Genomic DNA, 55378 nt, shown 5'->3' on the forward strand with positions numbered 1-55378 from the left:
CCACGGTGCGCGTGCGTGGTCCGAAAGAGGTCAGCGGGAGCTCGTGGGACAGCCCGTGGTAGATGTCCAGCTCATGGCCGCGCGCCGCGCGGGGAATGCCCAGGCTGCGCCACAGGGCGGGGAACATGCGCCCAAGCGGGCATGCTTCCTGCACATGCAGGCCGTGACAGGCGGGCAATGTGCAAAATGGTCCGGAGAGGCGCTGCGTATATAATGTATAGCGATGCTCTGGAAAATGCTCCGCCAGCCCGAAGATGGTGCTGCGGGCGTAGTTGCCGAGCCCGGTGGGGTTGTGAAAGAAGCGCTTGGCGTCAAATCCGATGTGCATGCACATGTTCCTTTTTTTGCACAAGATGCTCCAGATAGCAGCCAAGGTCGCGCGCCAGCCAAGTCGGCCGGTCCGGTCCGGTGACGCAGCGCTGCAGCGGGGCTCCGGGTGCATCGAGGCCAAGCTTCCGGGCGGCGTCAAGGCCATGTCCGGTCAGGACCAGCACCGTTTCGGCGCAGCCGATGGCCTGCCCGAAGCGGATGTCGGCAACCTTGTCTCCGATCATGACCGTTTTTTCGGGAGACAAGCTGAAGTTCGCCGCCAGTTCCCGCCAGAGTCCGGTGCGCGGCTTGCGGCATCCGCATTCGTCTTCCGGAGAGTGGGGGCAGTGGGCGGCGCCGCCAAGGACGATCCCTTCGGCCAGCAGCAGTTCCACCAGGCGCGCGTGCACCCGGCGGTAGTCGTCTTCGCTGAACAGCCCGCGCCCGATGCCGCTCTGGTTGCTGGCCAGGTAGAAGCGGCAGCCGAGCCCTGCCAGCCTGCGCATGGGGGCGGCCACGCCCGGAATGAGCGCGACCAGGGCGGGATCGCTCAGGTAGTGGCGCTCTTCAATCAGGGTTCCGTCGCGGTCGAGGAGTATGGTGTCCATGTCTGTCATATTTGTCCTTGCCGAAGATGGGCTTTTTTGATCGGTAAGCGCAGCAAGGTCAAGAAAGGAAATGAATCGGTTCGGACCGCCGGTTCCCGGAGCGTCGGAGGTAAAAATTTTGTCCGACGAAATTGTTGACGAAACTGGTCTGGTTGTGGATATGCGCGTGCGAAACGGCACGCAAGGCGTCGTGACAGGTGGCGGCGGTTCGTGCTAGGAGCCGGGCCACAATGAAACCGGAGACTTTATGAGTACCGCAAAAAATCAGAAATGGGTCTACCTCGCCGCCGTCCTGCTCGTCGGGGCCGGGGTGGGCTATCTTCTCTTCAGTGGCCTGTCCCAGAATTCCGTCTATTTCCTGAATGTTTCCGAGGCCCTGGCCATGCCTGCCGAAAAGCTGTCCCAGGCGAGGCTTTTCGGTACGGTGGCAGAGAAGGGCGTGGATCATGACCCTTCGGCCATGGGCGTGTCCTTTTTCGCCCTGGACAAGGATGATCCGAGCAAGGCCATTCGCGTCCACTACCGGGGGGCCGTGCCCGATACATTTAAACCCGGCGTCGAGGTTATCCTCGAAGGATCGTTCGCGGCCGACACCCGGGTGTTCGAGGCCACCACGCTGCTGACCAAATGTCCTTCCAAATACGAAAAGAATGAAAAGGGCCAGATGCGTCCCCCCGGATTTGCAGGCTAGTCCCAGTTCATTCAGTATCTTTTGCAACCAGAACCTCCACGAGGATACCCCGCTTCATGCACGCCATCAGTTTCACCGCACTACTCTTGAGCATGCTGGCCGCCGTGGGCTTGACCGCGACGGCCGGGATGAAGGCCCTCAAAGACGATTTCGACACCGTAGCCCTGCTTGAAAAGGGGCAGATCCTGCTGACCATCGTGGTTTTGGCGGTTTCCGCCGTCCTGGTGCAGGCCTTGGTGGTCCGTGATTTCTCATATGTCTATGTCCGGGATTACACGGACACCTTTCTGCCCCTTTTCTACGCCGTAACGGCATTCTGGGCCGGTCAGAACGGATCCTTCCTGTTCTGGTACCTGTGCGTGGCCGTCATGGGTTGGTGCATGATCTACACCCCCGGATATTCCCGGCTGGACAACAGGACCAAGGTTTTCTTCTGGATTCTCTTTTTCCTGGTCGAGATCTTTTTCCTTTACGCCCTGACCGGCCCGAGCAACCCCTTCATGAAGCTTGATCCCGTTCCGGCTGAAGGCCGGGGTCTCAACCCTCTTTTGCAGAATCCGGGCATGATCTTTCATCCCCCGCTTCTTTTCCTGGGCTACGCCGGCTACACCATCCCATTTTGCCTGGCCCTGGCCTCCCGCCTCTCGGGCAATAGCCGCGAGTGGCTTGAATTGTGCCGCAACTGGAACATCGTGGCCTGGATATTCCTGACCTCGGGCATCATCCTCGGAGCCTGGTGGTCCTACATGGAGCTTGGCTGGGGCGGCTACTGGGCCTGGGATCCGGTCGAGAACGCGTCGCTCATCCCCTGGCTGGCCGGAACCGCCTTCATCCACACCGCCATTGTCGGCCGCACGCGCAAATCGCTGCTGCGGACCAACGTGTTCATGGTCGCCCTGACCTTCCTGCTCTGCTTTTTCGCCACTTTCGTGGTTCGCAGCGGTATGATCGATTCCCTGCACGCCTTCGGCGGCAGTCGCATGGGCATCCCGCTTCTGGTATTCATGGTCGCCACGCTGATGCTGACCTTCTATGTCTGTCTGGTCCAGCGCAAGGACGACTCCGCGCACATCGATGACTTCGCCAGTCGTCCGGGCATGCTCTTCCTGGCTTCCTGGCTGTTTTTGTGCCTGGGCGGCATCGTCTTCCTGGGCGTGCTCTGGCCGGTCCTGAGCAGCATGTGGAGCGCCAATCCCGTGGGCCTTGACGCCGGATTCTACAACAAGGTCTGCCTGCCGCTGTTTGCCGTGCTGGCCTTTATCATGTCCATCTGTCCCTGGTTTTCGCAAAAAAGCGGCATCAGCGACAAGGCGGCCCTGGGGCTGGTTCTGGGTGCCGGTGCAGGATCGGCGGTGATCATGTTCGTCTTGGGCTACTCGCAGCCGCTGGCGCTTTTTTCGGCCGCTTCGGGATTCATGATGATCGTCTCCATTGCCCTGTATTTTGTCCGCAACAAGGGCGCGCGGGCCTTCCTGCCGTCCTTGGGCGCGTACGGCGTGCACCTTGGCGTGGCGCTGATGGTCGTGGGCGTGGCCTTTTCCGGGCCCTACAAGGTGGAGGCGGAGGCCGTACTGACCAAGGGGCAGTCCATGACCGTGGGCTCGTACGAGGTCATGTTTCATGAACTGACCCACGATCACGACAATCCGGCCATGGATACCCACGCGGCCCTGTTGACCGTGACCCGGGGCGGCAAGGATGTGGGGAGCCTGGCACCTGAGAAACGGCTGTACCGCAACTTCGAACAGTCGACCTTCGCCGAGGTCTCGGTCATCCCGTCTCTTGGCGAGGAAATATATGCCACGCTGCTCGGTTTCAACGAAGAGGGCGCGGTCAGCCTGAAGGTGAGCGTCAACCCGCTGGTCAACTGGATCTGGATCGGCGGCACCCTGTCCTGCCTGATCGCGTTTCTGTGCTGGAGAAAGATCGAGCGCCGATGATGAGTTCAGGTTCCCTGCTAACCCTGCGCGGGGTCAGCCATTTTTTTGGCTCCCGGCTGATCTTCAAGGGGGTGTCCTGCGAACTGGCACCGGGCAGCATAATGCTCGTGGCCGGACCCAACGGCGCGGGCAAGACCACCCTCCTGAAGATCATGGCCGGTCTGACCCCGCCCCGGGCGGGCACCGTGGAGCGCACGGTCAAGGATCGGGCCATGGCCTTCATGGGGCATCAGACCTTTGTCTATCCGGCGCTCACAGCCCTGGGCAATCTCGAATTCTGGAACAGCGTCTACGGGCGCGGACTTGGCGACGCGGCCCTGCTCGCTCTTTTGGACCGGGTCGGCCTCAAGGGCTTCGCCCTGGAGTCGGCGGGCACGTTTTCCAGGGGCATGGCCCAGCGCCTGTCCCTGGCGCGAGTCCTTCTTGTCGAGCCTGCGCTTGTGTTTCTGGATGAGCCTTCAACCGGCCTTGATACGGCTTCCCAGGCGTTGCTGCATGCCGAGTTGGAGGCCGCAAGGACCCGGGGCGCAGGAATAGTCTGGATATCCCACGACCTGGACCGGGATCTTGGCCGCGCGGATACGGTCCTCTCGCTTGGCGGACGTGGCATGAGCTATTTCGGCCCGGCGCACGGGTTCGCTCCGGAGGGACCGTGATCGCATCTTCACTGGCCATCGCTCGCAAGGATCTGCGCCTGGCCTTCGCCGGAGGACAGGGGCCGGTGCAGGCGGTGCTGCTCGGACTCCTGCTGGTATTCATCTTCAGCCTTTCGGCCGCTCCGGGCGACCGTTTTTCCGCCCAGCAGGCCATGGCCATCTTCTGGCTGTGCAGCTCTTTCGGGGTGGTCCTGATTTTTTCCCTGCTTTTTCGTTTCGAGGAAGAGAACGACACGGCCACGGCCCTGCTCCTTTCCCCTCTGCCGGTGCAGGGACTGTGGCTGGGCAAGACCCTGGCAGGGCTTCTTTTGCTTTTGCTGTGTCAGGTGTTCTTTTTTCCGGCGGCTCTCGTCTTTTTGGGCCTTGACCCCGGCGACAATCTGCCCGGGCTCATGCTCATGGTGCTGGCCGTGGACGTCGGCCTGTGCGTGCTTGGCGGGCTCATCGGGGCCATGGGGCAGGGGCAGGGAGCCAAGGACGCGCTTTTGACCATCATCGTTTTTCCGTTGCAGGTGCCGCTGCTGCTTGGCGGAATCCGTATCGGGGTCGGGCTGATGCAAGGCGCGGCAATGGCCGGAGTCTCGGATTGGTTCGGACTTGTCTTGGCGTTCGACGCAGTTTTTGCGGGCGCGGCACTTTTTCTGTTCCCTCATGTCTTCAGAGGGGAATAAAGGGACGAACATGTTTCGCATCTATCCAAAAATACTCACGATTTTTGCCTGCGTCAGCATGGCGCTGATGGCGGTTGGACAATACGCCATCTGGTTCCATGCCCCTGAGGAAATGACCATGGGGCTGGTGCAGAAGATCTTCTATTTCCACTTGCCCCTGGCGTGGTGGTCCTTTGTGGCCTTTTTCGGTGTGTGCGCCGCAAGCGTCATGGTGCTGTGGACCGGCCGGGAGCAATGGGACGTTCTGGCCGGAGTGCTGGCCGAGATCGGGGTGCTTTTCAGCGGGCTGGCCCTGGTCACCGGCTCCCTCTGGGGCCGAGCGGCCTGGAATACCTGGTGGACCTGGGATCCGCGTCTCTCGACGACGCTGGTGATGTGGTTCGTGTACGCCGGTTATCTGGTCCTGCGTTCCGCCGATGTGGGAGGGACCAAGGGCGCGAAGGTGCGGGCGGTGCTCGGGATCGTGGCCTTTTTGGATGTTCCGCTGGTTTTTTTGTCCGCCAGGCTTTGGCGGTCCATCCATCCGGCCGTGCTCGCCTCCAGGGGCGGGGGACTTGAGCCGGAAATGTGGACGGCTGTGTGGATCAATGTCCTGGCCTGGGGGGCGATGTTCGGGACTCTTGTCCTGGCGCGCTATCACGGCGCCGGTCTGAAGCGGCGCGTCGAGGCGGCCCTGATCGGCATTCAGGAAAAGACCTTGCAATAAGGGGAATAGGCATGAATTACCTTTTTATCGCCAATGTGTGCATCTGGCTGGGCGTGGGCGGTTACGTCCTGTTCCTGGCCCGGCAGCACAGTGTTTTGGAACGCCGCGTACGGCAACTGGAGATCATTGATGGAAACGAATAACGCTTTTCCCCACACTGCCCGGAGCCGGGCGCTTTACTTCCTGCTGGCCTGCCTTGGCGTGATCCTCTTTGCGGCGGTGAGCTTCAGGGTGGAGAACCCTTCCATCGTGCAGCATGAAGAGCCCCGGGGGATGCCCGGCGGCGGAGGCATGGAGCAGATGGGTGGAGACATGGCCGCTGTTTCCGCCATGATGAAGAAACTGCAGGAAAACCCGGAAGACGTCCAAGCCATGCGCGCCCTTGGCATGTCTTTCATGGACATGCAGGCCTGGGACAGGGCGATGTCTTTCTGGGACATGCTCCTTGAGCGGGACGGGAATGACGTCATGGCCCTCAACCAGAAGGGCTTCTGCCTGTTCGAGCTGGAGAAATATGCCGAGGCCGCGGAACTTTTCGAGCGCATGCTGACCATCGAGCAGAAGAATTTTCACGCCCACTACAATCTGGGCGTCATCTACAAACATTATTTGACGGAGCCCGACAAGGCCGCCGCACATTTCCAGGCCGTCATCGACGCCGCCCCCGATGATCCCGCTCTGATCGAAAACGCCAAGCGGGAACTCGGCGGCAAGTAATCGCCGCGCTCCTGTTTGACACCTCCAAGGGGCTAATGGTAATAGCCCTCGATTCCGCAAGCTTTAGTGGCCCGCCATGGCGGGCCATGAATCATATCCTAAACTTGAACATTGTGGAGGAACTGATGAAACGTTTTTCTGGTCTCGTGATCGCGGCGTGCCTGACTTTGCTGACCAGTACGGCATTTGGTGCCGATACCGTGAAGATCGGCGTGGCGGGAGCCCACACCGGCGATCTGGCCTCCTACGGCCTGCCGACAGTCAATGCCGCCAAGCTCGTGGCAAAGGACATCAACGCCAAGGGCGGCATCGACGGCAAGCAGATCGAACTTTTGATCCAGGACGAAGAGTGCAAGCCTGAAAAGGCGACCAACGCAGCCACCAAGCTCGTTTCCGACGGCGCTGTAGTAGTGCTTGGGCACATCTGCTCCGGCGCCACCAAGGCTGCCATGCCCATCTACACCGAAGCCAAGATCGTGACCATGTCCCCCTCGGCCACCACGGTATCTTTGACACAGAGCGGTGAATACCCGACATTTTTCCGCACCATTTCCCCGGACGACGCGCAGGCCAAGCTTGGTGCTGAATACGCTATCGACAAGCTGGGCGCCAAGAAGATTGCCGTTTTGCACGATAAGGGCGATTATGGCAAAGGCTACGCCGAATTCGCGCAGGCGTTCATCTTAGAAGGCGGCAAGGCTGAAGTGGTTCTTTTTGAGGGCGTGACTCCCGGTGCAGTGGATTATTCCGCGGTGGTTCAGAAGGTGCGTCAGGTCGGAGCCGATACGGTAATCTTCGGTGGCTATCATCCGGAAGCCTCCAAGATCGTTTCCCAACTGAAGAAGAAGCGCGTCAACGTGAAGTTCATCTCCGACGACGGCGTCAAGGATGACACCTTCATCAAAGTCGCGGGCGCCGACGCCGAAGGCGTTTACGCTTCCGGTCCCCAGGATGTCAGCGGCCTGGAAATGAACAAGGCCGCTCGTGCCGCTCACGTGGCTGAATTCGGTGCCGAGCCGGGCGCGTTCTTTGACGCCGCCTATGCGGCCATGCAGGCCCTGGTCAACGCCATCGACAAGGCCGATTCCACCGACGCCGACAAGATCATGAACGTGCTGCGCACCGAGACCGTGGATACTGCCATCGGCGCCATCAAGTTTGACGCCCGAGGCGATGCCGAAGGTGCTGGCTTTTCCATGTACCAAGTTCAGAACGGCGCTTTCGTGGAACTGAAGTAGGCTCCCTCTTTACAATGCAGCTTTAACCGAGGGACGGGCGACAAAGCCTGTCCCTCGGTTCTTTCAACAGCCCGGCAAGGAATGGTCCAGGGCCGGAGCAGACGGGGAATTATGGACTGGCAATATTTCACGGAACTTTTTTTGGGCGGATTGACCAGAGGGAGCATCTACGCTCTCATCGCCATTGGCTACACCATGGTCTACGGCATCATCGAGCTCATCAACTTCGCCCACGGTGAAGTATACATGCTCGGCGCCTTCGTGGGCCTGATCATAGCCGGCGTGCTTGGGATCATGGGGTTCCCCGCACCTGCCATTCTGGTCATCGCCGCGGTGGTGGCGATCATCTACTGCGCGGGATACGGCTACACCATGGAGAAGATCGCCTACAAGCCCCTGCGCGGGGCCGGTCGTCTCTCTCCGCTCATTTCCGCCATCGGCATGTCCCTGTTCCTGCAGAACTACATCATCCTGGCTCAGACTTCCGACTTTCTGCCGTTTCCGCGTCTGATCCCGGATTTTGACTTCATCGAGCCCATCGCCCACGTGTTCGGATCCTCGGACTTCGTCATCGTTGTCACCAGCGCATTATCCATGGCCGGCCTGACGGCGTTCATCAAGTACACCAAGATGGGCAAGGCCATGCGCGCCACGGCCCAGAACCGCAAGATGGCCATGCTGCTCGGAGTGGATGCGGACAAGGTCATCTCCATCACCTTCATCCTCGGTTCGTCTCTTGCCGCCCTCGGCGGCGTGCTCATCGCCTCGCATGTTGGCATGGTCAATTTCGCCATCGGATTTCTCGCAGGCATCAAGGCTTTCACGGCCGCTGTTCTGGGCGGCATCGGATCCATCCCCGGCGCCATGCTCGGCGGCCTCTTTCTGGGTCTGTCCGAGAGTTTCGCCACCGGCTATATTTCAAGCGACTACGAAGACGTCTTTGCCTTCACCCTGCTGGTGGTCTTTCTGATCTTCCGGCCGTCGGGCATCATGGGCAAGGCCAAGGTGGAGAAAGTATGATCAGCGGACGCAAACGTATCGAAGGGCGGACACGATAATGAACGAGTTGAAAAAATCCATCATGGTCAGCCTGTGGTTCATGTTCCTGACCTTTCCCCTCATGGTTATCCGCGTCAATACCATTGAAAAAACGGTGATCTGGCGCTGGGAGAACATGGCTTTGATAGGCATCGGCAGCTTTGTGCTGTCCTTTGTGTGGCGCTGGGCCATCCGGCGCAAGGAGGCCGGTGACGCGGTTGCCGCGTCCGGAGAGAAGAAGAGCGGCAAATTGGCGGAGTTGGCCAACAATCCGGCACTGACCAATTCGTTTCGAGCTTTTTTTCTGGTCGTCTTTCTGGTCACCCCCTGGCTTGTGACCACCTACCAGACCAATATCCTCATCTCCTTTTTGCTTTACGTCGTGCTCGGGCTCGGCCTGAACATCATTGTCGGCGTGGCCGGCCTGCTGTTTCTCGGCCACGCGGCCTTCTACGCCATTGGCGCCTATTCCTACGCACTCCTGAACCAGTATTTCGGTCTTGGCTTCTGGGTCGCCCTGCCTCTGGGCGGCGTGATCGCGGCCCTGGCCGGCATTGCTCTCGCATTTCCGGTGCTGCGGCTGCGCGGAGACTATCTGGCCATCGTCACTCTCGGTTTCGGCGAGATTGTGCGCCTGGTGCTTGAGAACTGGAGCGATCTGACCGGAGGCCCTTCGGGCATCTCGAACATTCCGCGTCCGGGCCTCTTTGACGCGAAGCTCTCGGTTGCGGATGCAAACATCTATATTTATTACATCGTGTTGGTTTTGGCCATCATCACCATCGTCGCGGTGACCCGCCTCAAGGATTCGCGCATCGGCCGCGCCCTGCAGGCACTGCGTGAAGACGAGATCGCTTGCGAGGCGATGGGTATCGACCGTGTCGGCGTGAAGGTCATGGCATTTGGCCTGGGCACTGCCTGGGCCGGGTTCGCGGGAGTCATCTTCGCGGCCAAGACCACCTTCATCAACCCCGCGAGCTTCACCTTTTTCGAATCGGCCATCATTTTGTCCATTGTCGTTCTGGGCGGGATGGGTTCAAACCTCGGAGTCATCCTCGGTTCCGCCTTTCTGGTGCTTCTGCCGGAATATCTGCGCGCCTTTTCCGAATACCGCATGATCCTTTTTGCCTCCGCCATGGTGCTCATGATGGTCTTTCGGCCTCAGGGCCTCATTCCGGCCAAGGGGCGGTCCTACACGGTGGACGATCCTGAATTGAACGCGGCCAATGGAGGACGTATCTAGATGAAACCGGTACTCGACGTCACGGCTGTGTCCATGAATTTTGGAGGCCTGCGCGCTTTGAACGAAGTGCAGCTTGAGGTCCATTCAGGAGAGATCGTCGCGCTCATCGGCCCCAACGGGGCGGGCAAGACCACCTTCTTCAACTGTATCACAAGCATCTACGAACCGACCGAAGGCGAGGTCTGGTTCACGCCCAGGAATGGAGCACGGACCAAGGTCAATGGCCTGAAGCCCAATCTGGTCACAGAGCTCGGCATGGCCCGGACCTTTCAGAACATTCGGCTTTTCAAGAACATGAGCGTGCTCGAAAACGTCATGATCGCTCGTCACTGCCGGACCAAGACCGGCATCTGGGGCGCGCTTCTGCGTTCGCCCGCGGTGCTCCGCGAGGAAAAGGAGATCGTGGATCGGAGCTATGAGCTGCTCAAATATATGGGATTGCACAAGTTCTACAAGGAACTGGCCTGCAATCTGCCTTATGGAGCCCAGCGCCGCCTTGAAATCGCCCGCGCCCTGGCCACCGAACCGACGCTTCTGCTGCTCGATGAACCCGCAGCGGGCATGAACCCGCAGGAAACCGAGACGCTGAAGCATCTGGTTTTCAAGATCCGGGACGAGATGGATATGGCCATCCTGCTCATCGAGCACGACATGAGCATGGTCATGAGCCTCTCGGAGCGCATTTACGTCATGGAGTACGGCTGTCTCATCGCCAGCGGCACTCCGTCCGAGATCAGCAGCGATCCTCGGGTCATCAAAGCCTACCTCGGGGAGGAAGCGCATGCTTGAGCTCAAGAACGTCTGCACATTCTACGGCAACATCCAGGCCCTGCACGGGATTTCCATGCACATCGACAAGGGGGAGATCGTTTCCCTGATCGGTGCCAACGGCGCGGGCAAGAGCACCACGCTCATGTCCATCTGCGGCGGGGTTCCGCCCCGAAGCGGCGAAATCCTGTTCGAGGGCCAGCCCATCCATCAGGTCAAGGCGGACAGGATCGTGCGCATGGGCATATCGCAGGTGCCTGAAGGGCGGCTCATATTCCCGGAAATGACGGTCATGGAGAACCTGGACCTGGGGGCCTTCCTGCGCAACGACAAGGTCGGCATCGCCCAGGATCTGGAATATGTCTTCACGCTCTTTCCCATTCTGGCCGAGCGACGCAAGCAGCTCGGCGGCACCCTGTCCGGCGGCGAGCAGCAGATGCTGGCAATTTCCCGCGCGCTCATGGCCCGGCCCAGACTGCTGCTGCTGGACGAACCCTCTCTTGGACTCGCGCCGATCATCATCGCTCAAATTTTCGACATCATTCGCAAGGTCAACGAATCGGGGACCACGGTCTTTCTGGTCGAACAGAACGCCAATCAGGCGCTCAAGATCGCTCACAGGGCCTATGTCATGGAAAACGGCCGCATAACGCTTGAAGACTCGGGCGCGGCCCTGCTCTCCAACGAGGATGTCAAAAAGGCTTATCTGGGGATCTAGCCCCGAATCTTGAATTGTAACCCAATCCCCAGCATCGGGAGAGATGAAATATGGATAAATTTCTAGGCAAGGCGTTGACTTTCGACGATGTCCTGCTTGCTCCGGCGTACTCTGAAGTGACACCGGATCAGGTCATTTTGAACACCAGACTGACCCCGACCATCGAGCTCAACATCCCCTTCTTGAGCGCGGCCATGGACACGGTCACCGAATCGCGCATGGCCATTTCCCTGGCCCGGGCCGGGGGCATCGGTATCGTGCACAAGAACATGACCGTCGAGCAGCAGGCCCTTGAGGTCGTGAAGGTCAAGAAGTCGGAGTCGGGCATGATCGTCGATCCGATAACCGTGGATCCCGACGACACCGTCGGTCATGCGCTGGAGCTGATGCGCGACTACCGCATCTCCGGTTTGCCGGTGGTTCTTGGCGACCAGCTCGTTGGCATCGTCACCAACCGCGACGTGCGTTTCGTGACCGACATGTCCGCCAAGGTCAGTGAAGTCATGACCAGCAAGAGGCTTGTCACCGTGCCGGTGGGCATTTCCCTCGAGGACGCCAAGCGGCACCTGCATGACAACCGCATCGAAAAGCTTCTGGTGGTGGATGAAGGCAACAAGCTCAAAGGGCTGCTGACCATCAAGGACATCGACAAGGTTCGCAAGTATCCCAACGCCTGCAAGGACGAGATGGGACGTCTGCGTGTCGGTGCGGCCGTGGGTGTCGGCACTGGACGCGCCGAACGCGTCGAGGCGCTGGTCAGGGCCGGAGCGGACGTGATCGTCCTGGATTCGGCTCATGGCCATTCCCGGAATATTCTGGACGCGGTCCGCGCGACCAAGACCGATTGGCCGGATGTCCAGATCATCGCCGGCAACGTGGCCACCTACGAGGGGGCCAAGGCCCTCATCGCGGCGGGCGCGGATGCGGTAAAAGTAGGGATCGGGCCCGGTTCCATCTGCACCACGCGCATCGTGGCCGGTGTAGGCGTGCCGCAGATCACGGCCATCATGGAATGCGTGCGGGCCTGTCGCGAAGAAGGCCGCTGTTGCATCGCCGATGGCGGGGTGAAGTTTTCCGGTGATGTGGTCAAGGCCCTGGTCGCCGGGGCCGATACGGTCATGATGGGTTCCATGTTCGCGGGAACCGAGGAGAGCCCGGGCGAAAAGATTCTGTACCAGGGCCGTACCTACAAGATTTATCGTGGCATGGGTTCCATCGACGCCATGAAGGATGGCAGCAGCGACCGTTACTTCCAGGAAGGCTCGAAGAAGCTCGTTCCCGAGGGCATTGTCGGCCGCGTTCCCTACAAGGGATCGGTGCTTGAGACCATAGATCAGCTTGTCGGCGGGGTTCGTTCCGGGATGGGCTATCTGGGCGCCAAGGACATCGAAACCATGCAGCAAAAGGCCCAGTTCGTGGAGATCTCCGCGGCCGGTCTGCGCGAAAGTCACGTCCACGACGTGATCATCACCAAGGAAGCGCCCAATTACAGGGTGGACGCGTACTGAAACTTTCGAGATCATAACCATCCGTGAAATCGGATGGAGGTAAAAATGGATATACAAGAAAAAGTCATCATTCTGGATTTCGGATCCCAATACACCCAGCTCATCGCCCGGCGCACCCGTGAATCCGGCGTCTATTCCGAGATTCATCCGTGCAATATCGGAATAAACGAGCTCAAGGCCCTGCAGCCCAGCGCCATTATCCTTTCCGGTGGCCCGGCCTCCGTGTCCAGCCCCGACTCTCCGGGCATCGATCCTTGCATCTTTGAGTGGGGCCTTCCGATCCTTGGCATTTGCTACGGCATGCAGCTCATGGCGCACATGCTTGGCGGCAAGGTCGCGCCGTCGCTTGACCGCGAATACGGCCGCAGCGACCTTTATTTCGAAGGACAGTGCCCTTTGTGGAATACGGTCTCAGAGGCTGAGAAGCTTACGGTCTGGATGTCCCACGGGGACCATGTCCTGGCCGTTCCTCCGGGTTTTTCGGTTACGGCCAAGACCCAGAACATCGAGATCGCGGCCATGGCCGACGTCAGCCGCAAGATGTATGCGCTGCAGTTCCACCCCGAGGTGGCGCACACCGAGCAGGGCGATGAAATCCTGCGCAATTTCCTTTTCCATGTGGCAGATCTCAAATCCGTCTGGACCATGTCTTCGTTCGTGGATTCCATGCTGCAGGCCCTGCCGGAGCAGATCGGCGACGACAAGGTGGTGTGCGGTCTCTCCGGCGGCATCGATTCCACCGTCGTGGCGGTGCTGCTGAACAAGGCCATCGGCAAGAACCTGCATTGCATCTTCGTCGACAACGGCCTGCTGCGTGCGGGCGAGGGCGACGAGGTCATCGGCTACCTGCGCCAGCATTTCGACCTGAACCTGCATTACATCAAGGCGCAGGACAAGTTCCTGTCACGGCTTGAAGGGCTTGATGATCCCGAGCAGAAGCGCAAGATCATCGGCTACACCTTCATCGAGGTATTCGAGGAAGAGGCCAAGAAGATTCCGGGGGTCAAGTATCTGGCCCAGGGCACGCTCTATCCCGACGTCATCGAATCCATCAGCTTCAAGGGGCCTTCCGCCGTGATCAAGAGCCATCACAACGTCGGCGGGCTGCCTGAAAAGATGGATTTCGCCCTGGTCGAACCCCTGCGCGAGTTGTTCAAGGACGAAGTGCGCAAGGTCGCCCAGGAACTGGGGCTGCCCGATTTCATCGTGTGGCGCCACCCGTTCCCGGGCCCCGGTCTTGCCATCCGCGTCATCGGCGAGATCACCGACGAGCGTCTTGAAATTCTGCGCCAGGCCGACAAGATCGTGCAGCACGAGCTCATGGCTTCCAACTGGTACTACAAGGTCTGGCAGGGATTTGCCGTACTGCTGCCGTTGAAGACGGTCGGCGTCATGGGTGATGAACGTACTTACGAACACGTCATCGCCCTGCGCATTGTCGATTCCATCGACGCCATGACCGCCGACTGGTCCAGGATTCCGACCGAGATCCTGGGGCGCATGTCGAGCAGGATCATCAACGAGGTCAAAGGGGTTAATCGCGTGGTGTACGACATTTCGTCCAAGCCGCCGAGCACCATAGAGTGGGAATAGCCGTCCAAAACACACCTCTCACGGAGATGAACCTATGTTTGGAATTGGGTCCACGGAACTTATAGTTATTCTCATAGTCGCCCTGATCGTCATCGGGCCTGCCAAGCTGCCGGAAATGGCCAAGTCCCTGGGCAAGGCCCTGGGTGAATTCCGGCGAGTCAGCACCGATGTGAAGCGGACCATCGAAATGGAAGCCGAGCAGTCCGAGCAGAAAGTGAAGACGGAACAGGCCAAGAAGGAGCTTTTTCCTGAAACCGCGGCCACTGCCGAGCCAGAGGCCGCGGCGGCTCCTGCTCCCGATCAGCCTGCCGAGCAACCCACCGTGAAGGCCACGGAGAACGAGAAGGACAAGGCATGAGCGAGGAGCGCACGGATCGGGACAGGATCGAAGACGAAGCCGGCGCTGAATCGGAAGGGACGTCTTCCCTGAATCAGGGCGAGGGTACGGCTGAAGACCCCGCTCTGAACGATTCCTCAGACAAAGGGCACGCCCCCGGTCTGGACCTGGGGGACGCCGTGGCTTCGGACGAAGCTGAGGATGGCGCTTCTCGGCCGACGGAGGATTCGCCGTCGGAAGATTCCGCCGACCCCGAACCTCTCTCGCCGGAGGCTCAGGACAGCGGGGACGCGGCTGAAAGCACCTCCGACATCGCGCCCAAGGGCGATGGGGGCGTCGCCGAGGCCGAGGCCAAGGCCGAGCCCGAAGAAGAGGAGCCCGTGCATGAGATGACGTTCACCGAGCACCTGAACGAGCTTCGGGTGCGTCTGGTGCGCTGCATCATCGCGGCGTTCGTGGGCCTTCTGGTCTGTTATGCGTTTGCCGAGCAGCTCTTCATGATGCTCATGCAGCCGCTTATCACGCTGCTCGAACCTTCCGGCGGTTCGCTTATCTACACTGGTCTGCCCGAGGCCTTCTTCACCCACCTCAAGGTCGCGGCCATCGCCGGACTTTTCGTGGCCAGTCCGTACATTTTCTATCAGCTCTGGATGTTCATCGCTCCCGGTCTCTACGAAGGGGAGCGAAAATACATGATCCCCATAGCCTTGTGTTCGGCCCTTTGTTTTGTGTCCGGGGCTCTATTCGGGTATTATGTGGTATTCCCGTTTGGTTTTCAGTTTTTTCTGGGTTATGCTTCGGATGTCATCAAGCCCATGCCCTCGGTCAGGGAGTATTTCAGCTTTTCGACCAGCATGCTTTTTGCGTTCGGGTTTATTTTCGAGTTGCCACTCTTCATGTTCTTCCTTTCGATCCTTGGGATCGTGACGCACCAGACCCTGCGCAAATATCGTAAATTCGCCATATTGGGGAGTTTCGTCGTGGCCGCAGTGCTCACTCCGCCGGACGTTGTCTCCCAAACGCTGATGGCCGGGCCGCTGTGCATTCTGTACGAGATAGGCATCTGGGTGGCCTATGCGTTCGGCAAGAAGCGAAAAGAGTCCCCGGCGGAAGATGACGCGACGGCGGAAGCCAAGGGATAAAACCAGGGCCGGGCTTCATAGCCCGGCCTTTTTTCACTGCAAGGAGACGTTATGCATCCTCGTACAGGCCGTATCGATCGGGAGACCCGGGAAACCCGGATTTCCGTGGTCGTCAATCTCGACGGAAAGGGCGTCTGCTCGGTGCAAACAGGGTTCGGATTCGCCGACCACATGCTTGATCTTTTGGGCCATTGGGCCGGTTTCGATCTTGAGATTTCCTGCAAGGGCGATCTGCATATAGACGCGCATCACTCTCTGGAGGACATCGGCTTGTGCCTTGGCAACGCCTTGAGCATGGCCCTTGGAGAGCGCCGGGGCATCGCCCGGGTCGGATGTGCGAAGGTTCCCATGGACGAAGCCCTGACCGAGGTCTGTCTCGACCTTTCGGGACGGTCCTATCTGGTGTACGAGGAAAATGTCCTGCCGGCCGTTATCGCCGGAGAGGAAAAGGATCTGTGGCGTGAATTTCTGAAATCCCTGGCGTCCAAGGCGGGCATGAACCTGCACGTGCGCATGCTTTACGGACAAAACGGGCACCATCTGCTGGAATCGGTATTCAAGGGACTCGGCCTGGCCCTGCGTCAGGCCGTGCGCGTGGAACGCGAAGACGTGCTCAGCACCAAAGGAGGTCTTGACTCATGAGATACATCATTCCGGCTTTGCTATTTTTATGTACGGCCTGCGCGGGCACCGCGCACTGGCCCGCCGTCGAGCCCAAGGCCACCCTGGCCGTGGCTCATTTTGTCCATGCGCAGCATGACTGGGAGCTCATGGCCGGCGTGCTGCCGGATGAGGTTTCGGTCATTTCCGAAGAGACATTGGACTCCCTGGACGACAAACTGGCCGCCATCCTGGATAAAAGCGAGGCGCGCACGGTGATGCACGCGGCCACGGTCAGGCAGTGCGAGGAGATCGTCCAGGCCGGCAAGGAAAGGCCGCGCTTCGAGCCCCTTGACTACTGGAAGAACGTGGGAACCTGCATCAAGGCCGATTTTCTGCTCGTGCCCTTTGTTTCCCGCTGGCAGGAGCGCGACGGCGGCGAATGGGGCGTGACCCGTCCGGCCGGCGTGACCCTGGATCTTTACCTGATCAACATGGCCACCAGTGAAGTGCGGCGCTATCATTTTGAAGAGGAGCAGCAGGGATTGGCCGAAAATCTGCTCAAGGGAGGGCGTTTCTTCAAACGCAAGGGACGCTGGATCACGCCGCTTGAAATAGCGGCCGAAGCTTTGGAAGAAGGGACGAGGGTTTTGGGTTTATGAATATATTTCCGGCAGTTGACATAAAAGATGGCAAGTGCGTGCGCTTGCGGCAGGGTGTCGAGGATCAGGTCACGGTTTTTTCCGACGATCCGGTGGCCATGGCCAGGCAGTGGGTGGAGGCGGGCACCAGATGGCTGCACGTCATTGATCTTGATGGCGCATTCAGCGGGACTCCGCGCAACATGGACCTGATTCGCGAGTTGTGTTCGGCGGTTTCCATCCCGGTACAGCTCGGCGGTGGAATTCGAAGCGTCGAGATCGCGGGCAAATATCTTGAAGCCGGGGTGACGCGCCTGATCATCGGCACCGTTGCCCTGGAAGATCCCGAATTGTTCAGCGAACTCTGCCAAGCCTATCCAGGTCGCATCGGGGTTTCCCTCGACGCCCGCGACGGCAGGCTCAAGACCAAGGGCTGGGTCGAGGACGCGGACAAGACCGTGGCGGATGTCGTTCCCGAACTTGAGGCGGCGGGCGCCGCTTTTTTCATCTACACCGACATAAGCCGCGACGGGATGCAGTCCGGGGTGAACATCCCGGCCCTTGAAGCCCTGCTGGCCATGACGGACAGACCCGTGCTCATCGCCGGAGGCATCTCCACTCTTGAAGACGTGCAGGCCGTTCATCCCTTGCGTGAGAAAGGTCTGGCCGGAGTCATCACAGGCAAGGCGATCTATGCCGGGAGCCTTGATCTCAAAGCTGCCCTGGACTGGCTCGCTGCCCAAGAATAGGCTGCTTTTTTTAGCCCTTCAAACGCAAAACGCCCGGTCAAAAAGACCGGGCGTTTTGCGTTTTAAGCCCTGGAAAAATCAGTCGGCGGGTTATTTCGTCCCGAAGATCTTGTCTCCGGCGTCGCCCAGGCCGGGCAGGATATACCCGTTTTCGTTCAGACGTTCGTCAACGGCTGCGACGTAGATATCCACATCGGGGTGCGCTTCGGTGATCCGCTTCAGCCCTTCGGGAGCCGCGACCAGAAAGAGGCCGCGGATGCTGGTGCAGCCTGCGTTCTTCAGGCAGCGGATGGTGGCGTCCAGGGTGCCGCCCGTGGCGAGCATGGGGTCAAGGATGAGGGCCATGCGCTTGCTTATGTTCTTGGCCAGCTTCACGTAATATTCCACGGGCTGGAGGGTCTCCTCGTTGCGGTAGAAACCTACGACGCTGACCTTGGCGCCGGGGATCAGGTCAAGCACGCCGTCCTGCATGCCGAGTCCGGCGCGCAGGATCGGCACGACGGTGATCTTCTTGCCCTTGATCACGTCCACCTCGACGGGCCCGGCCCATCCCTGCGCGGTCTTTTTTTCTGTTTCCAGGTCCTTGGTGGCCTCGTATGTCAGCAGTCTGGCGACTTCGGAAGCGAGTTCCCGGAAATTCTTGGTGCTGATGTCATGCTTGCGCATGAGTCCGAGCTTGTGCTTGATGAGTGGATGATCCGCCACGAATACTGCCATGTGAGTCTCTCCTTGCCATGGTCGAAAAGATTGGTGCGCTGGGCTGATTGAAAAATGTGCCTCTTCCTATTCTTCCCCTCCGGTCCGGTCAAGACGACGTTTGGAGGCTTAAAATCCGCCACACCGGAGCGCCTTACGGCTACGGTCATTGAACCTGGTGGCCGTATTTCGGATGTTCCTGATTGTCGCCGGATTTCAAGATTCGTCCTTGGGTCCGCCCGGGCCGCGCAGGTGCAGTGCCGATCGGGCAATGAGATAGGCGCTGACCGGGGCGGTGGCGAAAAGAAAGAGGGTGATGAGCAGCTCGTGCAGGCTCAAGGCATGCTCCTGTCCGCTGAAGTGCAGGACCGATGCGATCAGGATGCCGCCGACACCCAGCGTCGTGGCCTTGGTCGGTCCGTGCAGCCGGGTGAAAAGGTCGGGCAGGCGGGCCAACCCGATGGAGCCGATCAGGGCGAAAGCTCCTCCGATGAGCAGAAAGAGGGAGATGAGCGCTTCACTGAGCATGTCTGGCAACTCCTATTCGATGATGTCGCCGCGCAACAGGTACTTGCACAGGGCCACGGTTCCGATGAAGCCCATCATGGCGATGAGCAGGGCCGCCTCGAAATATTCGGTCAGGTTCTGATGGATGCCCAGCAGGATCAAAAGGGCGATGGTGTTGATGGCCATGGTGTCCAGGGCCAGGATGCGGTCCGGAAGGGTCGGCCCGGCAAAGAGCCTCCAGAAATTGAGCGTCAGGGCGGCGGCTATGCAGAAAAAGGCCACCGTGATGGCAGTGGTCAACATGGGAAGATCTCCTTCAGGGGCGCTTCGTAGCGCTGTTTGATGCGGTTCACGAGCGGGGCTTCGTCATCGAGGTCCAGGACGTGAATGAGCAGGCTGCGCCGATCTTCCGCCACTTGTGCGGAAACGGTGCCCGGAGTGAGGGATATGGTGTGGGCCAGCAGGGTGATGGCGAAATCGTTTTTCAGGTCCAGGGGCAGGCGGATGAACGTGGGCCGCAGATTTCTTGTCGGGCCGAGTATGAGGCGGGCCACGGTCAGGTTGGCGACGACGATGTCCCAGAAAAAAACGGCCAGATAGACGATGAGGGTAAGCGGGCGGCGCATGCACGGTTGATCGGGCCAGAACCTGATCGTGAACAGCGGTATGGTCACGGCGAGCAGCGCTCCGAGGACAATCTGCCCGGGAGCCGCCGAATTCACGAGCAGAAGCCAGATCAGCAGCAGGAACAGGCTGAACATGGGTTGTGGCAGCCATCTTTTCATGGGGTTTCCCTGCCGAGAACGGCGTTGATGTAGCTGTCCGGAGCAAGGAGCTGTTCGGCCGCGGCGTCGGTGTATGTGGTGACGGGACCGGCCATGACCGACAGTGCCACGGCGGTCAGGAGCAGCGTGGCGGCGGGTGCGAGCCGCAGCCATGACACCGGGGGGCCGGATAGAGGATCGCCCTGGGTCTTCCAGAAGAGTACGCTTCCGCATCGGCCCAGCGCGATGATTCCTATGAGACTGCCGCCAAGGACGACAAGCCAGAGCCAGGCGGCAATAGGAGCCTGCGCGGCATTGAGGAGCAGCAGTTTGCCGATGAATCCGGACAGCGGGGGCAGCCCGGCGATGGCCATGGCGCCAAGGAGAAAAAGCGATCCCAGCAGATTCGGGCGAGACATGGTAGGGCCTGGCTCAAGCACGTCCCCCGCCGGTCCGCGCTGGCGCACCAGATGATCGGCGAGCAAAAAGAGTCCGGCGGTGACCAGGGTTGAGTGCGGCAGATAATAGAGGCTCGCGCTTATCCCGGCCACGTTCCACAGGCCGATGCCTGCCAGCAGGGTGCCGACGGAAACGATGACCAGCCAGGCCAGAAGCACCCGTAGGCGCCTGCTGCCGAGGACGCACAGCGATCCGGCGGCCAGTGTCGCAAGGGCCACGGGAAAGAGCAGCCCTGCCGCTTCGGGAACGGGACCGTGGTTTGTGAAGATGAGCGACTGGGTGCGCAGGATGGCATAGACGCCAACCTTGGTCATGATGGCGAAAAGCGCTGCCACCGAGGGCAGTACGGCGGCGTAAAGGCCGGGCAGCCACAGGAAGAGGGGCAGGATGGCGGCCTTGAGCCCGAACACGGCCAGAAGAAGCAAGCCGGCGGCGCGCAGCAGCGGGGCCTGATCCGGAGTGCTGCCGGCCACCTTGAGCGCGAGGTCGGCCATGTTCAGGGTGCCGCAGACTCCATAGAGGGTGCCGAGGGCGATGAGGAAAAGACTTGAGCCGATGAGGTTCAGGACCACGTAGCGCAGGGCGTTTCGCGTGCGCTCGGGGCCCAGGCCGTGCAGCGCCAGGCAATAGGACGCAATGAGCAGTATTTCGAAGAAGACGAAAAGGTTGAAGAGGTCGCCGGTCAGGAACGCACCGTTTAAGCCCATGATCTGCAACGGGAAGATGACGTGAAAATCACGTCCGAGCTTGTCGTCGCCGCTACAGGCATGGAGCAGGACAGGCAGGGTCAGGAAGGCGGTCAGGACAAGCATGAGGGCGCTCAGCCTGTCGAGCACCAGGATTATGCCGAAGGGCGCGGGCCAGTTGCCGAGTTCGTATGTGTCGATGTGCCCGGTTTCGGCCCTGACCAGTAAAAGCAGGGTCGCCGCGAGCAGCCCGCAGGCCGTCAGGACGGAGACAAGGCGCTGTGGGCCGATGCCTTTGCGCACCAGCAGAAGGTTCGTCATGCCGGCGGCCAGCGGCAGGAGCAGGGGGATCATGATCAGATGGTTCATGGTTTTTCGTCCTCTCCGTCGACCTGGTCGGTGCCCAGCTCTCCAAGGGCGCGCAAGGCCAGGATGACCACGAAGGCGGTCATGCCGAAACCGATGACGATGGCGGTCAGGCCCAGCGCCTGAGGCAGCGGGTCGGCCGTGGCTCCGATGTTTGTGGCCAGAGGCGGTGCACCGGTGACCAGACGGCCGCTGAAAAAGAGGAAGAGGTTGACCGCGTAGGACATGAGCGAGAGCCCGAGAACCACGGAGAAGGTCCGGGCGCATAGCGTCAGGTACGTCCCGCAACCGATGAGAACGGCGATGATCAGGGCGGCGAGGGCTTCCATCAGCGTATCCTTGCGGGGCGAATTTTGCGCCTGGTCAGTTTGCCCAGATTGGCCAGGATGAGCATTATCACCCCGACGACGGTCAGAAAAACGCCCAGGTCGAAAAGCATGGCGCTGGCCAGCTCGAATTCTCCGACAATGGGCAGGCTGACATGGCCGAAGGTGGAGGTCAGGAAGGGATGGCTTACGAGCAGGCTGGCGGCCCCGGTCGCGGCCGCCACGAGCACGCCGACGGCGATGAGCGGATGGAAAGGCAGTCGCCACTGCCGCTGGGTCCAGGCGGTGCCGTTGGCCATGTATTGCAGAATGAGAGCCACTGCCGTGACCAGGCCCGCGATGAAGCCGCCCCCGGGCGCATTGTGCCCGCGCAGGAACAGGAAGCCCGAGACCAAAAGGGCAAGTGGCAGCAGGAAGCGGGTCATCTGCGACAGGATGAGCGGATGCGGCTCGGCGGCCCAGGGGCGGCCGTCCTGGTCGTGCGCCGGAATTGGCAGCCGCAGATTGTCGAGCATGGCGAAGACGCCGACGGCGGCCACGGCCAGGACCGTGACTTCGCCCAGGGTGTCGAAGCCGCGAAAATCCACCAGAATGACGTTGACCACATTGGCTCCGCCACCGCCGGGTATGCTCTGCTCCATGAAAAATGTGGAGATGGAGTCAAGGGGGCGGGTCAGCATGCCCCAGGCCAGCAGTCCGCATCCGGCCCCGATGCCCGTGGACAGGACAATATCCCTGAAGCGTCCGGATGGGCGGGAGCGCGGTTTGTGACGCCGGGGAATGAAAAAGAGGGCCAGTAGCAGAAGCATTATGGTCACCACCTCGACGCTGAGCTGGGTCAGGGCCAGGTCCGGAGCGGAGAAACGCACGAAGACCAGGGCCACGAGCAGGCCGACAACGCTTAGGGCCATGATCGCGGACAGGCGGTGTTCGTGCCAGAGCACGGTCAGCAGACCGGCGGCCATGAGCAGCAGCGCGCCCATGAGAGACGGGCCGTCGATGGGGGTGAGCGGGAGCGGGCCGGTGATGGCAGGACCGGCGAGGGGCAGAATCATGACCAGGGCCGCCACGCCCAGGAGCAGGGCCGCCGAGCGTTGCAGGGAGCCGTTGTCCAAGCCGTGCAGGAAGGCGCGTGCGCATCGGATCAGGGCTTCCTCGGCGGCATTGAAGAGAGCGGCCGCATCGGGAGCAAGGGGCAGGCGCTCGTGCAGGGCGAAGAGCCTGCGCCGCATTGCGTAGACGGCAAACCCGCCTCCAAGGGCGACGAGGCTCATCAGCAGCGGCGTGTTGAAGCCGTGCCATATGGCCAGGCTGTAGGGCGGCAAGGTTTCACCCGTCACGCTGGTGGCGGCCAGATCCAGCAGCGGACCCACGGTCAGGGCGGGCAGGATGCCCACCAGCAGGCACGCTCCGGCCAGGATCTCCACCGGAATCTTCATGAAGCGCGGCGGTTCGTGCGGCGGAAACCTGGGCAGATCACGGGGCGCCCCGTTGAAGAAGACGTCGTGAATGAAGCGGGCGGAATAGGCCACGGCGAAGATTCCGGCCAGGGTCGCGGCGGCCGGAAGGAGCATCCAAGCGGGGCCGAGCAGGTGAACGTGCAGGGTTTCGGCAAAAAACATCTCCTTGGACAGAAAGCCGTTCAGGAGCGGAACACCGGCCATGGCGGCGGCCGCGATCATGGCCAGGGCCGCGGTGTGGGGCATGTATTTCCAGAGCCCGTTCAGGCGGCGCATGTCGCGGGTTCCGGTTTCGTGGTCGATGATGCCTGCGGCCATGAACAGGGAGGCCTTGAAGGTAGCGTGGTTAATGATGTGGAACACTCCGGCCACGGCAGCCAGCGGCGTGTCCAGTCCGAAGAGAAGCACGATGAGGCCGAGGTGGCTGATGGTCGAGTAGGCCAGGAGGCCTTTCAGGTCATGCTGGAAGATGGCGGCATAGGCGCCCATGAGCAGCGTGGTCAGACCTACGCCGCTCACGGTGAAGAACCAGAGGTCCGTGCCTGACAGGACAGGGTAGAGTCTGGCCAGCAGGAAGACGCCGGCTTTGACCATGGTGGCGGAGTGCAGATAGGCGCTGATGGGCGTGGGCGCGGCCATGGCCTTTGGCAGCCAGAAATGGAACGGAAACTGCGCCGACTTGGTGAAAGCGCCGATCAGGATGAGCATGAGCGTCGGGACGTAGAGCGAATGGGCGCGGATGTGGTCGCCTTGTGCCAGAATCTCGGAAATTCGGAATGTCCCGGCCATCTGTCCCAGAAGCAGAAACCCGGCCAGCAGGGCCAGGCCGCCCGCCCCTGTGACGATCAGGGCCATGCGCGCACCCTGCCTGGCATCCGCGCGGTGTTGCCAGAAGCCAATGAGCAGAAAGGAGGAAAGCGAGGTCGACTCCCAGAAGATGAGCATCAGGATCAGGTTGTCGGACAGCGCCACGCCGAGCATGGAACTCATGAACACGAGCAGCAGCCCATGGAGGCGACCCATGGGATCCTTTTCCGAGAGATAGTAGCGGGCATAGATGATGACCAGCAGCCCGATGCCCGGCACCAGCAATGCAAACAGGGCGGCCAGGCCGTCCATGCGCAGGGACAGGTCAAGCCCGATGCCGTGCAGCCAGGGCAGATGCATGGACGCGGGAGAGCCTTCAAGGGCCTGGATGAACAGGACCGCGGCCAGCATCAGGGTGCACGCGGTGACAGCCATGCCCGCCCAGGTGCAGACGTCGCGTCCGAAGCGAATGGTCAGGGGCGGGAGCATGGCTCCCAGGAGGGGGAGCAGGACGAGAAGGAGAACGTTCATGCCTGAGCTTAGATGTTCAAAACGGACTGCGTCAACCGGACAGTGCGAAATAAAACATGTCAACCTGCGTCATTGTTTCGGGTAAATGGCGCGCAGGTCTTTCCGAGATGTTTTTTTTGTGTTGGGTTGGATAAAAAACTGTTCAATCACAAAATAATTTCGTATTGAATCATGCACAAATTCTTATTCGTGAGGCTGCACTGCGGAAAATTTATCAAGGAAGAATTGCCAGAGTTTGTCGATATTCATGCCGGAATGGCTGGAGATGAGCAGCGGTGGCTTTTCCGTTCCGAGGAGTCTTTGCCATGCGGTCTGATTTGCGCTCCGTACGGGTTGCTTGCATTTGTCGGCCTTGGTCATCACGGGGAATACATCCATCCCTTGAGCCCTGATGTAGGTGATCAGCTCTATGTCAAGGGCCTGGGGCGGGAGGCGTGAATCAAGCAGGGCTACTACACCAAAGAGGCGGGGGTTGTTTTTCAAGTATCTGTTGATGAGCGTGGCCCATTTTTCACGTTCCGTTTTGGAGCAACGGGCATATCCGTATCCCGGAAGATCAACGAGATAGAATTCTTCCGGGCTGACCCTGTAAAAGTTCAGGCTGCGGGTTTTGCCGGGGGTGGAACTGATTTTCGCAAGATTTTTCCTGCCGGTGAGTTTGTTCAGCAGGGACGATTTTCCAACATTGGATCGTCCGGCAAGGGCGAGTTGAGGAAGCGGCATTTCTCCCAATTGATCGATGGTGTAGATTGTCTTTTCCAAAATTACGGTGCTGGGCATGAAACTACCATTTCCTGGGGCTAGGGTTCTTGACGAAATGCGTTTTGATCAGGCAGTGATAGAAAGAATTGTCTTGGTTATCAATAATTAATTGGAGGCATACTATGCGTGCGTTGCTCGTGCTCTTGAGCGCCGTCTTTATCTTTGGAGGGTGTTCCAAGGAAGTGAAGTTGGTTTCGGCCAATTCTGCCCAGGAACCCATCCGGGTCGAGGAACAAGCCACTGTCGAATTGCGTTTGAGTGAAGTGGACCTGATCAAATACGTGGATGCCGACACCGGGGTTTGGACCGAGGCCAGGAACGCAGGTCTGGTCAAGGTCTTCAACAAGATCCTGAACAAGAACATAGTCATCGTGCCCGTGGCCGGGATGACCCCGCTGGGGCGCATGGACGGTGCTTTCACCCAGAGCGGTCTGCTCAACACCCAGGGAGATCCGGAAACCGGAGACATGGTTCAGAGCTTTTTGATATCGGCCAGTTTCGTGGGTGACCTGAGCCTTGGAGGCCAGATCGTCTCGCTGGAAGAGGACCGCTATATCGCCGGCATGCATGATGTGCTCTATGCCATGCTCTATCAGACGACGCCCGAATCCCTGCCGTCCTTTGTGACCATAGCCGAGCCTGTCGGGGAGCTTGGATCAAGCTTTTTCCGCATCATCGGCATGGCCGAAATCAAGCAGCTCATGCAGGACACCGTGGCGTTGCCCAAGGCGCAGGGCGGAGCTACGGGCGTGTTGTGCAACCTTGAGATCATCGTCAGCGACCGCGAGGTAGAGGCCGGAGATCGCATTTTTCTCATGAACGTCGATGTCGCCGCCCTGGACCCGGATGCCGTCATCGCCCAGGACGAGCCGGACACGGTTGTGGTCCTGCCGCCGCACTCCGATACCGTGAGCGAGCCTTCGGAGCAGAAATAATCCATGGAGTTCGTGGTCATAAACGGGCCCAATCTGGGCTTTCTCGGACAGCGACAGCCGGAAATATACGGAACCGAAGGCATGGACGCGCTCCCGGGGCTGGTTGAAAGATTGCTCGGAGAAGACGCCGGCCGCATTCGTCTGACGCTGTTCCAGTCCAATTCCGAGGGTGCTCTCATCGATCGGCTGGAAGAGGCGTGGAAGGTCAAGAGCGACGGAATCGTCCTCAATGCCGGAGCCTACACCCACACCAGCCTCGCCTTGGCCGATTGCCTGGCCTGGACCGGGCTTCCCTGCGTCGAGGTCCATCTGAGCAACGTGCACGCCCGCCAGTCCGCCATGCGGCATACCAGCCTCATCGGGCGGCACTGCATAGGGGCTATTGCCGGTTTCGGCATTATGAGCTATGCGCTCGCAGTCCAGGCGCTTTGGCAGCGTCTGGCCGTCCAGCCCTGAGGCTGCCGCCGGCAGGGACAAATCTATGGAGGAAGCAAGGCAAGCATGTTAGCTACGAGTGATTTCAAGAAAGGCAAGAAGATAGAGATTGACGGCGCACCGTGCGAGATTCTGGAGTGCAGTCATTACAAGCCGGGCAAGGGCGGTGCGTTCATGCGCACCAAGTACCGCAACCTGCTCACCGGGTCGGTGGTCGAGCAGAATTTCCGCTCCGGGATCAAATTTCCCAAGCCGGACCTGGAAGTCCGGGAAATGCAGTACCTCTACAATGAAGGCGACAGCTATGCCTTCATGGATATGACAACCTTCGAGCAGACTTCCGTTCCCCACGATCTCATCGGTGAAAAGGGCGGCTACCTGAAAGAGGCTCAGGCCTATAAGGTCATGCTGTATCAAGGTCGTCCGCTTGATCTGGAAATGTCAGGCTCCGTTGTCCTGGAAGTGACCATGACCGATCCCGGCATGAAAGGCGACACGGTTACCGGCGCCTCCAAACCCGCGACCCTGGAGACGGGGATCGTGGTCAACGTCCCGCTTTTCGTCGAGATTGGAACCAAGATCAAGGTCAATACGGAAACGGGCGAATACCTCGGCCGCGAATAGATTGGTTGATCGACAGCATCCAAAAGGCCATGGAGAGCGCTCTGTGGCCTTTTGTTTTTGCAACTGTCCCAGCATGGAAAAAAACGCATGACTAAAGACGGCAACAAGCTCGTACGGGAAATTTGTGCGCTGGTCTTCGCCTGTTCACTGGCACTTGTGACCCTGGCCCTGTATTCCTTTTCCCCCGCCGACCCCGGATTCAACCATCAGGCCGTGGCCGGACACAAGACGCAGAATCTGGTCGGCACCCTGGGCGCATACGTGGCCGGAGGACTGGTCGATCTTTGCGGCATGGCGGCATGGCTGTGGCCCGTTTTCTTCGCCCTGGCCGCGGCGATGCTCTTTTTCCCGAATTTTCGGCCGCACTGGCTGCGCTGGATCGGCGGCATCATGCTGGCGATCCTGATTCCTGTCTGGGCGCATTTCGCGGTCCTGCACCTGGGCTTGCCCGGATCGGGCATGGTCAGCGGAGGTTTTGTCGGGCGGACGCTGTATGCGCTGCTGCAGCGCGTCTTCGGCAATTACGGCTTCGTCCTCGTGGCCGTCTGTCTGACCCTCATCGCGGGCAGACTGCTTTTCGGCATGTCCTACCACGCTCTGATGGAAAAGTGCGCGGCCTGGCTGGCTCCGTTGCGGCGTCTGCTCCAAGGATTCCGGGCCTGGCGGGCCGAGCGCTTCACGCAGGTCCCCGCCCCAGCCACCCCGCAGCCTCAGCGCGCCCCCGTCAAACCGCGCAAACCCGTAGAGGAGACGCGCAGGGAAGAACCCCGGATCATTCCCAAGCCTCAGCCCAAGACCGCAAAACCCGTGCCTCCCGTGCGTCCGCAAACTGCGCTGGGCAGCCTGCCTCCCATCGATCTTCTGGCCCCGGTTCCGGCCTCGCGCATTTCGATCTCCAAGGCCGTTCTGGATCGTCAGTCCCAGGCCCTGACCGCCTGCTTCGCCGACTTCGGCATTCAGGGCGAGGTGCAGGGCGTGCAGCCCGGACCGGTCATCACCATGTTTGAGTTCAAGCCCGCGCCGGGCGTCAAGGTCAGCCGCATCGCGGGTATGAGCGATGATCTGGCCCTGGCCCTGAAAGCCCGGGCCGTGCGCATCGTGGCCCCGCTGCCCGGGCGTGACACTGTAGGCATCGAGATTCCCAACGAACAGCGCCAGATCGTCTATCTGCGTGAAATCCTCGATGACCCGGCCTTCGCCGACACCAAGGCCCAGCTGCCCCTGGCCCTGGGCATGGACATCCAGGGCGTGCCCAAGATCGCCGATCTGGCCAAGATGCCGCACATGCTGGTGGCCGGCGCCACGGGCGCGGGCAAGTCCGTATGCCTGAACTGCCTGCTCCTGAGCATCGTCTACAAGCACGATCCGGAACACGTGAAACTGCTGCTGGTCGACCCCAAACGCATCGAACTGGCCGTCTACGGAACTCTTCCGCATCTGGTCCACCCCGTGGTCACGGACATGCATCTGGCCAAGAACGCCCTGGAATGGGCGGTCTATGAAATGGAGCAGCGCTACGAGGCCATGGCCAGAACAGGCGTGCGGCACATCACCACCTACAACCAGAAGCTCGCCGAGATGGGTGACGACCGCCCCGAGGACATGCGCGACCTCAAGCCCTTCCCCTATCTTATCATCGTGGTCGACGAGCTGGCCGACATGATGATGACGGCGGCCAAGGAAGTTGAAGGCAGCATCGTGCGCCTGGCGCAGCTGGCACGCGCTTCGGGCATTCATCTCATCCTGGCCACCCAGCGTCCTTCCGTGGACGTGGTGACCGGCATCATCAAGGCCAACTTTCCTTCGCGCATAGCCTTTCAGGTCAGCTCCAAACACGACTCGCGGACCATCCTCGACGGCATTGGCGCGGAATATCTCCTCGGCCACGGCGACATGCTCTTCAAGCTCAGCGGCGGTAACATTCAGCGCGTGCACGGCGCTTTCGTGGGCGATGACGAGATCGCGCGCGTGGTCAAATACTGGGAAAAACAGCGCCCTCAACGATTCGAGCTGGATTTTGCCGAGTGGAACACGGCAGGCGAGAGCGGAGGCGAAGGCAACGGCGGGTCCAGCGACGTCCTCGACGACCCCAAGTACGCCGAGGCCATCGATTTCGTCTCCGACCAGGGCCGAGCCTCCATCTCCATGATCCAGCGCCGTCTGCGCATCGGTTTCAACCGTGCGGCCCGCTTCATCGAACAGATGGAGATGGACGGCATCATAGGACCACAGGACGGCAGCAAGCCCCGGCTGGTGCGCAAGAAGGATTAGAGAAAGATGCCTCCGGCGGGCAGGGGACGCGTCCCCTGCACCCCATTTAAGGGGGCAATGTCGTTGACGAATTCTGCTTCGATTTAAGCTGCCGTGATCTTCAACGGACTTCCCGCATCGGCTCAAGCGTGTCGGCTCGGTTCGGGCAAGGCCTGTCGGCTGTCTGACTGAGCCAGACATCGTTTGCTTTCCGGCCGTTTCGTACACGGGGCAAGAAAAAGGGCAAGAGCTCAAGGCCGGGAAGCATTACGAGGTCGGCAAAGGAGTTCCGGCAGGCCTTGCCCGAACCGAGCCGACTCGCGTTTTTCGCATCCGGCGCAAAAGGGATGTCTCCGGAACTCCTTGCCCTAATCGAGCCGACTCGCGTTTTTCGCATACGACGCAAATAGGCGCCTCCGACGGGCAGGGTTTTGCCGAAGAAAAACGTCAGGCTTTGTCCAGGAAGGTGAAACGTGGCTGTTTTTTTCCGTTCCGCTCGATGAGTTCCGTGAACATGGACAGCGGGCGCACCCACAGGCCTGTGTCGTTGTAAAGTGGGCGGTATACCACCATGTCCTCAAGGCCCTCGCTGTGCCTGGCCACGCCCAGGACCTCGTATTCTCCTCCCTTGAAATGCCGGTAACGGCCGGGCTGCAGCAGGGTTTCATTCTTGTCGCCGGAACTGGACATCGGTTTTTTCCTTTGTTTCGGGGTTGAAAAATCATGCAGGCATTCAATGAATTTCTTCTTTGGCATCATGGAAGGGCGAATTCAAGGCTTGCCTTGCGCCCAGGTGCGTGAGTAGAAGATGCCATCAATTTCAGGATGATGCCTGGCGAAGCCGGACATCGTCGCCGGCTTTGGGCATGGAAGCCCGGACTGCCACGTACGTGGCATGGAGAATTATTCCCCGTCTGATCTGGAGGGTTGATGGAACTTGATGTGGAAACCATGGTCGGCCGACTTGGAGAATCCCTGCTTCTTCAGGGAGCCCATATGGCCACGGCAGAGTCCTGCACCGGGGGGCTGCTCGCAAGCACCCTGACGGATGTGGCGGGAAGCTCGCGCTGGTTCGAGGGCGGGGTCGTGGCCTATGACAACCGCGTCAAGATGCGTCTGCTCGGCGTACCCGAAGAGATATTGATCCGCCATGGCGCGGTCAGTCAGGCCTGCGTTGAGAGCATGGTCAAGGGCGTGTGCGAGCTGATGAAGGTTCCCGTGGCCCTGGCCATCTCCGGCATTGCCGGGCCGGGCGGGGGAACACCGGAGAAGCCGGTGGGGCTGGTCTGGATGGCGTGGCGGATCAATCATCGGATCTGGAGCCGCGAATTCAGGTTTCAGGGCTCGCGTCGGGAGATCAAGCAGGCTAGCGTGCGCGAGGCTGTTTTGGGTCTGCTCTGATCATAAAAAACGGCGCTTCAGGTGAAGCGCCGAAAAAAACGGGAGAAATGGCACCGGAACCGGGCGTCAGTTCAGGTAGTCGCCGCGGTTAAACTTGAACTCTTCCGTGGTGGTCAGGATGTCCAGCTCTTCGACCATGGCCGCGAGCCCCTGACCGGAGGTTTGGGCCAGATCGCCCTTGACCTCCTGGATGTTTTGGCGAATGTCCGCGAGCAGATTGTAGCCTTCTCGCAGATTGCCGTTTTCCGAGCCGATGATTTGGGAATAATCTTCCCACTTGGAAAGCAGTGCATTCATCTTGTCCATGACCGTCTGCTCTGTTGGTTTTTGCAGCATGGCGGCCTGCAAGGCCTGATCAAGTCGAACCATGGGACCGGTCGCAGGCGCGGCATTGCTGGTCTGGGCGGTGGATTCCGATCCAAGTTCCTGGGCCAGGGCCTTTGCGAATCCTTCGCCTGGAGTGTTCCGGGCCGTGTTTTTTTGCTGGAGCTGCAGGGCAGCCAATTGATCCGGGGTGATTTTCATGGCCATCTCCTTCCTTTTTTCATCAGACCAAGCAAAGTCCCTGCCAAGACGAGCTTTGATTCCAACATATGAAAATTCATGAATTTTATTTGCAAGGGGCGGAAAGGTTTGCCGGGCGCCGCCAAGCGCGCCCGTGCCTTGCGTGTACCAGCCTCGCCGGACCCCGGTCAATGCACGAAGGAGGGGGGGCGCATGAGTCGGCAGCACGAGGTTGAAGTTCTTGAACTTGCACGCGGCGGGCTGGTCATCTACCCGACGGAAACCTTTTACGCCCTTGGATGTCTGGCCACGATGCACCAAGCCGTGGAGAAAATTATTTCGGCCAAGGGAAGGCCCGCGGACAAGCCTCTGCCGCTCATCGTCTCCGACTGGGAGATGGCGGAGCGCTTTTTGCGTCTGACCAAAGCCGAGGAGGAGTTGGCCCGGAAATTCTGGCCGGGGCCGCTCTCCATCGTGGCCGAGGTCGATCCGCGAGTGAGTCCGCTTGCCAAGGACCACACCGGTCGTTCGGCCGTGCGCATGTCCCCGCACGTCATTGCCGCGCGTCTCTGCCATGAGGCGGGCGCGCCGCTGGTGTCTTCCAGCGCCAACCGCAGCGGACTGCCGCCCGTGTGCAGGCCAGACGAGCTCGACTCGGAGCTTGTCAGAGATTCTGGGGCGCTAGTCATCGCGTCCACTCCGTGGCCCAGTGGCGGATTGCCTTCCACGTTGGTAAAAATCGTGGGGGCAGAGTCCGTGCGCATCCTGCGAGCGGGAGCGATATCGGCCCGGGAGATAATTGCCGCAGGGGTCGAGGTGCTCTCCTAGTACAAAATTTTTTTCACCGAATGGTCTGCTTCGGGCTTTAAAGAAAACGTGGTTAAAAAATTTGAATTAATCGAGCCGATCGGGGCTTTGTAAATTCAAAATAAAGTACTTTAATTTCAATGTATTAAAATTTTTATTGATAAAATTTGAAGCAATATTGGTTTTGGCCCGACCTTTGCTAATTAGAAAATAACTTCCTCTTTTTGCCAAAATCGGCCCCCGAACCTCACGGTTCGGGGGCCGATTTTGTTTGATCTCCGAAAAATTGCCTGCAGCCATGCTCGCGAGAGAGCACATGCCGTGCTCCACGATTATTTTTGGTACCGGTTTTTTAAGGGCTATGCGTTCGGAACTGAAATCCCTTGTCAATGCTGGGGGTTGCGTTTTTGAGCACTGAACGTACCATTAATCCGGCTAATGATTTTCAGATGTTTCGGGTTCTTTTGTAACGATTTTGCGTAGCCAAGTTTAAGGCTTCAAGTCCCGAAAAAATGGTGCTAGGCAAGTTTGAAGAGAATTGGCATAAGAAAGCTACGAGGATGCCATGCACAAAACCCGGTCATTCAGCTGCGCATGTACACGGTGCGGTGCAGCGGTTGCGCAGAGAAATCCTTTCCCCACGGTGGATATTGTACTCCATCGCGCCCCTCAGGGAATTCTGCTCATCGAGCGTGGCAACCCTCCACATGGATGGGCGTTGCCCGGAGGCTTCATCGATTGCGGGGAAAGCGCCGAGCAGGCTGCCGTTCGCGAGGCCCTGGAAGAGACCGGCCTGGCCGTGCGACTGACCGGGCTTCTTGGAGTCTATTCCGATCCGGACCGTGACCCGCGTTTTCATACATTGAGCGTGGCCTACACGGTGGAATGCGACGACGACGCAATCCCGTGCGCCGGAGACGACGCCAGGAATGCCCGTTTCTTTCCCCTTGATGCATTGCCGGCCGACATTGCCTTTGATCACCGCAGAATCATTGCCGATTTTGCCAAGAAAGTAAGCAGGAGCGCATGATCACACCGCCCCATGATATAGTTTTCCTGACTTCGGAAATTTATCCCTTCTCCAAGTCCGGAGGGTTGGCCGACGTCATGGGCATCCTGCCCCTGACCCTGTCCCGCATGGGGGTGCGTGTGGCCGTGATCACGCCCTTCTACGGCAGGCTTTCCACGGGACAATACCCAGTGCATCTGGTTCAGGAGGACTGCCCGGTGGGGTACCCCTGGGCCGACACCACCGCCGACATCTATCTGGCCGATTATCACGGGCTGCCCGTCTATTTCATTGAACGCGGCGAATACTTCGACCGCCGTCAATACTATTGCACGCACAAGGGCGATTATTTCGACAATTGCGAGCGGTTCATCTTTTTCTGCCGCGCTGCCCTGGCCGCCATCAGGCATCTGAACATGGGGGCGCGCATCGTTCACGCCCAGGATTGGCACGCGGGCCTGGCCATGGCCTATCTGGCCTTCTGGCGACGCACCGATCCCTTCTGGGCGGGCGTGCGCACGGTCATGTCCATCCACAACCTGGCCTACCAGGGTCGTTTCTCCTACCGCCTCTTCGCGCAGTCAGGCCTGCCTCTGGAAGCCTGGAACATGGAGGGCGTGGAATTCTACAACAGCTTCAACCTGCTGAAAGCCGGGATCGCATACGCCGACAAGATCACCACGGTCAGCCCCAGCTATGCCGCAGAAATCATGACCCCGGAATTCGGGTGCGGTCTGGAGGGCATCCTGACCCGCCGCGCGGCCGACCTGGTCGGGATTTTGAACGGCGCGGACTACTCCATCTGGAGTCCCGAGAACGACCGGATTCTGGAGTGCACCTATTCGGCGGAAAAGCCTGAAGGCAAGGCGGACTGCAAGAAGCATCTCATGGGCGTGCTCGGATTGTCTCCCGAACTGACCGAGCGTCCGCTTCTGGGTTTCGTCGGACGCCTGCGCGGTCAGAAGGGTATCGACATCGTGCTCGAAATCATCCCCGAACTCATGGAACTGGGCGTGGGACTGGTGGTTCTGGGCGAGGGGCGCGCCGAGTTCGAGGCCATGCTGATGAGCGTCATGGAGGATTACCCGGGCAGGATCGTGGGGGTCATCGGGTACACGGAGGAAATGTCGCATCTCATCCAGGCCGGGGCGGACATCTTTCTCATGCCGTCACGCTACGAACCGTGCGGGCTGACGCAGATGTACAGCCTGAGCTACGGCACTCCGCCCGTGGCCACCGCGGTGGGCGGCCTGCGAGACACCATAACTCCGTATCCCGATCCCGGAGCCAACGGGTTCATTTTTTCCGAATCCACACCGGAGGCGCTTTTGGCCACGGTGCGCATGGCAGTGCAGGTCTGGGAGGATCGCGATGCCTGGAGAGAGGTTCAGATGAACGCCATGCAGACACGGTTTTCCTGGGAAAACTCCGCACGTAAATACATGGATGTCTATGCATCACTGCACGGAGATCTTTTAGACACATGGAGGATGATATGAGCATTGAAAAGAAATATCTGAAGACGAAAAACATCTGTAAGGTCACCTTCCATCTGCCGGTCGGCGGCGCGGGCGGGGCGGCAACGGCGTTTCTGGTCGGGGAATTCAATGATTGGGCCATGCACTCGCTGCCCATGAAGAGGCTCAAGGACGGATCCTTCAAGCTGACCATCGACCTGCCCATCGGGAATGCGTACCAGTTTCGCTACCTGCTCGACGATGATCGCTGGGAGAATGACTGGAACGCCGATTCCTACTGCTACAGCGAGTATGGAAACTGCGAGAATTCCGTTGTCGAAGTGTAAGGTGATCAGTAGAAATCCTTACTCGATTATCGCTTGCGCATTGCTTTTTGAACGCGAAGCCCGTAATTTCTGCCCCTGTTTTCATACATTTTCAGTACAAGGAGCAGACTATGGATGCGCAACAACCCGCCTATAAGGATATTGCGCCCCGTTTGCGGGGGCTGCGGGACGCCATGGATTTGAGCGAAGAGGATATGGCCGCGCAGCTGGGCGTCACGGCTGCGGATGTCCTCGGTTACGAGTCCGGAGAGCAGGAGATCCCGGTCAGTTATCTTTTCAACGTGGCCCAGGCGTTTCAGGTCGACCTGACCGTGCTCATGTCCGGCAAGGAAGCGCATCTGCACACCGCCTCCCTGGTCAAGAAGGGCAAGGGCATGAGCGTGGAACGGCGCAAGGACTACGACTACAAGAGCCTGGCTTACCGTTTCGTCGGCCGCAAGATGGAGCCCTTCGTCGTCACCGTCCCACCCAAGGACAAACACTCCCTGACCTTCAACGAGCACCCCGGGCAGGAATTCATCCATGTCCTCTCCGGCAAGCTTGAAATCACCCTCGGCTCCACGGTCCATGTCATGGAACCTGGAGACAGCCTGTACTTCACCTCGCGTACTCCCCACGCCCTGCGTGGCCTGGACGGCCAACCGGCCGAGTTTCTGGATGTGATTATCTAGGGGGCGGGCCACAAGGTTCGTACCCCGCAAGCAGTCATCCCGAATCAATCCAACACCATCGGAGTACCCATGCATACAAAACTGCGTCCTTCGTCTTATGAAGAGTTCCAGGCATCTTTTTCCCTGACCATCCCGGACAAGTACAATTTCGCCTTCGACATGGTCGATGCCACCGCCGCTGCGGACCCGGCACGCCTGGCCATGGTTCACGTGGACGACGCCGATGTGCGCCGCGAATACACCTTCGGCTATTTTTCCGAACAGTCGAGCCGCCTGGCGGGTGCGCTGCAGAGCCTCGGCATCGGGCGCGGCGACAAGGTCATGATCATCCTGCACCGCCGGGTGGAATTCTGGACCGTCATGCTTGCCCTGCACAAGCTCGGCGCGTTGGGCGTGCCGTCGCCTGCGCTCCTGACGGCCAAGGACATCACCTACCGGGTCAATTTTGCCTCCATCAAGGGCGCCATTGTCGATGAATCCGTGCGCGCCACGGTGGAAGCGGCCAAGCTCGACTGCCCGACGCTGACCGTGCAGGTGCTGGCCGGACTTGAGCAGCCCGAAGGCGATTGGCACAGCTTCTCGCGGATCGTCGACGACGCGTCACCAGTCTTTTCCCGTCCGGCCGACGCGGCCTGCGGCGAAGACCCGGCGACCATCTTTTTTTCTTCCGGCACCACCGGGCACCCGAAGATGGTGCTGCACAATTTCAACTACCCCTTCGGCCACATTATGACCGGCTCCTACTGGCACGACATAGAGCCCGGAAACCTGCACCTGACCCTGGCCGACACGGGCTGGGCCAAGTCCACCTGGGGCAAGTTCTATGGGCAATGGCTGGCCGGAGGAGTGGTTTTCGTCTGGGATTTTCGGGGCAAGTTCGAGCCCGCGAGGCTGCTTCAGGTCATCGCCGACCACAAGGTCACCAATTTTTGCGCGCCGCCCACGGTCTATCGCTTCCTGATCCGCGAGGATCTGGACGCCTACGATCTTTCCGCGTTGCGCCATTGCACCACTGCGGGCGAACTCCTGAACGACAGCGTGTTCGAGACCTGGGTGGAGAAAATGGGCATGCCCATCTACGAAGGCTACGGACAGACCGAGACCACTCTGCAGATCGCGACCTTCCCGTTCATGAAACCCAAGGCCGGCTCCATCGGCAAGCCCTGCCCGGGCTGGGACATCCGGCTCCTGGATGAAAACGATGAGCCCTGCCCCCCCGGCGTTGAAGGGGAAATCTGCATCGGCATCGAGCCCACGCAGCCCGTGGGCCTCTTCTCCTGCTACCTGCAGGACGAGGCCAAGACCGCGAGCGTCATGAACGGAGGCTACTATCGCACCGGCGACAAGGCCTGGATGGACGAGGACGGCTACTTCTGGTTCCTCGGGCGCATCGATGACCTGATCAAGAGCTCGGGCTACCGCATCGGCCCCTTCGAGGTCGAAAGCGCGCTCATCACCCACCCCGCCGTGGTCGAAGCTGCCGTGACCGGCGTGCCCGACCCCGACCGTGGTCAGGCCGTCAAAGCCTCCGTGACCCTGGCCGCAGGCTACGAGCCCTCGCCGGAACTGACCAAGGAACTGCAGAACCACGTCAAGAAAGTGACTGCGCCTTACAAATACCCGCGCATCATCGACTACGTTAAGGAACTGCCCAAGACCATCAGCGGCAAGATCAAACGCGCCGAGATCCGGGCACGGGACGAGGCATAAAGAAAGGGGAGAAGGGAAAAGCGGGGCCCTGCCCCGCACCCCGCAAGGGGCGCGCCCCTTGACCCGGGTAGGGGGGAATGATTTTGAGGCCATGCGTGATGTGTGGCCTTTTTTTGTGGCGGCTGTTGCTCAAGGGGGCCTGCCTTGACTTTTACGGATCTTCCGTTACGACATTTCCGTAACGGAGGTTCCGGAATTATGCCTAATCCTTTTCGTCTTGAAGTGCTTGGAGAGGGCGATCCTTTTTGTGATCGTCAGGAAGAAGTGCAACAACTCCTGCGTTGCGCCAGGGCCACGCAGAACATGGTGCTTGCCTCGCCGCGCAGGTACGGAAAGACATCCCTGTGCCGGAAAGTGCAGAAGATTTTGCACGATGAGGGATATCTTTGCTTTGCATTTGATTTTTCCGGTGTCGATGGCGTCTCTGAGATCGCCCGCCGTCTTGCCCGCGACATGTTCAAGACCTTGCATGCCCGGGAATCACTGCTGACCAGGGGCAAACGTTGGTTGAACGCCTTGAGTGCGTTTCGTCCGGTCTTGACATTCGATCATTCCGGCGAAGCCGCCATATCCGTGACGCGTGCCAATGAGACCCAGGATCCCCGAACGTTGCTGGAACAGACTCTCGAAGATTTGGCGCGAATCATAGAATCACGGGAATGGCCTTGCCACGTAGTCATGGACGAATTTCAGGATTTGACCAAGCTTGCCGAATCCCAAGCCGTGGAAGGCATAGTGCGGAAAACCATCCAGGGCTTGCCGGCGTCGTTCGTTTTTTCCGGGAGCAGGCGAAGCCTTCTGTTGGCCATGTTCAGCGATCAGAAACGTTTTTTGACCCTCTCCGCCGTGAAGATGTTCCTGCCTCCTCTGCCCATTTCGGATACATCTCAATGCATAGCATCGTTTTTTGCGCAGGAAGGCAGGCACATCGATCCGCAAGTGAGCGCCGCTCTTGTGGCGGCGGCCAGACAATATCCCTTTTACGTACAGCGTCTGGCCAGCGAGGTTTATGAGCGCAGCGGCCGCGACGTGACGATGGAAGACGTGGAGCTTGCAAAAATGAGCGTGATTCAATCCGAATCCGGCTTGTACGAGACCATGATTGCTCCGCTGACCACGCGGCAATTGAAATTGCTCAAGACTTTGTCCGCCAATCCGAGTGCTCAGCTCACTAGCGCCGAATTTGTGGTCAAGGCGGAACTGCCGTCTTCTTCCATTTCGGATATCCGTGAAATTTTGCTGCGCGAAGATCTGATCGAGAAAACAGAAGAGGGTGTCTGGCGAGTGGTAGATCCGTTCTTTTCTGAGTGGCTGAACAAGCTGTAGAGGACTATGCTGAAGACGTACTCTGGCGTACGTCAGTTAAATGTCTCATTGCAAAAAGTCGCGAGAGAACCTGGACGTCATTCCTGTAACGGAGGGAACCCATGTCTTTCCAGACGACACTGCAAAAAGTCGCAAAAGAACCCGAGTGTCATTCCCGCGAAGGCGGGAATCCATTCTTTTCAGATAGTTAAAAAAGCATGGATCCCCTTCTTCAAGGGGATGACGACTTTTTGCAGCGCCCCTCTCCGAGATGGTCCATTTCGGTGCATGGCCTTTATTTTGCTCAGGGGACAGCATGGCGTTATTTTCAGTCAAATTTCAGTCCGGACGATTTCGGGTGCGGCCATGAAAACGTGGATTTTCTATCCACCGCTCAAGGCCATGTCCGGAGGGTGCATGGTGCTTCTGCAGATCGCCCGGCAGTTGCACGTCCTGGGCAGGCTGGGCGGGATTCTGTATTGGGACGAGCCGCCGGGCGGGGCCGAGTGCGCGGGATTGCCCTGGGTGCGGGCCAGCACGGCGGCCATGGCGGCCGGGGACATCTACGTGGTTCCCGAAGGCTGGCCCAATGCCCTGGTGCCGGGTCTGAAGCGCGGCTGCCGGACCCTGGTCTACTGCCAGAACTGGTCCTATCTCTTTCATGGCCTGGAGGCGGGCGTGCACTGGCGGGATCTGCCCGTGGACTTTCTGGCCGTATCAGGTCCCGTGGCTTGGCACATGGAGCAGGTGCTGGGCAAGAGGCCGCGGATCATCCGCCCCGCTCTGGACACGGAGCTTTTTCATCCTCCGGCGTCAAAACCCGGCGGAGCGCTGCGCATCGGCTTCATGCCCCGCAAGAACAAGGCTCTGGCCGAGCAGATCCGGCGCATCTTCGAGGAGCGCAACCCGCGCGTAAAGGTGGAATGGGTGCCCATCCACGGCCTGGACCGGCCCGGGGTGGCCGAGGTGCTGCGTTCCTGCCATGTTTTTCTGGTCACGGGATTCCCCGAGGGCTGTCCGCTCCCGCCCCTTGAAGCCATGGCCTGCGGCTGTCTGTGCGTGGGCTTCACCGGCTTTGGCGGGTGGGATTACATGCGGCAGATAGAGCCGGATGGATATGCGCCGCATGGGTATGTGCCTCGCGATGTGCCGTGGGGCGGCAACGGCTGGTGGTTTGCGGACGGTGACGTGCTGGGTGCGGCGCTGGGCCTTGAGCGGGCGGCGCAAGCCTTGCCCCGCAATCTGGACATTCTCGCCCGAACGGCCCAGACGGCAGGCGCCTATGGCAGTGACGCTCAAAAATGCGAGATCGTGGCCGCGTTGTCGGAGTCCGCAAAAAGCGGGCGTACAGCCTTATGAACCGATCTGCCCGCAAGCAGCCCAGAATTCTGCTCATCTCGGCAAAGCATTATCTCATGGCCGAATTGATCTGTGGCTGTCAGGCCCGGGGTCTTGAGCATGCATATCTTTTTCTGGGCGGGATTTCTTCGGCCGCGGAGCTTGAAGAAAAGTTGCGCGTCGAAGTGGACCGGTTCGCGCCCGATTTTCTGTTGACCATGAATCACCTTGGCCTTGATCGCGAAGGGCTGGTCAGCGAATTTTGCCGTCAGCGCGAACTGCCGCTGCTCAGCTGGTTCGTGGACCGGCCAGATCTTTTTCTTCCGCAGTACCGCAACTTGGACAACCCCTGTCTCGCCTACGCCGTCTGGGATGCCGATGCTATTGAGCCCCTTGCAGATGCGGGGCACGGTGCGGCCTTTCATCTTCCCCTCGCCGTCGATCTGAGCCGCATTCACTTTGTTACGGATGCATTGCCCCTGCGCGATGTGGCGTTCGTGGGCAATTCCATGCAGGCAGCCCAGGAAAAATGCTGGGCGCTTTCAGCACAGTCGGACAGATTGCGAGGGTTTTGGGAGGATGTGGCGGGGAAATTCACCGCCAGCGATACGCGTGATCTGTCCGAATTTGTCGGCCGGGAAAATTCTGAAGCCGGGAGATTGCGCGAAGCCTGCGAGCCGTCGCCAAGGGCCGCTCTGGACAGCTTCGTGTACTGGCGGGCGACCCAGCTGCACAGATTGAAATGCATGCAGGCGCTTCTTCCGTTTGAACCGGTGGTGGCCGGAGACGAGCACTGGCGTCCGCTGCTCGGGGATGCTTCGTGGACCTACGCGGGCCCATTGCATTATTATTCCGACCTGCCAGGTTTCTACCGATCGACCAGAATCAATTTCAACACCACCAGCATGCAGATGAAAGGGGCCCTCAACCAGCGCGTCTTCGACGTGCCCGCCAGTGGCGGCTTTCTGCTGACGGATTACCGCGAGCAGCTTGCCGCCGCTTTCGAGTTGGGCAAGGAAGTTGTCTGCTACCGAGATGTGGAAGAGATCGGCGATCTTGTGCGCCATTATCTGGCCAATTCGTCCTCGCGTGAACGGATTGCCCTGCGCGCTCGACAACGCATCGAAAAGGAGCACTCTTACGGCCATCGCATGGCAACGATCTGCGCGAACATGAAGCGGCTGTTCGGGACTCCGGCATGAATCTTTACACCGTGATCCTGCACTATGGGCCTGCTGCGCGCACGAAACAGCTGCACTGGCAATTGATGGAGAGCGACCCCGCGCGGCGGGACAGGATTCTGGTTTTCGACAACGCCAGCCCCGAAGCGTATGAAAACGCCTGGCTGAGGGGCGAGGAAAATCTTTACTGGGCCGGTGCGCTGGAGCGGGTAATGGGAATTCTGGCAAGCAAGGGCGCGTCCCATGTCTGGTTTCTGAACAACGATGCGACCTTTGTCTCGAAGCCTCCGCTCATCGAGCGCGCGTGTCTGCGCCTGGCCCGGGCAGAGCGTCTGGTCGGGCCGGTGGGCGTGTATTCCCCGGCAGTGACGGCCAATCCCTACCACCCGCAGATGGTGGAACGGCCCGGGGGACAGTTCAGGCAGGTACGTTACGTGGACGGGATCGCGCCGCTGGTCAGCGTCGAATTCTGGAAGCGGGCAGGGGGCGTTGATTTCGGAGGCAACCCGTACGGCTACGGTGTGGATGTCTGGTTTTCAAGCCGGACGCAGGAGTCGGGATTTGCCTGCGTTGTAGATCATCAAGTCGTCATCCGGCACAAATACCATTCCACCGCCCGCGAGATGGAGGGGTTCATGGCGCGGGCGGCCGAGGCGGAGGCGGGGTATCTCGCGGGTAGATTTGGTTCGGATTACCGTGAACATGTGAAACTGATGGCCGGAGATTTCCGGGAAATTGATTGAGGCAGAACATTATGGGACAGTATAGAGTTGCGATCATCATTCCCGTGTTCAACCAGTGGGCGCTTACGGCGGACTGCCTGCGCAGCCTGCGTGAGCACACGCCGGACGAGGATGTGCAGGTCATCGTGGTCGACAACGGTTCCACGGACGAGACTGCTGGGTCATGCGGGGTTCTCGGGCAAGAATTGTTCGGGGAGCGTTTTAAGCATTTGCGCCTGGATGAAAACATCAATTTCGGACCGGGTTGCAACCTGGGCGCAGGGCGGGCGAACGCGGATTATTTGTTTTTTCTGAATAACGATACGCTGTTGACCCCAGGGTGGCTGCCGCCGCTGTTGCGGGCGTTCGAGGTCAGGCCGGAGCTTGGTGCAGTGGGGCCGCTTTTGCTTTATCCGGACCAGGATCGTGTCCAGCATCTGGGCGTCACTTTCACACCTACCAATCACGTCACTCATTTGTATCACAATTTTCCAAGCACGCATCCGGTTGTTCAACGCGAACGGAATCTGCAGGCCATAACGGGCGCCGCGCTCATGATCCCGGCCGGAGTTTTCGGGCAAGCGGGAAGATTTTGGGAAGAGTACCGCAACGGTTACGAAGATCTGGATTTGTGCTGGAAGATTCGTTCACTGGGGCTGACGTTGCGTTGCGAGCCGGCAAGCCGGATTTACCATCTTACCAGCCAGACACCAGGACGGTTTAACGCGGAGAGTCACAATTCACAGGTGCTTGCCCGTCGTTGCCAAGGAGCGTTTTATCCGGACATGCACCTGTTTGCACATGCGGACGGTTATGAACTCCGGCTCACCTCGACCCTTACAGCAAACATCGTGTGCGTTCGTTCCGAAGGCGAAACAAAAGGTTTTGGGATGGAGCGCCTTTGGGCGGAAGTTCTCGCGGAACCTTTGTGGGAGGCAGGGTATGAACGCCTGCTGGATTTTTTCTTTAAACAAGGGATGTGGGATGCTGCGTTGGATGTCCTCCAGTTGCAGCAGAGTTATTTTTCGACGGAAAAAGTGGTCACTGGTTTAGCCCGGGTAGCCAGCAGACTGGGTGATGCGGAATTGCTGACAAATTGTCGCAACACCTTTGAGAAATTGCGTGAGGAAGCGGCTTCAAAGGACATTCCAAGAAAATTTATGGCCCTTCAGCACTGGGCAGTGAAAACGCGTGACGAAGTGTTGCAGGATGTTTGTAGACGATGGTCGGCTCATCACCAGGGAAGAAGTGTATAAATTCAAGTGTATTGCTATCGCTTCAGCAAGCCCCTGTAGAGTTCCAGATAGCGGTGCACGCCCTTTGAAAGTCCGAAACGGGCAAAAGCGTCCTTACGGGCCGCTCGGCCCATGGCTTTTCTTTGGTCGGGGTTAGAGATTAGATATTCCAGCGCTTCAAACCATTCTTTCGGGTCGTCTCCGACCAGCATCCCCGTTTTTCCATGCTCCACGCTTTCGCGGTAGGGCTCCAGATCCGAGAAAATTCCTGCCCGGGCGTGAGCGGAGTATTCCAACCATTTGATATTGCTTTTGCAACAGTTGAACGGGTTGTCTGCCAGGGGCGCAAGCCCGATGTCGAAATGGATTTTGCCAAGGGTTTTAAGGAACGATGCGTAGCTGGATTCGAACGGGATTATCCTTCCTAATTTCGCTAGCCGCGTATTCGCGCAACCCCAGAAAATAAATTCAATCGCCGATCCAAACTTGTTTCGTATGCGGAAGAGAATATTCTCAATAAGTTCGAGATCTTGTTCATGTGTGGGGCTTCCCATATAGGCGATGACGGTCTTGGTTGGATTTTTGGGAAGAGTTGCAGACATGAAGGCCGATTCGTCGACAAAATTGGGGATAGTGACGCTATTTGGATTGAACGGGAGGAGACGTTCGCGTAGTGCGTCGGTGCTTGTGGTGACGAGGTTAACCTTCGGGATAATTTTTTTAATGAAAGGGGCCGTCCTTTGGGAATTACTGTGAAATGGGTGAGATGGTGGAACGTCGAGGAGAAAATCGTCAAGTTCATAAACAACAGGCTTACCAGAGTCAAAGATACGTTCAAGAATTGGAAAGGTTTCCTTAAGGGGGAAATAGCGCTGCACTACAATAAGGTCCGCCCATTCAATATGATTAGCGTCGATTCGGGACAAACCGTTGGCATCCTGCACTGCCCATTTGAAATTGAAATGCCCATTAAGTCGACTAAAAGGTGTAACTATGCGTATTTGAGCGCAGGCATATTCGAAGATGTCTAAGGAGTAGATGGCGATTTTGATGTAGTGATTCTTGTTCATTTTTTAGGTTAGGCTCTCAATTTTCGGGGTTATTAATAAAGTCGCTGGAGTATAAAGCTGTAGAAATAATAGAATGTTTTGATTGAAGTGTCCATCTTTTGCATTAGTTCTTTTGTTGTGGCGTGATAGAGCGCAAAAAATAAATTTTCTTGCGCAAAATATAAACAATGCCAGCAATTTACAAATTATTAAAATGAGTTCGGGCAAAATCAGATCTTCTCTCGTGTCAAGCGGCATCAAAAGCTGACCTGTGGCCATGCTGAGAATCTTTTTCACCGTGCCGGGGTAGGTCTTTCACAACCTTGGGCTTTTCTTTCATACGGGCAGTCTCCAAAATAAAGAAGTAGGAACTGCAATTTTTTCATTGTTAGTCGCAAGGGGATATAGATGCGCGAGCTTTTGCTTCGAAATGCATAATTCTGTTCATTATGACTATAATCTTCTGAAGTTCGCGGTGTCGAATGCGTTCATTGTGGAGCATTGCGTTGTGTTTAGATAAGATGACATGGAATTCAAAAGTGTTTGGAAGCGTTGGAAACACTCCTTCGACGCGAAATGGCAGCATGTTTGCTCTTATTGTATCGAATAATATATGTAAAAAAGAAAATGTAGTGAATACTGAAAAGTGCACATCGATATACTCTCCAGAAAGAGCTCTTTCGTAATTTTTTTTTGCTTCTTCAAAAGTTTTATTTAATAGCAATGCGACGTTTTCAGTATCGTTTTTTGTGTTCCAGTATTTTGATGGATTATTATGTGATGTGTTCATAAAAAAATCCAGAATCCTGGGAGCAAGACGGTTTGCCCCATGTAAGTAAACGTCATATGCTTCTGAAAAAGATGTAGGTGTTCGAAAATGATCAAAACAGTATCTATGGTCGGGAATGCTTAGACAAAGTTTTCCATTGTCTTTTAATACTGTACTGATGTCGAGAAAAAAGCGTAAGAGAAGCGGAATATGTTCAATTACGTGAGATCCTAGGACATAGTCGAACTTGTCAATTTTGTTTTTTTTGAGAGATTCTTCATATGTATCAATTATAACAAAATCGACGTCCTCGATTGCGGAGCAGTCAACGTTAGGGTCGTTGGCATAGAACTGTTTAATATCTTCTGTAGATCGTATGTCTGCATAGAATATGAATGGCCCATTGGCTTTTGGAATTAAAGGATTTGCGAGAGGGCCAATTTCCAAAATTCTCTTACTGCAATCAATTATTGAAGTGTAAGGAGTGTTTCTCATAATATTGAATTCTCGACTTCCGGGTTGCAAATGAATTCGCTGAAGTAAAAATTTGTCTGTAATAATTAGATATTTTAATTGTGATTGTCACTCTCCGTTTTCGTTCGTTGTTGAACGTAAAATTATTATTGATTTTTTTTTATAAGTATAAAAGATTTGTACTTTTTTTATTTAAGATGTAAAACCCTTATAAATTTCAGACCAAACAGAGGCATCTTGATCTATAGTTTTTATGTGGCTGATTTTAGAAGACAGTTTAGAAATTAGATCAGGGTTGTCGATAACTTTTTGTAAATTATTGAACAGGTCGTCTTTTAACAGTGGATCAAAAAGTAATCCATTTTCATTATTTTTAATAATTTCTGGGATGCCACCGACGCGCGATGCTATAACAGGTATCTTTGCGCTTAAAAATTCACGAACAACAAGAGGGTAGTTTTCAAAGAATGATGGAACAACGCCAATATCAATTTGAGAAAGTATTTTACTCAAATCTCTTGGAGCGTAACCTCCGTGAAGTATAATGCGGCTATCTATTAAAGCTATATTTTTTAAAGTTTCAAAGATTTCACTGTCATTGATTTTTCCGTAAATATGAAGGGATGCGTCTCCTGATGTTCGTGAAAAAGAGTCAAGTAATCCGTGAGCATTTTTCAGCGCAGTAATATTTCCTAAAAAACCGAACCTTGTCGACCCATCAATATTTTTTTTAGAATTTTGTTTTATTACGTCAAGACCGAGGGGAATTCGTAAGCTTTTATTGAATGTTATATATTCTTTATATTTTTCCAATAAAAATTTTGATGGAGCTGTCGTTAATTTTGCATTTAAAAATATTAAACGAGACATCTCTAGTCTTTTTGTGAATAAATCAACGAAGTAATAAAATAAATTTTTATCATCAATTTCTGTCAAGTATTCATTTTTTAAAAAACATTTTGCGCATTTTTCCGGGCTTGTAGGTCCATTGCACAGTGTTCCGTCTGCATTAAGCATGTATGTTTTAGGGCATATGTACCAAAAATCGTGTAAAGTGATCAGTGTGGGTATTTTCGAAGATATAGAATGTGTTAAAAGAGAAAATGGAAGCGTAATATGAGTATGTTGAAAATGAATTATGTCTGGCTTAAAAATATCAATAGTTTTTATAAATAAGCGTTCTATTTCTTTGTTAAATAAATTATTGATATGGTTTTGTTTTTTTATTTTTACTTCGAATGCGATGTGGTTCGCAATTTGTTTTATATCAAGCTCATTGTTGTTTAGATTTTGATATAATGCCGGATAAAAAACGGCAACATTAAGTTTTTTTGATGAAATTGTTTTTGCTAATGAATAAGAGTAATTTTCTGTTCCTGCATGGTTGCGGGGAGGGTAGCCGTGTATTACGTACAAAACTTTTTTTTGTGTGAGAATTTTATCATTCATATTTATTAAACTCAACGTTTGATGTTTTTAGTCAAAAATAACGAAAATAGAAATTTATCAAGGGTATGTCGACCTTGGTCTGGTTTGCAGGAAGTGTATGCCCAGCGAAGGTTTGTGCTGCTAATGGCAGTTATATAATTCAGGTTCTTACGCCTTTCGCTTGATGCTCATGATCTTGCAGTTCACCCCTTTGGCGACGCCGTTAGTGATCCGGTGGCGGCAGAAAGTCAGGATATTTTCAAGATGCCGTGAAAGTAACTGTCCCACCCGCTTCATTGGTTCCAAGCCGGAACGATCAATCCATTTTATCCAGCGCTTGAAGAATCTCCGTCCCCATCCAGGAGACATGTAGCCCCACAATGACTGCAAGTTCTCTCTCATGGCCCACGCTTTGGCCACCTTGAGAGTGCTGGCCTTGAGGACGTCAAATGTCGGCTGATGCTTGGCAGGCAAGTTCTCGGGGCGAAACAGCCAAAGGTACTTGGTCCCTTTGAGGGTTTCGTCGCCCTGAGCCATCAGGGCCGTATGTTCTTGCTTGCGCACTTTATCCACGGCTTCATTCACGTGTTTCATGACATGAAATCTGTCGTGGACGATTTTGGCTCCGGCATCCGGCACATGCGCCATGGTCGCCGTGAAATATGGCTCCCACATATCCATCGCGATGGCCCTTATGGATTCCAGTTGGCCTGGCGAGAGCCTGCGGTAATATTCCTCCAGGCTGCTCTTCTTCCGCTCTTCGGAAACATGCTCGACCGTGCTGCGCATAAGGTCGCAGACGATGGTCATGTAGGAGTGCCCTTTGCGGAATGCTTTCTCGTCCACTCCGAGATAATGAATTGGACGGGCCTCCTTGCGTGAAAGGCCTCGTCGAACAGCCCGCTCCATTACTCCCCAAACCTCATCCCATGTGAGTTTCAGCAAGCGCCGAGAGCCTTCCACTGTCGAGCACTCTGTGAGCACATCAATGATCCAGCGTTCCATGAGCAAGGTGAAGCGCGACCGTGGTTCAGCCCAGGGCACAAGCACCTGGTGCACTCCATGTTCCGGGCATTCCACACGCGGAACTCGGGCATGAAGTAACGTCTTGAACTGACACGTATCCAGATGGCGCCAGACTCGTTCTCCTGCATGGTCCCGGCAGGGCAGAAGCTTGCCGCATTCTGGGCAGGGCCAGCGCTCCCCTGGGCCATGATCTAACCAAATATCAACACTATTCTCGGATACTTTCAGATCAACCTTATCAACAAACCAAGGGGCTTTGACTCCAAGAATCTGCGCGTAAAGTTCGGTGTCTCTCATCGGCGTCCTCCGTGAGGAGACTCCTAACCAAGTCATTTACCCACAGCAATTCCGGAAGGACCAGATACGTAAAAATTTTTGAATTTGTTGGATATCCAGATGGCAGTCCGCCCTTTGACTGTCCCGACTTGTTTGGAAATTCAAACCTTCGGTGGGACGTAAGTTAAGAGATGCACATGCTCTGGTTGAGCGTTACGTTTCAAAATTTGGCGTTAACAAAACGAGCGAATGCACCAATTTGCCTCAACCCCAATCGCACCTCCCAATATCCAGAGGCGATATTTGGGAGTCAATACGATATGATATTAGCAATACTATATCGCGTGAGATGGCATGGACGCCCCACGGTTTTCTCTTTGTTCAGTTGTGGGGACAATGGAACTCTGAAGATATCACGGGGCGGTCAACTGGCATAGTCGTTGAACTCTGACTAGGCCCAGATAGCTTGGATTTCTATGCTGATATTAAACTACCGAGTCTTGCGTCAGTAAGTAAGACTTTTGTCAGAGTGAAACCCCGCCCTGCCGTCGCAAAAGTCGAGCCGGGTTGCCCGCGATCACTGCGCCGGGGTCCACGTCGCGGGTGACCACGGCTCCGGCTCCGATCAGACATCCGCGCCCTAGGCGTAGCCCGCCCAAGATGACTGCTCCTGTGCCTATGCTTACTTGATCTTCGACGACGGTGGACACGAAGCGGTTCTGCCAGTCTGCATAGGTCTCGAGTCGTCCTTCGTCGTTTACGGCCCGGGGGTAGCGGTCGTTGACAAACATGACTCCGTGCCCCACGAACACCCCGTCGCCGATGCTGACCCCTTCGCAGATAAAACTGTGTGAGGAAATTTTACAGCGCTCGCCCACTAGGACCCCGCATTGAATCTCCACATAGGAGCCAATTTTACTTTCGGCACCGATGCGGCATCCGTAGAGATTGATAAAAGGTCCCAGAAAAATGCCTTCGCCAAGCTCCACATCGGTAGCCACCCGTTGAAACATATCCATGTCCTTTACTCCTTGCCGCTAGGCGCCATCCGCCTAGCCACGCGGTTTAGCCGGGCATCCGATCACGCGAGTACCGGGGGCCACGTCGCCAAGCACCAAGGCCCCCATGCCGACAAGCGCACCTGCGCCTACGCGCACGTTCTCGCGCACACGACAGGCCATACCCAAATAAGTTTCCCTGCCTACCTCCACCGCCCCGGCTAGGGCCACGCTGGAAGCTAGTACGCTACCTTCGCCGATGTGGCAGTCGTGTCCTAGCACGCAGCCCGCCAAGAGTAGGGCATGAGCACCGATGCGAGCTTTGGGACCGACGGCGCAGCCCGCGCCAACGAAAACCCCCGGTTCAAGGTTGGCCGTGGGTGAAACCCAGGCCATGGGGTGGACTAGTATGGCAAAACGCGCTTCAGACAGGTGCAAAGCGGCAATGAGGTTGAGTCGCCGAGCATATGTGTGTACGCTGCCCACGGCAAGCAGAAAGCAAAGCCGCGAATGCTCGGTTGCCATCTGCTGGGCCGCTTCGAGTGGTCCAAGCACGGGTATGCCGTGGTAGCTGCATCCGGCCAATTCGGGTTTGTCATCAAGCACGCCTTGGGGGACCAGATCAGCCCTCTTCGTGGCTATTGCAGCTTCGATCATTTCGGCAGCGTTGCCGCAGGCCCCCACAACTATCAGGCCCTGCATGTGTTAGCCCAACATGCGGCGTAAAGCGGATGCATTCGGTGATTCGCGTAAAAGGCGCACATTTTTAAAGTTATCCAATTTACCCCGTGTTGCTGACAAAGCTTGACCTATCAAGACGCGCGCGGCATCGGCCTGAGCGTCGGGTAATCCTGTAACGGCCGCGAGGATCGCCGGAGCCTTGAGGCGGACTTCCTGTCCCCGGCCGTCCAAGGCCAAGGCGATCAGACCGTTGACTCGGGCAACCTGGTTGCCACGGTGTCTGGAGGCAATTTCATAGCAGTGGGCGGCCAGAGCGGGATAGGAAAAGGGCGCGCCCAGAATTAGGTTGCCCAGTTCCACGAAGGCGCTACTCAGGGAGGCTGCATCACAGTTGGTTGCGTAGAGTTCGGGAAAAAAATCATAGATAGTGAAACGTTTGTAAAGGTCGAACTTGCAATCCAGGGTACTTTGTCGGCACATATGGACCTTGGCTAGGGATTCGTTCCCCCCGTGTATGCGGTAGGCTACGAGCTTTTCGTCCAAGAAGGCTACGTTCAAGAAGGGCGCGATCTTACTCCACATGTGGTAGTCCGCGCAAAAACTCGCCTTGCCGCAGGCAAATCCTCCCACCAGTTTGATAGATGAGCGTCGCATCATGACGCAAGGATGGGCAAAGGAGTTGTTGTGTAGCTGGAGCCGGGCGAGGTTGGCGCTGCTAAAGCCCAGGGCCACGGCGTTACGAAACTCACCTTTGCGTGGACGGCCCTTAGCATCGATGAAGCGCGCATCGCAAAAAAGCGCGTCGGTTTTCGGGTGCTCGGCGAAATACGCTAGTTGACGGCTGATCTTGTGGGGCACAAAAATGTCGTCGTCGCCGACAAAGCATACGAACTCGCCCCGAGTCAGCTCCAAGCAGATGTCGCAGAGCTGGTCGAAGGCCCCGCTGCCGCCTAAGTTATACTCGCCTTTGATGAAACGTAGGCGTGGGTCGCTCAAAAAAGGGGCCACAACGGCAGCCAAGTCCTCGGTGGAGCAGTCGTCGTAAACTAGAAATTCAATGTTCGTGTAGTCTTGGCCCAGCACCGAAGCAATCATCTTAGGCAGGTACTGGCTACGGTTGTAGGTATAGCAGATGACTGTGACTAGGCCGGGCACCGGCTCGCGGACGGGGTATTCTGTAAGCTGGCGCAGTCCGAAATAGCGGGAATCTGTGTGGATATGGTGGTTGAGCGCCCCGGCAAAACGCTCGGTGTCAAGCACCGAGCCCTGATCGAAGGCCGCTTGCAGTTGTTCGGGGGACGAGAGATTAGCGTTGTCGAAGAGATTTTGATGGGTTTCCTGCACTCGGTTTATCGTTAGCGTGAGGCTGCGGCTTAAAGGGTAGCAAGCTAGTCCCGGCTTGACTGCATACGCGCCGTGTTCGATAGCTTGCGCTACATTTCCTTCCAGAAAGTTCGGTGTGCGCAGGTTGGAAAACTCGCGCAGGATGCGCAGTAAATCATCCCGACGGTAGACTGAGGCACTCACGTCGAAGGGATAATTCCATTGGGGAACCCTACAATGTCGCCAATCAAAGCGTAAAAAAGGGCCGTAGGCCTCCAATGAAGCGGGCATGGGTCGAATGTTGCGGCCTAGACGCAAGGAAACGGCGAAAAGTTCTGAGTCTGTGGCCAGTGCGTCGATGATCTCAGCTGGGTCGAAGGGTCGAGTGAAGAAAACGTCGTCGCAGCCCACCAGTACGTATGGCGGACCATTTTCGATAATGCGGATAAAGTCGGCCTGAAAACTTTGCTCTTCCACCATACACAGGCCGGGAACGGCCGTGGCTACTCTTTCGTATGAATAACCCTCACTCACGGCGCACAAGGCTGTGATAGCCTCAGACCGAAGGCCTTGGCAATTAACCATAAGACTGCGAACAAACCCTTCCAACTGCAGAGGACGGTTTTTAGAAAAGACGACGGCGGATAACACGGCTAGCCTCCCTGTCTGGGCAAGAAAATAACTATCCCCGGCGCGTTTTTGACCTCGTGGGTCTGATAGACGGCCTGGGCGAGTTCGGTGAAATACCCTGGCAGATTAATTCCGGGCAAGCCCGCCTGCCAGGCCGCTGCATCGATTAGACAGGTCCGGTCGTGCCGGGCCGTGGCTTCCAGCACCAGGGTGCTCAGCCATTCCCGGTTCAACGCGGGGTCCATCCTGGGCTGGGCCGTAGGTGATAGAGGCGGTCCAGCCAGAAAGACTGGGGCAGGGTCGGCGGGATCAAGTTGGAATGGTCTGGCCAAATCTGCCTCGCGCACCTCATAGCCCCAGCCTGGTAGGGGCGCGCAACTCTCCAAAACTCCGCGCATAAGCACGTCGAAATCGATGACCGCGCCGGTTGCGCCAGCATCGGCCAGGCGCTTGGCTAGGGGCTGCAGGCAGCGACCTATTAGGGTGAAGCGTCCTTCCGTAAGGTCTAGCAGAGCTTCGGTTACAGCCTTGGGCAGGCCCAGACATTCCAATGGGCCTGCGTCGACTGGTTTGATCAGTAAGGTTGCGTATACGGCGAACTCGCCAGGCTCGACCTCGGCTAAGGCCTCCATAGGGCTTGGGTGCGGGGTAAAAAGGGCCTCGTTGGCCAAGCCGTAGCGTGGAAAAAGTTCAAGAAAACGTTCTTTTTTGAAGATGCGGTGGGCGTTGTAGGCTACGCAGTCCGGTCCAGCGGTTAAGCTCAAAGCCAATTTTCCGCCCGGGGCCAGCACGCGGTCTAGTTCCATGGCCGCCAGCCATTGGCCGTCGGGGTGGATGGGGTCGCCGTAGCGTCCCAGGCCGATGTGCTCGATGACGCAAATGCTGGTGATAAACTCCGCCGTGCCCGGACCAAGGGGCATGTCCAGAATGCTGCCCGCCCTAGCTGAAAGTCCAGGCAGGTTCACCTCAATGGGTCGGATGTCGAAGAATGTGGTGGGTACGAATTGAGAGAGTACGCTTACAAAGCTGGTGGACGAGCCGATGTCCACCACGTTGGCGGGCTGGGTCTCCGCCACCATGCGCGCCGCCCAAGCGTTTTGATAGAAATAATAGAGGTCGATTTCTGTGGTGGCCGTGGCCTCACCCAAAACCGGGTAAAAGCGCAGACGCTCGTCCGGCCGCGCGAGCTTGGACCCCTCATATGCTTGGAAATAGGCGGCGTAGTTGTCCCGAAAATTCGCCCAGTGATTCGGGTTGGGTGTGTGGGTCTTTAAGTAGAATTCGCAGAAGCGCTTAAACAGATTCCAGGGCCGAACTATCATAGGCTCTCCAGTCGGGCAGGTGGTACAAGGCCGGGGAAGGCTCGCGCGCCGGGGTCGTTGGCGCGCCAGGCTCGGTAGGCTTCCACCGAGTTGACGGGCATGTGCCCGGCAAAAAGCCCACACAGCCAGTCGATGTCGAAATCCGCCGGGAAATTATGCAGGGGGGCGAAACCTCCGCGCAGCCACAGTTCATTGAGGAGGTCCACAAAGACGTGCTGCTCCACACCCATGGCGTAGTATTTGGCGTCGCTGCGGCCGGGTATGGCCCAGCCCTGGCAGCAGGCTCTTTTGCTTAGACGTCCGAAAAAGAGCGGTTCGACCGATTGAGCCAGCTCGCGCCATACGTTTTGCAGCATGAGGTTTTCCAGCCGGAAATCGCTGACCCCGGCATGGGCGGCCTCATAAAAGGTTCGCTCGTACACGCACATGCATACCAGAAAAACCCCCCACACATCACTTAGGTGCGTCGGTCTGGCCGTTTGTATCACGAGGGACTCTCGCGGCCAAAGTGGACGTACGGCAACCGAGCGTTGGGCTGGGCCGTCGGGGGCATCGCCCCAGAAGAGTCGGCAGATGCTCAGACCGCCCTCTCGCATGCCCGCTTTCAATGCGGTGAAATCCACGCGACGGGTCAGCCAAGTGTCGTCTTCGAGCACGCATATCATCGAAGCTGCATCGGCGGCAATTTCGCGGGACCAAAAAGTTTGCGGGGTGGTGAACCGGCTGGTGATGTCCTCGAAACGCTTAGCTCGGACAAGTTCCCATTTGCCGTGCTGCCCGCCAGATTGGCGGATCTCCACCTGCGGGTAGAGAGTCGTAATGCGCTCCAAGTAGGCTGGCAAGGTGCCGTCGTCGAGCACTACTACCCGGCTCACTCCGCTGCCGAAGGCTTTCAGGCTGGCTAGGCAGCGATCAAGGTAAAAGGGCCGGTTGAAGGTTTTGATGTAGACGATCATGCGCGGGTCAACTCCCATAAGGTCGTGACTACCCGATCTTGTTGAGCGTCGGTCAGTTCGCTGAAAAGAGGGATGAGAATACTTTGGTTTCTCCATGTCTCACTATGGGGTAGACTGCCTTCCACCGGCAGGTAAGCGGGCTCCTGATGGGCATTCATGATGCCCGGCTTGGTCGCGATGCCCCGGGCAAGCAGCCTTTCGATGAGGGCTTTTTGGCTAAGCGGCGCGTCTTGGGTCAGGCGCACTCGGAAACTTTGGTGATTGACCTTGCGCCAGTCGCCCTCCTTTACCACGGCCAGCCAGGGATGCCCGGCTAGCCCGTCCTCGTAGCGGCCGGCCAGACGGCGGCGTTCGTTCACGATGCCGGGCAGGCGTGTGAGCTGCACCAGGCCTACGGCGGCCTGAATGTCGGTCATGCGGTAGTTGTAGCCAAGGCCTATGTACTGCTCGGTCACGAAGGTTTTGGCCTCGTGGCGGGCGGTGTCGGGCACGTCCATGCCGTGCTGGCGGGCTAGACGCAAAAAGGTGGCCAGCTTGTCGTCGCCTGTGGTGATCATGCCACCTTCGCCACAGGTGATGACTTTGCGTGGGTGGAAGCTGAAGCAGGCCATGTCCGCATAAGGCGCGCCAAGGGGGGTGTGTTCGCCTGCGGCCTCGTAGTCAGCAAGGCTGCCCGCTGCGCAGGCCGCGTCTTCTACCACAAAGAGCCCGTTTTCCCGGCATAGAGGCATAATTTCCTGCAGGCGACAGGCAAAGCCAACCTGATGCACGGCGATGACCCCCACTAGGCGGCGAGGTCGACTGCCAGCGCGCAGGCTGGCTGGCCAAGCCACCCCCGCAGGCATGGGCTTGGCCGGATCGAAAAAGAACCCACTAGGTTCCCGGCAGGCTTCGATAAGCGCTGTCAGGGTTTTGGGGCAGAGGTTGCCGTCTTCGGCGCTTACGTCCACGAAGATCGGTTCGGCACCAGCGTAGCGAACAGCGTTGGCAGTGGCCACAAAGGAATGACTGGGCACAACCACCACGTCGCCGACCCCCACCCGGTAGGCTAGCAAGGCTAAGTGTAGGGCCGTGGTGCAACTGGAAACGGCCACCGCATGGGAAGCTCCCACGCTGCGGGCAAAGGCCGTCTCGAATTCAGCCACGCGGGGGCCCTGAGTGATCCAGCCCGAAAGCACGGCGGCGGCTGCCGCGTCGGCTTCGGCCTTGCCCAAATACGGCTTGGCGATGGGGATCATGGTGTAATCCTCTTGGCGGCGCGGTACCAGTCTACCAAGT

57 protein-coding genes and 1 pseudogene (2 of these 58 cut by a window edge) are annotated in these 55378 nt (G+C 57.8%); 35 read left to right on the forward strand and 23 right to left on the reverse strand.

Annotated elements, in window-relative coordinates:
- Together BMZ24_RS15970 and BMZ24_RS15975 are read right to left on the reverse strand one after the other, a co-directional pair.
- A protein-coding gene (locus BMZ24_RS15970; RefSeq protein WP_161949194.1) for a glycosyltransferase family 4 protein crosses the window boundary here: on the reverse strand, positions 1-328 show its beginning. Its footprint begins 803 nt before the window's first position; 328 of the gene's 1131 nt are visible here — the first part of the coding sequence; its start codon is at positions 326-328; its stop codon lies beyond the left edge, outside the window.
- Entirely contained in the window at positions 312-917 is a 606-nt protein-coding gene (locus BMZ24_RS15975; protein ID WP_225940437.1) for a D-glycero-alpha-D-manno-heptose-1,7-bisphosphate 7-phosphatase, read from the reverse strand. The genes BMZ24_RS15970 and BMZ24_RS15975 overlap by 17 nt, the downstream gene beginning before the upstream one ends.
- A gap of 247 nt (positions 918-1164) precedes the next feature.
- Here BMZ24_RS15975 and BMZ24_RS15980 point away from each other — a divergent pair, with 247 nt between their 5' ends.
- The 19 genes from BMZ24_RS15980 (at position 1165) to hisA (ending at position 17873) form a co-directional block, all read left to right on the forward strand.
- Positions 1165-1608 (forward strand): cytochrome c maturation protein CcmE, encoded by a 444-nt coding sequence (locus tag BMZ24_RS15980; protein ID WP_092193756.1) that lies wholly within the window; start codon positions 1165-1167, stop codon positions 1606-1608.
- 56 nt (positions 1609-1664) lie between these two features.
- Positions 1665-3548, forward strand: coding sequence for a heme lyase CcmF/NrfE family subunit (locus BMZ24_RS15985; protein WP_092193757.1), 1884 nt, complete (start codon positions 1665-1667; stop codon positions 3546-3548).
- Positions 3545-4204: a heme ABC exporter ATP-binding protein CcmA gene (gene ccmA, locus BMZ24_RS15990; RefSeq protein ID WP_092193758.1), complete on the forward strand. Its 660-nt coding sequence runs from the start codon at positions 3545-3547 to the stop codon at positions 4202-4204. The genes BMZ24_RS15985 and ccmA overlap by 4 nt, the downstream gene beginning before the upstream one ends.
- Positions 4201-4875, forward strand: coding sequence for a heme exporter protein CcmB (locus BMZ24_RS15995; protein ID WP_092193759.1), 675 nt, complete (start codon positions 4201-4203; stop codon positions 4873-4875). The genes ccmA and BMZ24_RS15995 overlap by 4 nt, the downstream gene beginning before the upstream one ends.
- A 10-nt stretch (positions 4876-4885) precedes the next feature.
- A complete protein-coding gene (locus BMZ24_RS16000; protein WP_092193760.1) occupies positions 4886-5581 on the forward strand; it encodes a cytochrome c biogenesis protein in 696 nt (231 codons plus the stop codon).
- A gap of 11 nt (positions 5582-5592) precedes the next feature.
- Positions 5593-5724: a CcmD family protein gene (locus BMZ24_RS16005; protein WP_092193761.1), complete on the forward strand. Its 132-nt coding sequence runs from the start codon at positions 5593-5595 to the stop codon at positions 5722-5724.
- Positions 5711-6298, forward strand: a complete 588-nt coding sequence (locus BMZ24_RS19840) for a tetratricopeptide repeat protein (protein ID WP_161949195.1) — start codon at positions 5711-5713, stop codon at positions 6296-6298. Before BMZ24_RS16005 ends, BMZ24_RS19840 begins: the two co-directional genes overlap by 14 nt.
- 125 nt (positions 6299-6423) lie before the next feature.
- Positions 6424-7536, forward strand: a complete 1113-nt coding sequence (locus BMZ24_RS16010; protein ID WP_092193762.1) for a branched-chain amino acid ABC transporter substrate-binding protein — start codon at positions 6424-6426, stop codon at positions 7534-7536.
- Positions 7537-7647: 111 nt separating this feature from the next.
- Positions 7648-8556, forward strand: a complete 909-nt coding sequence (locus tag BMZ24_RS16015) for a branched-chain amino acid ABC transporter permease (RefSeq protein WP_092193763.1) — start codon at positions 7648-7650, stop codon at positions 8554-8556.
- Positions 8557-8593: 37 nt separating this feature from the next.
- Entirely contained in the window at positions 8594-9817 is a 1224-nt protein-coding gene (gene livM / locus BMZ24_RS16020; protein WP_092193764.1) for a high-affinity branched-chain amino acid ABC transporter permease LivM, read from the forward strand.
- A complete protein-coding gene (locus BMZ24_RS16025; RefSeq protein ID WP_092193765.1) occupies positions 9818-10606 on the forward strand; it encodes an ABC transporter ATP-binding protein in 789 nt (262 codons plus the stop codon).
- Entirely contained in the window at positions 10599-11303 is a 705-nt protein-coding gene (locus BMZ24_RS16030) for an ABC transporter ATP-binding protein (RefSeq protein WP_092193766.1), read from the forward strand. Before BMZ24_RS16025 ends, BMZ24_RS16030 begins: the two co-directional genes overlap by 8 nt.
- Positions 11304-11353: 50 nt before the next feature.
- The gene (gene guaB, locus BMZ24_RS16035) at positions 11354-12811 is read left to right on the forward strand and encodes an IMP dehydrogenase (protein ID WP_092193767.1); all 1458 of its coding nucleotides are present in this window, start codon (positions 11354-11356) and stop codon (positions 12809-12811) included.
- 45 nt (positions 12812-12856) lie between these two features.
- Positions 12857-14404 carry a glutamine-hydrolyzing GMP synthase gene (gene guaA, locus BMZ24_RS16040; RefSeq protein ID WP_092193768.1) on the forward strand — a complete coding sequence of 516 codons (1548 nt, stop codon included), beginning with the start codon at positions 12857-12859 and terminating at the stop codon, positions 14402-14404.
- Between the two features lie 34 nt (positions 14405-14438).
- Positions 14439-14762: a Sec-independent protein translocase protein TatB gene (gene tatB / locus BMZ24_RS16045; RefSeq protein ID WP_092193769.1), complete on the forward strand. Its 324-nt coding sequence runs from the start codon at positions 14439-14441 to the stop codon at positions 14760-14762.
- 368 nt (positions 14763-15130) lie between these two features.
- Positions 15131-15883, forward strand: coding sequence for a twin-arginine translocase subunit TatC (gene tatC, locus BMZ24_RS16050; protein WP_092193825.1), 753 nt, complete (start codon positions 15131-15133; stop codon positions 15881-15883).
- Positions 15884-15934: 51 nt separating this feature from the next.
- Positions 15935-16525, forward strand: coding sequence for an imidazoleglycerol-phosphate dehydratase HisB (gene hisB, locus BMZ24_RS16055; RefSeq protein ID WP_092193770.1), 591 nt, complete (start codon positions 15935-15937; stop codon positions 16523-16525).
- Entirely contained in the window at positions 16522-17145 is a 624-nt protein-coding gene (locus BMZ24_RS16060) for a hypothetical protein (RefSeq protein WP_092193771.1), read from the forward strand. The genes hisB and BMZ24_RS16060 overlap by 4 nt, the downstream gene beginning before the upstream one ends.
- Positions 17142-17873: a 1-(5-phosphoribosyl)-5-[(5-phosphoribosylamino)methylideneamino]imidazole-4-carboxamide isomerase gene (hisA, locus tag BMZ24_RS16065; protein ID WP_092193772.1), complete on the forward strand. Its 732-nt coding sequence runs from the start codon at positions 17142-17144 to the stop codon at positions 17871-17873. Before BMZ24_RS16060 ends, hisA begins: the two co-directional genes overlap by 4 nt.
- 90 nt (positions 17874-17963) lie before the next feature.
- Here the strand turns inward: hisA and upp are convergent, their stop codons facing one another.
- The 8 genes from upp to yihA all read right to left on the reverse strand — a co-directional run bounded on the left by upp (position 17964) and on the right by yihA (position 25255).
- Positions 17964-18590: a uracil phosphoribosyltransferase gene (upp, locus tag BMZ24_RS16070; protein ID WP_092193773.1), complete on the reverse strand. Its 627-nt coding sequence runs from the start codon at positions 18588-18590 to the stop codon at positions 17964-17966.
- A 195-nt stretch (positions 18591-18785) separates the two neighbouring features.
- Positions 18786-19097, reverse strand: coding sequence for a Na+/H+ antiporter subunit G (locus BMZ24_RS16075; RefSeq protein ID WP_244150394.1), 312 nt, complete (start codon positions 19095-19097; stop codon positions 18786-18788).
- A 12-nt stretch (positions 19098-19109) separates the two neighbouring features.
- Entirely contained in the window at positions 19110-19379 is a 270-nt protein-coding gene (locus BMZ24_RS16080; protein WP_092193775.1) for a K+/H+ antiporter subunit F, read from the reverse strand.
- Entirely contained in the window at positions 19373-19861 is a 489-nt protein-coding gene (locus BMZ24_RS16085; RefSeq protein WP_092193776.1) for a Na+/H+ antiporter subunit E, read from the reverse strand. Before BMZ24_RS16085 ends, BMZ24_RS16080 begins: the two co-directional genes overlap by 7 nt.
- On the reverse strand, positions 19858-21354 hold the full coding sequence (locus BMZ24_RS16090; protein ID WP_092193777.1) for a monovalent cation/H+ antiporter subunit D: 1497 nt from the start codon (positions 21352-21354) through the stop codon (positions 19858-19860). Before BMZ24_RS16090 ends, BMZ24_RS16085 begins: the two co-directional genes overlap by 4 nt.
- Positions 21351-21680: a Na+/H+ antiporter subunit C gene (locus tag BMZ24_RS16095; protein ID WP_092193778.1), complete on the reverse strand. Its 330-nt coding sequence runs from the start codon at positions 21678-21680 to the stop codon at positions 21351-21353. Before BMZ24_RS16095 ends, BMZ24_RS16090 begins: the two co-directional genes overlap by 4 nt.
- A complete protein-coding gene (locus BMZ24_RS16100) occupies positions 21680-24475 on the reverse strand; it encodes a monovalent cation/H+ antiporter subunit A (RefSeq protein ID WP_092193779.1) in 2796 nt (931 codons plus the stop codon). The genes BMZ24_RS16095 and BMZ24_RS16100 overlap by 1 nt, the downstream gene beginning before the upstream one ends.
- Positions 24476-24658: 183 nt before the next feature.
- Positions 24659-25255 (reverse strand): ribosome biogenesis GTP-binding protein YihA/YsxC, encoded by a 597-nt coding sequence (gene yihA / locus BMZ24_RS16105; protein ID WP_092193780.1) that lies wholly within the window; start codon positions 25253-25255, stop codon positions 24659-24661.
- A gap of 104 nt (positions 25256-25359) precedes the next feature.
- Between yihA and BMZ24_RS16110 the strand changes: the two genes are divergently transcribed.
- The 4 genes from BMZ24_RS16110 to BMZ24_RS16125 all read left to right on the forward strand — a co-directional run bounded on the left by BMZ24_RS16110 (position 25360) and on the right by BMZ24_RS16125 (position 29502).
- Entirely contained in the window at positions 25360-26172 is an 813-nt protein-coding gene (locus BMZ24_RS16110; RefSeq protein ID WP_092193781.1) for a hypothetical protein, read from the forward strand.
- Between the two features lie 3 nt (positions 26173-26175).
- Positions 26176-26628: a type II 3-dehydroquinate dehydratase gene (locus tag BMZ24_RS16115; protein ID WP_092193782.1), complete on the forward strand. Its 453-nt coding sequence runs from the start codon at positions 26176-26178 to the stop codon at positions 26626-26628.
- Between the two features lie 45 nt (positions 26629-26673).
- On the forward strand, positions 26674-27231 hold the full coding sequence (efp, locus tag BMZ24_RS16120) for an elongation factor P (RefSeq protein ID WP_092193783.1): 558 nt from the start codon (positions 26674-26676) through the stop codon (positions 27229-27231).
- An 87-nt stretch (positions 27232-27318) separates the two neighbouring features.
- Positions 27319-29502 carry a DNA translocase FtsK gene (locus tag BMZ24_RS16125; protein ID WP_092193826.1) on the forward strand — a complete coding sequence of 728 codons (2184 nt, stop codon included), beginning with the start codon at positions 27319-27321 and terminating at the stop codon, positions 29500-29502.
- 426 nt (positions 29503-29928) lie between these two features.
- On the opposite strand, the gene BMZ24_RS16130 is transcribed toward BMZ24_RS16125, so the two are convergent.
- Positions 29929-30171, reverse strand: coding sequence for a DUF1653 domain-containing protein (locus tag BMZ24_RS16130; protein WP_092193784.1), 243 nt, complete (start codon positions 30169-30171; stop codon positions 29929-29931).
- Positions 30172-30411: 240 nt separating this feature from the next.
- Here BMZ24_RS16130 and BMZ24_RS16135 point away from each other — a divergent pair, with 240 nt between their 5' ends.
- Positions 30412-30882 (forward strand): CinA family protein, encoded by a 471-nt coding sequence (locus BMZ24_RS16135; protein ID WP_092193785.1) that lies wholly within the window; start codon positions 30412-30414, stop codon positions 30880-30882.
- 66 nt (positions 30883-30948) lie between these two features.
- On the opposite strand, the gene BMZ24_RS16140 is transcribed toward BMZ24_RS16135, so the two are convergent.
- Complete coding sequence (locus BMZ24_RS16140) at positions 30949-31407, reverse strand: hypothetical protein (RefSeq protein WP_092193786.1); 459 nt, start codon at positions 31405-31407, stop codon at positions 30949-30951.
- Positions 31408-31599: 192 nt separating this feature from the next.
- Between BMZ24_RS16140 and BMZ24_RS16145 the strand changes: the two genes are divergently transcribed.
- The 11 genes from BMZ24_RS16145 to BMZ24_RS16195 all read left to right on the forward strand — a co-directional run bounded on the left by BMZ24_RS16145 (position 31600) and on the right by BMZ24_RS16195 (position 43189).
- Positions 31600-32214 carry an L-threonylcarbamoyladenylate synthase gene (locus tag BMZ24_RS16145; protein ID WP_161949196.1) on the forward strand — a complete coding sequence of 205 codons (615 nt, stop codon included), beginning with the start codon at positions 31600-31602 and terminating at the stop codon, positions 32212-32214.
- 544 nt (positions 32215-32758) lie between these two features.
- Positions 32759-33223, forward strand: coding sequence for an NUDIX domain-containing protein (locus BMZ24_RS16150; protein ID WP_092193788.1), 465 nt, complete (start codon positions 32759-32761; stop codon positions 33221-33223).
- Positions 33220-34701, forward strand: coding sequence for a glycogen synthase GlgA (glgA, locus tag BMZ24_RS16155; RefSeq protein ID WP_092193789.1), 1482 nt, complete (start codon positions 33220-33222; stop codon positions 34699-34701). Before BMZ24_RS16150 ends, glgA begins: the two co-directional genes overlap by 4 nt.
- A complete protein-coding gene (locus tag BMZ24_RS16160) occupies positions 34698-35006 on the forward strand; it encodes an isoamylase early set domain-containing protein (protein WP_092193790.1) in 309 nt (102 codons plus the stop codon). Before glgA ends, BMZ24_RS16160 begins: the two co-directional genes overlap by 4 nt.
- Before the next feature lie 110 nt (positions 35007-35116).
- Complete coding sequence (locus BMZ24_RS16165; protein WP_092193791.1) at positions 35117-35677, forward strand: helix-turn-helix domain-containing protein; 561 nt, start codon at positions 35117-35119, stop codon at positions 35675-35677.
- 69 nt (positions 35678-35746) lie between these two features.
- Positions 35747-37387, forward strand: a complete 1641-nt coding sequence (locus tag BMZ24_RS16170) for an AMP-binding protein (protein ID WP_092193792.1) — start codon at positions 35747-35749, stop codon at positions 37385-37387.
- A gap of 144 nt (positions 37388-37531) precedes the next feature.
- On the forward strand, positions 37532-38713 hold the full coding sequence (locus BMZ24_RS16175) for an AAA family ATPase (RefSeq protein WP_143077937.1): 1182 nt from the start codon (positions 37532-37534) through the stop codon (positions 38711-38713).
- Between the two features lie 345 nt (positions 38714-39058).
- Positions 39059-40051: a glycosyltransferase gene (locus tag BMZ24_RS16180; protein WP_244150395.1), complete on the forward strand. Its 993-nt coding sequence runs from the start codon at positions 39059-39061 to the stop codon at positions 40049-40051.
- On the forward strand, positions 40048-41232 hold the full coding sequence (locus BMZ24_RS16185; RefSeq protein WP_161949197.1) for a CgeB family protein: 1185 nt from the start codon (positions 40048-40050) through the stop codon (positions 41230-41232). The genes BMZ24_RS16180 and BMZ24_RS16185 overlap by 4 nt, the downstream gene beginning before the upstream one ends.
- The gene (locus tag BMZ24_RS16190; RefSeq protein ID WP_092193796.1) at positions 41229-41954 is read left to right on the forward strand and encodes a glycosyltransferase family protein; all 726 of its coding nucleotides are present in this window, start codon (positions 41229-41231) and stop codon (positions 41952-41954) included. Before BMZ24_RS16185 ends, BMZ24_RS16190 begins: the two co-directional genes overlap by 4 nt.
- Positions 41955-41965: 11 nt before the next feature.
- Positions 41966-43189: a glycosyltransferase family 2 protein gene (locus BMZ24_RS16195; RefSeq protein ID WP_143077938.1), complete on the forward strand. Its 1224-nt coding sequence runs from the start codon at positions 41966-41968 to the stop codon at positions 43187-43189.
- Positions 43190-43203: 14 nt separating this feature from the next.
- Here the strand turns inward: BMZ24_RS16195 and BMZ24_RS16200 are convergent, their stop codons facing one another.
- The 11 genes and pseudogenes from BMZ24_RS16200 to BMZ24_RS16245 all read right to left on the reverse strand — a co-directional run.
- Positions 43204-44238: a glycosyltransferase family protein gene (locus tag BMZ24_RS16200; RefSeq protein WP_092193798.1), complete on the reverse strand. Its 1035-nt coding sequence runs from the start codon at positions 44236-44238 to the stop codon at positions 43204-43206.
- A gap of 367 nt (positions 44239-44605) precedes the next feature.
- A complete protein-coding gene (locus BMZ24_RS19570) occupies positions 44606-45481 on the reverse strand; it encodes a methyltransferase domain-containing protein (RefSeq protein WP_143077939.1) in 876 nt (291 codons plus the stop codon).
- 171 nt (positions 45482-45652) lie between these two features.
- Complete coding sequence (locus tag BMZ24_RS16205) at positions 45653-46909, reverse strand: glycosyltransferase (RefSeq protein ID WP_092193799.1); 1257 nt, start codon at positions 46907-46909, stop codon at positions 45653-45655.
- A 150-nt stretch (positions 46910-47059) separates the two neighbouring features.
- A pseudogene (locus BMZ24_RS16210) lies at positions 47060-48211 on the reverse strand (ISL3 family transposase); the annotation flags it as partial.
- Between the two features lie 503 nt (positions 48212-48714).
- Positions 48715-49209, reverse strand: a complete 495-nt coding sequence (locus BMZ24_RS16215; RefSeq protein WP_092193800.1) for an acyltransferase — start codon at positions 49207-49209, stop codon at positions 48715-48717.
- A gap of 33 nt (positions 49210-49242) precedes the next feature.
- Positions 49243-49890, reverse strand: a complete 648-nt coding sequence (locus tag BMZ24_RS16220; protein ID WP_092193801.1) for a NeuD/PglB/VioB family sugar acetyltransferase — start codon at positions 49888-49890, stop codon at positions 49243-49245.
- 3 nt (positions 49891-49893) lie between these two features.
- Positions 49894-51672 carry a glycosyltransferase family 2 protein gene (locus BMZ24_RS16225; RefSeq protein WP_161949198.1) on the reverse strand — a complete coding sequence of 593 codons (1779 nt, stop codon included), beginning with the start codon at positions 51670-51672 and terminating at the stop codon, positions 49894-49896.
- A gap of 173 nt (positions 51673-51845) precedes the next feature.
- Positions 51846-53144: a DUF268 domain-containing protein gene (locus BMZ24_RS16230; RefSeq protein ID WP_092193803.1), complete on the reverse strand. Its 1299-nt coding sequence runs from the start codon at positions 53142-53144 to the stop codon at positions 51846-51848.
- Positions 53141-54100, reverse strand: coding sequence for a glycosyltransferase family protein (locus BMZ24_RS16235; RefSeq protein WP_092193804.1), 960 nt, complete (start codon positions 54098-54100; stop codon positions 53141-53143). The genes BMZ24_RS16230 and BMZ24_RS16235 overlap by 4 nt, the downstream gene beginning before the upstream one ends.
- Positions 54097-55338 (reverse strand): DegT/DnrJ/EryC1/StrS family aminotransferase, encoded by a 1242-nt coding sequence (locus tag BMZ24_RS16240; RefSeq protein WP_092193805.1) that lies wholly within the window; start codon positions 55336-55338, stop codon positions 54097-54099. The genes BMZ24_RS16235 and BMZ24_RS16240 overlap by 4 nt, the downstream gene beginning before the upstream one ends.
- Positions 55335-55378 carry the end of an NAD-dependent epimerase/dehydratase family protein gene (locus tag BMZ24_RS16245; RefSeq protein WP_208599872.1) on the reverse strand. 928 nt of this gene lie beyond the right edge of the window, so 44 of the gene's 972 nt are visible here — the last part of the coding sequence; its start codon lies off the right edge, out of view; the stop codon is at positions 55335-55337. The genes BMZ24_RS16240 and BMZ24_RS16245 overlap by 4 nt, the downstream gene beginning before the upstream one ends.

The organism is Desulfomicrobium norvegicum (assembly GCF_900114595.1).
Taxonomy (GTDB): Bacteria; Desulfobacterota; Desulfovibrionia; order Desulfovibrionales; family Desulfomicrobiaceae; genus Desulfomicrobium; species Desulfomicrobium macestii.

Bases quoted from the DNA above. Each gene is read 5' to 3' on its own strand.
- BMZ24_RS15975 (WP_225940437.1), bottom strand. From the start codon at position 917: ATGGACACCATACTCCTCGACCGCGACGGAACCCTGATTGAAGAGCGC.
- BMZ24_RS15980 (WP_092193756.1), top strand. From the start codon at position 1,165: ATGAGTACCGCAAAAAATCAGAAATGGGTCTACCTCGCCGCCGTCCTG.
- BMZ24_RS15985 (WP_092193757.1), top strand. From the start codon at position 1,665: ATGCACGCCATCAGTTTCACCGCACTACTCTTGAGCATGCTGGCCGCC.
- ccmA (WP_092193758.1), top strand. From the start codon at position 3,545: ATGATGAGTTCAGGTTCCCTGCTAACCCTGCGCGGGGTCAGCCATTTT.
- BMZ24_RS16000 (WP_092193760.1), top strand. From the start codon at position 4,886: ATGTTTCGCATCTATCCAAAAATACTCACGATTTTTGCCTGCGTCAGC.
- BMZ24_RS16005 (WP_092193761.1), top strand. From the start codon at position 5,593: ATGAATTACCTTTTTATCGCCAATGTGTGCATCTGGCTGGGCGTGGGC.
- BMZ24_RS19840 (WP_161949195.1), top strand. From the start codon at position 5,711: ATGGAAACGAATAACGCTTTTCCCCACACTGCCCGGAGCCGGGCGCTT.
- BMZ24_RS16010 (WP_092193762.1), top strand. From the start codon at position 6,424: ATGAAACGTTTTTCTGGTCTCGTGATCGCGGCGTGCCTGACTTTGCTG.
- BMZ24_RS16015 (WP_092193763.1), top strand. From the start codon at position 7,648: ATGGACTGGCAATATTTCACGGAACTTTTTTTGGGCGGATTGACCAGA.
- livM (WP_092193764.1), top strand. From the start codon at position 8,594: ATGAACGAGTTGAAAAAATCCATCATGGTCAGCCTGTGGTTCATGTTC.
- BMZ24_RS16025 (WP_092193765.1), top strand. From the start codon at position 9,818: ATGAAACCGGTACTCGACGTCACGGCTGTGTCCATGAATTTTGGAGGC.
- BMZ24_RS16030 (WP_092193766.1), top strand. From the start codon at position 10,599: ATGCTTGAGCTCAAGAACGTCTGCACATTCTACGGCAACATCCAGGCC.
- guaB (WP_092193767.1), top strand. From the start codon at position 11,354: ATGGATAAATTTCTAGGCAAGGCGTTGACTTTCGACGATGTCCTGCTT.
- guaA (WP_092193768.1), top strand. From the start codon at position 12,857: ATGGATATACAAGAAAAAGTCATCATTCTGGATTTCGGATCCCAATAC.
- tatB (WP_092193769.1), top strand. From the start codon at position 14,439: ATGTTTGGAATTGGGTCCACGGAACTTATAGTTATTCTCATAGTCGCC.
- tatC (WP_092193825.1), top strand. From the start codon at position 15,131: ATGACGTTCACCGAGCACCTGAACGAGCTTCGGGTGCGTCTGGTGCGC.
- hisB (WP_092193770.1), top strand. From the start codon at position 15,935: ATGCATCCTCGTACAGGCCGTATCGATCGGGAGACCCGGGAAACCCGG.
- BMZ24_RS16060 (WP_092193771.1), top strand. From the start codon at position 16,522: ATGAGATACATCATTCCGGCTTTGCTATTTTTATGTACGGCCTGCGCG.
- hisA (WP_092193772.1), top strand. From the start codon at position 17,142: ATGAATATATTTCCGGCAGTTGACATAAAAGATGGCAAGTGCGTGCGC.
- upp (WP_092193773.1), bottom strand. From the start codon at position 18,590: ATGGCAGTATTCGTGGCGGATCATCCACTCATCAAGCACAAGCTCGGA.
- BMZ24_RS16075 (WP_244150394.1), bottom strand. From the start codon at position 19,097: ATGCTCAGTGAAGCGCTCATCTCCCTCTTTCTGCTCATCGGAGGAGCT.
- BMZ24_RS16080 (WP_092193775.1), bottom strand. From the start codon at position 19,379: ATGTTGACCACTGCCATCACGGTGGCCTTTTTCTGCATAGCCGCCGCC.
- BMZ24_RS16085 (WP_092193776.1), bottom strand. From the start codon at position 19,861: ATGAAAAGATGGCTGCCACAACCCATGTTCAGCCTGTTCCTGCTGCTG.
- BMZ24_RS16090 (WP_092193777.1), bottom strand. From the start codon at position 21,354: ATGAACCATCTGATCATGATCCCCCTGCTCCTGCCGCTGGCCGCCGGC.
- BMZ24_RS16095 (WP_092193778.1), bottom strand. From the start codon at position 21,680: ATGGAAGCCCTCGCCGCCCTGATCATCGCCGTTCTCATCGGTTGCGGG.
- BMZ24_RS16100 (WP_092193779.1), bottom strand. From the start codon at position 24,475: ATGAACGTTCTCCTTCTCGTCCTGCTCCCCCTCCTGGGAGCCATGCTC.
- yihA (WP_092193780.1), bottom strand. From the start codon at position 25,255: ATGCCCAGCACCGTAATTTTGGAAAAGACAATCTACACCATCGATCAA.
- BMZ24_RS16110 (WP_092193781.1), top strand. From the start codon at position 25,360: ATGCGTGCGTTGCTCGTGCTCTTGAGCGCCGTCTTTATCTTTGGAGGG.
- BMZ24_RS16115 (WP_092193782.1), top strand. From the start codon at position 26,176: ATGGAGTTCGTGGTCATAAACGGGCCCAATCTGGGCTTTCTCGGACAG.
- efp (WP_092193783.1), top strand. From the start codon at position 26,674: ATGTTAGCTACGAGTGATTTCAAGAAAGGCAAGAAGATAGAGATTGAC.
- BMZ24_RS16125 (WP_092193826.1), top strand. From the start codon at position 27,319: ATGACTAAAGACGGCAACAAGCTCGTACGGGAAATTTGTGCGCTGGTC.
- BMZ24_RS16130 (WP_092193784.1), bottom strand. From the start codon at position 30,171: ATGTCCAGTTCCGGCGACAAGAATGAAACCCTGCTGCAGCCCGGCCGT.
- BMZ24_RS16135 (WP_092193785.1), top strand. From the start codon at position 30,412: ATGGAACTTGATGTGGAAACCATGGTCGGCCGACTTGGAGAATCCCTG.
- BMZ24_RS16140 (WP_092193786.1), bottom strand. From the start codon at position 31,407: ATGAAAATCACCCCGGATCAATTGGCTGCCCTGCAGCTCCAGCAAAAA.
- BMZ24_RS16145 (WP_161949196.1), top strand. From the start codon at position 31,600: ATGAGTCGGCAGCACGAGGTTGAAGTTCTTGAACTTGCACGCGGCGGG.
- BMZ24_RS16150 (WP_092193788.1), top strand. From the start codon at position 32,759: ATGCACAAAACCCGGTCATTCAGCTGCGCATGTACACGGTGCGGTGCA.
- glgA (WP_092193789.1), top strand. From the start codon at position 33,220: ATGATCACACCGCCCCATGATATAGTTTTCCTGACTTCGGAAATTTAT.
- BMZ24_RS16160 (WP_092193790.1), top strand. From the start codon at position 34,698: ATGAGCATTGAAAAGAAATATCTGAAGACGAAAAACATCTGTAAGGTC.
- BMZ24_RS16165 (WP_092193791.1), top strand. From the start codon at position 35,117: ATGGATGCGCAACAACCCGCCTATAAGGATATTGCGCCCCGTTTGCGG.
- BMZ24_RS16170 (WP_092193792.1), top strand. From the start codon at position 35,747: ATGCATACAAAACTGCGTCCTTCGTCTTATGAAGAGTTCCAGGCATCT.
- BMZ24_RS16180 (WP_244150395.1), top strand. From the start codon at position 39,059: ATGAAAACGTGGATTTTCTATCCACCGCTCAAGGCCATGTCCGGAGGG.
- BMZ24_RS16185 (WP_161949197.1), top strand. From the start codon at position 40,048: ATGAACCGATCTGCCCGCAAGCAGCCCAGAATTCTGCTCATCTCGGCA.
- BMZ24_RS16190 (WP_092193796.1), top strand. From the start codon at position 41,229: ATGAATCTTTACACCGTGATCCTGCACTATGGGCCTGCTGCGCGCACG.
- BMZ24_RS16195 (WP_143077938.1), top strand. From the start codon at position 41,966: ATGGGACAGTATAGAGTTGCGATCATCATTCCCGTGTTCAACCAGTGG.
- BMZ24_RS16200 (WP_092193798.1), bottom strand. From the start codon at position 44,238: ATGAACAAGAATCACTACATCAAAATCGCCATCTACTCCTTAGACATC.
- BMZ24_RS19570 (WP_143077939.1), bottom strand. From the start codon at position 45,481: ATGAGAAACACTCCTTACACTTCAATAATTGATTGCAGTAAGAGAATT.
- BMZ24_RS16205 (WP_092193799.1), bottom strand. From the start codon at position 46,909: ATGAATGATAAAATTCTCACACAAAAAAAAGTTTTGTACGTAATACAC.
- BMZ24_RS16215 (WP_092193800.1), bottom strand. From the start codon at position 49,209: ATGGATATGTTTCAACGGGTGGCTACCGATGTGGAGCTTGGCGAAGGC.
- BMZ24_RS16220 (WP_092193801.1), bottom strand. From the start codon at position 49,890: ATGCAGGGCCTGATAGTTGTGGGGGCCTGCGGCAACGCTGCCGAAATG.
- BMZ24_RS16225 (WP_161949198.1), bottom strand. From the start codon at position 51,672: ATGGTGGAAGAGCAAAGTTTTCAGGCCGACTTTATCCGCATTATCGAA.
- BMZ24_RS16230 (WP_092193803.1), bottom strand. From the start codon at position 53,144: ATGATAGTTCGGCCCTGGAATCTGTTTAAGCGCTTCTGCGAATTCTAC.
- BMZ24_RS16235 (WP_092193804.1), bottom strand. From the start codon at position 54,100: ATGATCGTCTACATCAAAACCTTCAACCGGCCCTTTTACCTTGATCGC.
- BMZ24_RS16240 (WP_092193805.1), bottom strand. From the start codon at position 55,338: ATGATCCCCATCGCCAAGCCGTATTTGGGCAAGGCCGAAGCCGACGCG.